Raw genomic sequence first — 56220 nt, 5'->3', positions numbered from 1 at the left:
CCGAGTGTCTGCAGCTCACCGGGGGTGCCGAGCATGGACGGCACATCCTGGGTGGAGCAACCCTGTTGCGCCGGAACCCCGTTCAGCCGATCGAACAGCCACATGAGACCGGCCGGCCCGCCGACGACCTCGGCGGCCACATGCTCGCTGGCCCAGTCGCGGGTGTAGGTGACCTGCGCGTCCGGATCCTGGCAGTAGGTGTCGACCAGCTGATTCGTGGACGGCAGCGGCAGGATCTCGTCCCAGCGCGAATGCCAGATGAACAGCGGCATATCCGGATTGGTCTTACCCAGCCGGGTGTCGTCGAGCATGGCCTGCACCGCCGGTTCCTGTAGCGGATTCGGCGAGTTGATCATTCCGGTGATGTTCAGGAACGGCAGCAGGGCGGACTGATATTGCACGCACAGCGGCCCCTTGACCGTGCGCAGGAACTGCCCGAGCGGATTGAGTTTCTGATCGAGCAGCGCACTGAAGTCCGGGTACTCGCGAGCCAGGCCCAGCACCGCGCCCAGCACCAGTCCCGATGTGGCCTGGTTGTTGGCCATCAGCAGGGCCGCGCCCAGATCCGCGCCGACGCCGCCCATGGCCGCGCCGACGATATTCAGTTCCGGCGCATAGGTTTTGTGCAGTTCCGCGGCATGCCCGGTGGGAATGGAACCACCCGAGTATCCGTACATGGCGACCGGTGCGCCCGCGCCCACCCCGAGCGGCGCGAAGCCGGTCGCGGCGCGGATGCCGTCCAGGGTGATGCGGCCGCCCAGCGGACCCGCGGCGTACGCCGAGTTCGGTCCCTCGTGATCGGGGATCACGACGGCGTAGCCCTTCTGCAGGGCGGCCTGGGCGAACAGGAATTCGGCGGGCGCGACGATCTGACCGACCAGCGCCGAGGCCGAGAACTGTTGCACCGCATAGGAAGGACTGCAGTAGCCTGCGGTCGAATCCTCGGCGATCTGCACCGACAGCAGCTTGCGCGGGGCCGGCGAGGTGCCTCGCGGTTTCAGCAGCGTCGCGACCGCCGGAACGGCTTCGTCGCGGCCGTTGTTGGACCGGAACGACACCTGCCACGCGTCCACGTTCAGTGGAATCAACCCGAAGTTGGCGACATTCACCTGCCGGGCCGCGATGATGCCGCCGGGGGCGGTATTCGCCACCACGTCCGCGGGCGGGTTGTAGAAGCCCGGATCCAGTTCCGGTGGCAGCGGCAGTATCGACGCCGGTTGGATTGCCGGAGCGGCGGGCGGCTCGGGCTCCGCCCCGGCGGGGGCGGCCAGCGCGAGCGCGGCTGTCAGTGCACTGATCGACAGTGCGGTCAGCCGCAGCGCGCGGCCGTAGAAACGCCTGGTCCTCATCGACCTCATCCTCTGATCCCCATCTGAGACTCAGTGGTCTCAGTATTGCGGGGCTCACTATGCCACGAGTGTGACCCGGCTCGCAATCAGCTCCGGCGCAGGATCTCCAGATACAGGCGAGTGGCCACGGCCTCGGGGTCCTCGGTCAGCGGATCCGTGTACGTCCGCGCACCCGGCAGGTCCGCCGCATAGCTGCGCGCCGCCTGCGCCAGCACACCCATCAACCCTGAGGAGCGCTGAATCGCGACCTTGGGTGCCCACGCGAGGTGACCGGCGCCCGCGGGCAATTGCGCCTCGCAAGCCATGCGCAATGCGAGCTTGTCCACGCTCCGGCCGTCGTGTTCACCGAAAAGTGCCGGGGGCGCGAAGGTTTCGGCCAGCCGCCACCAGCGGACGGTCTGGAAGGGCTGCACCATGCGATCCGCGAATTCCTCCAGCAGGGCCGGATAGAAGTGCGTCACCAGTCGTTCCCGGCGGAAATTCACGGCCGCCTCGGACCGGACCAGTTCATCGAGTTCTGTTCGGGCGGCCTCGGATTCGAGCGGGGCGGTGAGCGTGCACCCGCCCGCCAGAATCACATCGGCGCCGCCACCGGTGAGAATCGCGCCGACCTCGCCGATCTCCTCGAGCACCCGCCGCGCGGCGAGCATCGGTATCGCCGCCGTCACTTCCCACAATTCGGCGGTGCCGAGCCGGGGCACGGCCGCCCGGGCCAGCCCGACCACCTCGTCCAGGGAGAGCCGGACAATGGTGTGCGGCAACCCCAATGCGGCCGCCGCCGCGGTGGCATTCACCGCATCGGACTGCCCGTCGGTGATGACTGTGATGGCATGCGGCCGATACCCGAGCCGCACCGCCACCGCCGCGATATGAATGGAATCCACACCGCCGGAAAGCAAGATGACCGGCGTCCGCCCGAAATGCTCGAGCACCGCGCCCAACCGGGCACGCGATTCCGCGGTGATCAGTTCCGCGACCACCCCTGGATCGCGCACGGTCCGCAACTCGGGCTGGGCTGTCTCCAGATCGTCGATCAGATCGGCGACGAACTCGATCGGTTCATGGGTCGGTAATTCACTGCGTTCTCCCACACGGCGAGCCTACTGACCGGTCCCTCCACACCATCACCTCCGAGGCAGCCCTCGGGTCTCCCGCCCTGTGCCGTTCGGCTGTACTGCTACTGCCCCTGCTCGCCACCGGCCGTGGCGGCCGGAGCCGCGGGCGGAACCGCATCCACGACATCGGGGCTGCTGAAGACCGGACGGCTCATTGCGGCCTCGCCGGAGGCGGGAGTGGCAATGGGTGCGTCGCTGTGACTGAACAGATTCGGCGACGGCAAATACTCGTTCATTCCCATATCCTGCTCCTGACTTACGGTGACAGCGAATCGACTCGGCGAGCGGCGAGCACCAGGATGGTCACACCGAGGGCGCCGAAGACGACATTACCGAGCAAGTCGATGCCCGGATCCCCACCGTCCTCCGGCTGTAGCGGAAAAGCGGCCCAGATGTAAGTAAGAGTAGCCCCGGCCGCCAGCGCGAAACGCTGCCGCTGCCCCCAACCTTGCTGCCGCGACCATCGGGAGACGAATATTGTTGCCGCCGCGGCGATCACGAACCAGGCCGCGACACCCACCCACTCGTACCAACTCGCCGTCACCAGGACGGACGGACCCCAGTACGCGCTCGTCGCCACCAGCGCGGCCACACCGACCGGTACCGGCCCGGGCGCCCGGCCAGCCACGGCAGGCAACCGAATCGAGCGGACGGCGAAGGCGAGCACGATCAACGCGATGATCGCGATCCCGGCCTCGAGGAACTGAACGGGTGTGGCCATGAAGTGCCCATCGGTGTAGTTGCCCCAGCACACCAGGGCCGCACCGAGCACGTACACGACCGCCGTCACCGTCAGTCCGATCGGCCCGAGCCACGGCGTGTTCCGGCGGCTGCCCGCGAACGTCTCCATGATCGCGATCGGGACGCAGATGCTCCAGACCGTGTGCAAGGCCAGAACCGATTGCACCAGAGCGATATTCGTCCCGAGGAACGGCACGAAAGACGGGGTGTGCAGCAGATCGTGCCCGGCATACGAGGGATTCCACAGCAGCTGATCGACCGGGCCCTCCTCGATCAGCGCGTACGCCGCGGCCAGCAGCAGCATGGTCGGCCAGCCGCCGCTGCGCCGGCCGATCTCGCGCACCAGCACCGCGCCGCCGCCGTACAGCGGCGCCAGCAGCAGGCCGAGCGCCAGATGGTCGATCGTGATGTTGCCGAGCAGGAATTCGCCGATGAACGGGGCCAGCAGGAACAAACCCAGGGCGGGCCAAGGGGATCGGGTAGTGGTGGGAGCTTCTCGGATGAGGGCCATCTCGTCCTCTTTCGGCGATAAGCAATGCGAATGCATCGTAAATAGCGCCGAGATGGGATGTCAATGCGATCGCATTGCAAACCGTGCGTAGCTAGCGGCCGAAGGTTCGTTCGAGGTGGTAGTCCATGATCGCGCGGGCATCCGGCGCCGCGGTCTGGCCACAGGCGACCTCGATGGTCAGGCTGTTGGCCAGCGACCACAGCACATGCGCCTCGCGCTCCGGATCCAGTCGCGCGGGCGTGCGATGCTCGGCCTGGGCGACCCGGACGGCATCCGCGGTCAGCTCCCGCAACTGCACATCGTCCTCGAAGAGCAGCTGCGCGATCTCGGCGTCGTCGAGCGCGCGGCCCAGATAGGCGATGGACACCCGGATCGCTTGCAGCGTGTCCTCGTCATCCCCGAACAACTCCGCGAGCGCGGCCCGCAGGATATCCTCGTGCCCCACCAAAGTACTTGCGGCAAGCCGCTTCTCGATCCGCGTATCCATCCGGTGCAAGGCGAGCCGCAACCCGTACAGCAGCATCTCGTCCTTGGTGCGGAAGTAATGCTGCACCCGCCCCATGGACACACCGGCCTCGTTCGCGACCTCGCGCAGGCTCACCGATTCCAGCCCCGCGCGCGCCGCCAGTCGCCACACCGCCTCGGCGATGGCGGCCTTCTGCCGCTCCTGTTGCTCCGGATCGACCTTGCGCGGCATGGCCGCACCCTACCTCACCGATGCGATCGCATTGCCAATCCGGAAGGCTACCGCGGCAACCCCGCCAGAATGCGCCCGAACACCTCGTCGACCTCGCCCACGCCGTCCACCGCCTCCACGATCCCGCGCCCGGTGTAGAGCTCGATCACCGGCTGAGTCCGGTTGTGGAACAAGGCCAATCGCTCGCGCACGATCTCCGGATCGTCATCGGGCCGGTGCTCCGCCGCGAACCGCACCCGGCAGCGCTCCAGAATGACCTCGTCCGGAACCTCCAGCACGATCACCCGATCCACGGCCCGATCACTCGCCCCGAGCAGCCGATCCAATGCGTGCGCCTGCGCCACATTCCGCGGATACCCGTCGAGAATCCAGCCGTCCTTCGCATCGGGCTCCCCGAGCCGCTCCTCCAGCGTCCGCAACATCACCTCGTCCGGCACCAGCCCGCCCGCCGCCATGATCGGCGCCGCCTCCACCCCGGCCGGCGTCCCCGCCGCCACCGCGGCCCGCAACATCTCCCCGGTCGATATGTGCGGCACCCCGAGCTCGTCCTTCAACATCTCCGCCTGAGTGCCCTTACCCGACCCATTGGGTCCCAGAATCAAGAATCGCACCGTGACTCCGATCGTGTTGCGCCAGCGGCTTCTCAGGACATGCTATCGGCACGGAGGGCGGGTTCCCGGCGTGTGAGTCCGGTTCAGACGAGGCGGAATCGGAGGAAATTGCCCAGTCTGCGCCGCCAATCGGTGATCATCCGAGGAGTCGGCAGCCAGAACGGATCCGGGACGTCGACGCCGAACCGGGATCGCCGAGTGAGGCCCAACCGGCGGGACTTCCGCAGCACGGAAAGCACCGGAAGTTCCGGTTGATAGTCGTAGCCGAGTCGCCCCACGCCGAGGAGTTCGGTGATCAGACGCGACATTTCCGTGGGGGAGCGGGTGACGCCGTGGATGCCGGGATGCTCGCGCCGCCACTGCTCGGCGGCTTCCTCGGACGCGAAGAAGCTGTTGTAGTCGCACCAGCCGACGACGCGATCCGGCATCTCCCGGAGCGGATAACCGAGGTGCACCCGCAACGTCGACGGTGAGTAATCCACCAGGACGCCGTCCCTACCGACAAGGCGGACAGGCTCTTTCGTCTGCCGGCACACCGACTCGACCACCACCTCGGACCCCGGGAACTGGCCGGAGATCGCACACGCCTCGACCGCGCATTCGGCGAACCAGCGCTGCTCGCCGTCGACGGTGATCCGATAGTGGTTCGCGAAACTCGCGAACGGCCGCGCGTAGACGATCTCACCCAGCGCCGGCTGCGGTGTATCCAGCGGCTCGCCCTGGAACACGGAACTACCCGCATGCTCCTCGTCCTGCCGCGCCACACAGATCGCACCCTCGAGATCCCGCAGATCCGCCGAGAGCTCCGCATCGGAAAGCTCGAACTCGCTTCGCAATTCGGCGATCGAGGGTGCGGTACCGCGCTTTCTGATCTGATCCATGACCCGCTGTCGAATGGCACGGGCACGTGCGCTGAGTTCTGCCATGGGAAGTCCTCCTTCGAATCGCGTGAGCCGATCAGGATGAAGTGTCGACTCGAAAACCCATACCGCGCATGACAGTTCGCACATGACTGCGATATAGCTCGTCAGGATCGGAGATCAGCTGCCCCAGACTGCCGAAGGTCTCACCCGCGATGAACCCGAGAATGGAAGCCCACGCATTGATGAGAATCCCCGGCACCGGCGAAGCCGAATCCGTATCCCCGCCCAGCAACGGCCCCGCCGCCAACGCCGGCACCAACGTCGCATCCGGATCGGCATCCCCCGAAGCAACCGCATTCAAATAAGGCGTAGCCACCACCACCATAAGCCGCCCCGCGGCCGGTCCGGTCTCCTCGGGCCGGGCCTGGTATCCGGGAATCGGAGTGCCGTTGATCAGCGCGAACTCCGCCCCATTTCCCAAGGCCCACCGCCGCGCCCCCGCGCACCCGGCCCGCCACTGTGCCCCCGGATCCGCCCCCGCAGCCTCCTGCGCCTGCACCATGGTCGCGGTCAGCGCGTCATAGGAGTCGACACACAATGCGGTGATCAATGCCGACTGACTGTCGAAATACCGGAACAGCGCGGCCGGGGACATCCGCATGGACCGGGCGATGCCCCGCAACGACAACCCCCCGGTCCCTTCGACCGCAAGCTGTTCCCGCGCTTGGGTTTTGATCTCGGCAATGGTCGCCGCCCGCCGCTCCGCCCGCCGCGTCGGCGGGACGGAAACGTTCTCGTCGGCAGTGCTCACGGTAGATACTCCTCATGCATGGGCTGGGCTACCACTTGACCATCGGAAACGGCGACAAGGGATGGGCGCGGGTGCGTTCCGCGGCGAACCGGGCGAGTCGCGGCCGGAAGCCGGTGGCCGGGTACCGGTCGAGCACGGCGCGATAGTCGTTGCGGGCCATGCCGAATCGGCGTAGCCCGGCGGTGACGTCGATGGTGTCGGCCCGCCGGAACAGTTCGACCTCCGCACCGTGGGCGCGCCGGATCTTGTGGTGGTCGTCGATCATGGTGACGACCAAGGGGATCAGGTCTTCGCGTGAATTCGCGGTCAGCCATTCGCGGGCAAGGTCGATCGAGGGCGCCAGGTAGTCGAAGGTGTTCGCCGTCCACGCACCCAGATCGTGGAAGACCGCGGCGGTCAGGAACTCTTCGCGCGTACTCGGCGCGGTCGTGTTGCCTGAGGTTCGCCCGGCGAGCGCATCGCAGAACGACAGCACGCGCAGCACGTGATTCGTGTAGACCGGTCGGTCGGCGCCGAGTGCGGCGGACCATGGTTCGAGCCGCTGCGCCACCGCTTCTTCGAGCTTCGTCGCCATATCGCTGCTCTCCTGGAGGTGTTCATCGTTCGCTTAGTGATCAGTGTTCGCAGTTTGCTGGACAGTGTCAAGTGATCGTCCTACGCTAAGCGAACAGTGATCACATTTCAGCTCGACCGAAGGAAGGAATCACCATGAAGCGACTCGCGCTGACAGCTACCGCCGCTGCGGCCATTGCCGTGACGGGCCTGATCTCCGCCGGTGCCGCCGGTGCCGCACCCGACGGCTCGGCCTACTTCAACTACGGCGGCAAGAACTGCGCGATCACGCCCGACGGAATCATCGGCTGCGACGGCTGGCAGCAGGTCCCGGTCTTCTCGATCCCGCTCGGTGGCGGCATCCCTGTCGCGATTCCCGCACCGCAATCCATCCAGGACGCGAGCGGCATTCACCCCGCTTACGACTTCAGCCAGCCGTTCACCCAGCCCGGCGGCAACCCCGACTTCTTCGCCGTCGCCAACGATTCCGGCCCCTTCGGCCCACGCCTCTCGCACGCCGGAGCGTTCTGCGAGATCAGCTTCCGCGGCTGGTTCCGCTGCGTCCCGCGCGGAGCGTGATCCCCACGTGCCCACGATGAACGACGGAACCGTGTCCACTCGATCGATGGTCGCCCGCGAACGACGCGAACTGGCCGACCTGCTCCGCACCCTGTCCCCTGAGCAATGGACCGCGGAATCACTGTGCGCGGGCTGGCAGGTCCGCGACGTCGTGGCCCACCTCCTCTACGAGGCCACCAACCCCCTGACCTACCTCTGGGAAACGGTGCGGGCCGGCGGATCCCCCGACCGCCTGAACGCCCTCTACATCCGCCGCGGCCGCGACCTGACCACACCCGAACTACTCACCGCATTCGAGACAACCATCGGCCGCGGCACCGCCGCCCGCTCCGCTCCCCGTATCGCCCTGGCCGACACCCTCATCCACCACCAGGACATCCGCCGCCCCCTCGGTCTCACCCGCCGGGTTCCGGCGCAGCACGTCTCAACCATCCTGCGTCACCCTGACCCGTTTCTCCGCACCAGCCGCCGCACCCGCGGATTACGTTTCACCGCAACCGACATGGACTGGCACCAGGGCGCCGGCCCACAGGTACAAGGGCCGGGCGAAGCCCTCGTCATGGCCATAGCCGGCCGTCCCGCCGCCCTCGCGGACCTGCACGGCGACGGCGTCGACCTGCTGTGCGCCCGGCTGAAAGGCGAATAAGCCGGCCTTCGAATTACGATCACTGTGCTCGATCGCAGTTGTTCGGATTCTCGGGGGTGCGGTGTGACGAAATTTGATGAGGCCGTTGGGGATCCGGTCGCACCGGTCGGGCCGGTAGTGCGGACTCGTGGCGGCCGCTTCGAGTTTCTGGACGCACTTCGGGGAATTGCCGCATTGGCGGTGGTGATTCAGCATTGCTCGGAGCAGATGCGGCCTGGCTATGAGCGATTCTCGACGCAATACTTCGGCGCGGGCGTGTTCGGGGTGTTCGGCCGGAGCGCTGGGGTTCCCGGCGCTGCTGGCCCAGTCGGTGGCACTGATCTCACCGACCATGACCGCGGCCCTCATCATCCCGCTGGCCTTCGCCTCGGCCGGCTCGGGGACCTGGATGGCGTACCTTTTCGGCACCGGCATGCTGCTGTTCGTCGCCTTCAACCTCAACCAGTTCGCCCGCCGCTCCACCTCGCCCGGCTCGATGTACGCCTACGTGGGACGCGGTCTGGGGCCGGTCAGTGGGGTGCTGTCCGGGTGGACGCTGCTCTGGTGTTATCTGTTCATCGGCATCGCCGGAATGACGGGATTCACCATATTCGGCCGGGAACTACTGAGCCTCATGGGAATTCACACCGCCATTCCGTTGGTCGTGTTCTTCGTCGTGCTCGGGGTGATCGCGTGGGCGCTGGCGGTCAAGGATGTCCGGCTGTCCTCGATGCTCACACTGGCCTTGGAAGGCATCTCCGTCCTCTGCATTCTCGCGCTCGCCGTCGTGGTGGTCTTCGCGCACGGAATTCACGTCGACACCACCCAATTGTCCTTGCACGGCGCCTCGGCCCGCGGCATGAGCCTCGCCGTCGTCGCCTGCATCTTCGGCCTCGTCGGATTCGAGAGCGCCACCGCCCTCGGCGGCGAGGCCCGAAACCCGTTGCGCAACATCCCGCGCGCCGTGGTCTGGAGCCTCGTCATCGCCGGCCTGTTCTTCGTGGTGATGAGCTACGTCGAGGTCTACGGCACCCGCAACTCCAGCGCCACCCTCGACACCCTCGCCATGCCCTTGAACACCCTCGCCGACCTGGAAAGTGTCGGCTACTTCAAATTCCCCATCGACCTCGGCGCCACGATCAGCTTCTTCGCCCTCTCCCTCTCCTGCCTCAATGCCGGCGCCCGCCTCATCTACCCCATGGCCCGCCACTCCGTATTCCCCGCCACCCTCGGAAAAGCCCACGCCGCCAACGCAACCCCCGCCCTCGCCCTGACCGCCTACATCCTCCTGATGGTGGCGGTCCCCGCCATCTGGTCCTCCCGAACCGACGTCCTCACCATCTTCAACGACGCCGGCACCCTGGCCGCCTTCGGCTTCCTCCTCGCCTACTTCCTGATCGCCATAGCCGCCCCCATGTACCTCCGAAAACTGGGCGAGTTGACCCGCCGCTCCGTGGCAATCTCCCTCCTGGCCTTCGTATTCCTCCTGGTCCCCACCATAGGCAGCTTCTACCCCCTCCCGCCTTGGCCCACCAACCTCTTCCCCTACCTCTTCCTCACCTACCTCCTCCTGGGCGGAACCTGGCTCTACCTCACCACCCGCCGCCACCCCGGCATCCTCACCGCGATCGAAACCGACCTCGAATCCCCCGCCTGACTCACCGAAGACGAAACCGCCCGCAGCTCCCTCCGAAGCCACGGGCGGTTTTCACGTTTGCCGAAATGGTCAGGCGCCGAAGTCCTTCCGATGATCGCTGGCCCACTCGGCCAAGGTTCGGCCGGGCTTGCCGGTCACGGTCGTGACGGGGCGGACGCGGTCCGGGGTGGTGGCGGTGTCGCTCCAGTAGTCGAGGAGCATCTTCATGATCGGCTGGGGGATGAATTGCGCCATCTCACTGCGGAATTCGTCGGCGGTGATCTCGATCAGCGGGATCTCCCGGCCGATCGCCGCCGCGAGCGTGGCGACCTGCTCGGCGCGAGTGACCGCCTGTGGACCGGTGATGGCGATGGTCTGCCCGAGGTACTCGTCGGAGAGCAACGTCTCCGCGGCGGCCTCGGCGACATCGAATTCATGAACCGGCGCCTGCGCGGAGCTCAGGTACGGCGCCCGAATAGGTGCCCCCGAACTGATCTGCCACCGCCATTCGAGCAGATTGTTCGCAAAAGTGCCGGGCCGCAGGATCGTCCACGCATCCGTGCGACCGGTAACGGCGGCTTCGACAGCGCTGTGGTGCAACTGACTCGCCGAGCCGCGATCCCGGGGAAACTCCATAGCCGCCGCCAGCGACGACAGCACCGTGAACCGACGCACTCCAGCCCCAACGGCCGAGTCGAGGAAAACATCGATCCCCCGCGCCGGAAACACGAACACCCGATCAACCCCCTCGAACACCTCCGCCCCGAGAGTCGACGCATCACCGAGATCACCCGCGACGACATCGACCCCCGCAGGCAGGTCCGCATCCTCAGGCTTACGGGTCAACGCGCGAACCGAGGCCCCGCGGGCGAGAAGGGTATCAACGAGGTGGCGGCCAACGGCGCCGGTGGCACCGGTAACGAGGATGGTCTGGCGGGCGGGGCGAGTGTCTGTGCTGCTCATGACCTGAATACTTCCGATAAAGCCCAGGCCCCCACATCACGAGAATTCGTTATTTCAGTCGCCCTGGAGCAAGAGCCGGAACGACGGATGAGCGGGCGTCAGGGGCCGCACGGCGCGAAAGTCCTTCTCGTCCAACGTCAGTATGTCGTTGGTGAGGTAACGCTCGGCGAGCACGACAGTGACCGCGTCGGCCAGGTCGAGCCGGAGGCCGCGGTACTGCTCGATGATCTTCTGAGCAACCCGGAGGTCATCGCGGTCCACCTGTGGCACGAGCACCGCGCCCTCCTCGGCCGAGGTGAGCAGGTCATCGAGGACGAGATCAGCTGTGCGGCGGTCCTTTCCGAATCGCGCGATGAGGAGGTGATCAACCTCGTCCAGCACCAGTGGCGAGACAACCGCGACCGAGGTGGCGAGAAATTCACGGGCCTGCTCGTGCAATTCCGCGGCGCGATCGTATGCGGCGATGATGGCCGACGTGTCGGCGATGAAGAAGCTCACTCGCCGTATGCCTCGCCGAGCAAGTCCTCACTATTGGCGGCGAACCCAGGATCGCCGGAATCGAACGACGGCCACGGGCGGGTGCGGCGGACTCGGTGCGACCGCAACAACACCAACTCGATCCCCTCGCGGATCAAATCAGCTTCCGATCGTCCCGACGCTTCAGCAGCCTCCTTGAGACGCGCAGCCTGCTCGGGATCCAGGTACACGCTCGTTTTGGCCTTCATAAACGTAGGGTACCGCGTAGGGCACCTCTCGGGCTTGCTCATTGTCGGAAAACAAAAGAGCCACAAGTCGATGACCTGCGGCTCTGTCGTTCTGTGGACCTGACGGACCAGCATACGAACCGCGCGGTGCTGGTTGACGGGCCGGACATCGTGATTCGGGCGGTTAATACCCGGCTGGGCTCGGTCGGCGATGCCCGATGATCGGGACCGCTCCACGTGGCCGACCGCAACGAATCACCTGCGGATCAAACCGCCGACACATCAACAGCGCTCTGGCAAAGCAACTGCTCCAGCGGCGGCAAGAAGCGCACGACGGTAGCGGCAGATCGCGCATCCACCTTGCGGCAGATCGCGCACGTAATATGCGGCAGAACGCGCATGGTATGTGCGAGACTACTGCGGTGACCTCGTCCTTCTCGTCATCGCCGATTGGTCGAATCCTTCCCCGTCATGCCCACTCAGCGGTGCACGAGGCGCTTGCAGACACTCGTGTCGTGCTGGTCAACGGGGCTCGCCAATGCGGAAAGAGCACGCTGGTCTCCCGGATAGGCAGGGAGATCGGCGCGACCTGGCGCAGCCTCGACAAGCCGGAGACTCGGCAGGCAGCTGGCTACGACCCCACGCAGTTCGTCCTCGACGATTCCCTCTTGATCATCGACGAGGTCCAGCGAGTACCGGAACTGCTGTTGGCGATCAAAGAGACCGTCGACGCCGACGGACGACCTGGCCGGTTCCTGCTGACCGGTTCGGCTCACGTCATGGCACTCCGCAGCGTTCCAGACGCCCTTCCTGGACGCATGGAGACGATCGAACTCTGGCCGCTCTCCCAAGGCGAAATCGACGGCGCGCCCGACAGATTCATCGATTGCGCATTCGAGCGCGGACCACAGCTACGCCATGACGGTACCGAGAACCGCGATGACTACATCGAACGGATCGCACGCGGCGGCTTCCCCGAAGCCGTTGCACGAGAAGGCAAACGGCGCTCCCGATTCTTCTCCTCCTACGTCGCCGATCTGATCAACCGCGACGTCATGCAACTGTCCGAGATCGAACGCACCGCAGAAATGTTCACCCTGACCAACCTCGTCGCGGCCAGATCCGGTCAACTCCTGGTGCCCGGCGCCCTCGGCAACGAACTCGGTCTACCCAAGGACACTGTCAGCCGCTACCTCCGCCTGCTGGAAGAAGTTTTCCTGATCAAGCGCATTCCTGCTTGGTCGCGAAACCTGACCACCCGGGCCGTCGCAACCTCCAAGGTGTTCATGGTCGATTCCGGTATCGCCACATATTTGTGCGGTGCCGACCCACGCGCGCTGCGCGCCTTGAACAGCCCGCTCGGGCCATTGCTGGAGGGCTTCGTAGCCGCCGAACTCGCCCGCCAGCTCACCTGGTCCGACCAGGAGACCCGCATGTTCCACTACCGCACCCGAGACAACGTCGAAGTCGACATCATTCTCGAGAACAATCGACGAGAGGTGATCGCCATCGAGGTGAAAGCCGCCGCTACCGTCAAGGGCGAAGACTTCCGCGGACTCCACCACCTCGCCGAACGCCTGGGCGACGAACTCCTCGCCGGATACGTGCTCTACACCGGCACCGAAACCCTCCCGTTCGGACCGAAATTCCGCGCCCTGCCGGTCAGCGCCCTGTGGAACGCACGCCCATGATCGCCTCGAACGGTTCGCGCACTGCCACGAAAACAGAAGAGCCGCAGGCTATTGACCTGCGGCTCTGCCGTTCTGTGGAGCTAAGGGGAATCGAACCCCTGACCTTCTCGATGCGAACGAGACGCGCTACCAACTGCGCTATAGCCCCGCGTAGTCCGTTTCCGGCTGCGCTCGAAAACCTTATCAGGTGGGCGGGGGAGTCGCCGAATCGGCTGGTTATGGGTGGTTTTTGTAGGGTGGGGCGTGGATATGACGGGGTGTTCGGGTTGGCGGGGGAGTGGGAGGGGGCGGTGCGAGGGATGTTGGCGGGGGCGCCTCGGCCCGAGTTTGGGGTGGGGCGGGCGCGGGAGTTGGGGGAGAACGAAATGTCCGAATTTCGGGAGACCGCGCTACGACGGCTGCGGGAGGCGCTGGAGACGTTCGGCGATCAGGCCGGTTCGCTGTAGGACTCGACCACGCGCAGAAACAGATCCACGCGCTGCTCTCGCGCCGCGGCACTGTCCGGTTCCATCAGGCATTGGGTCAACGTGCCATCGTGAACGGCAATCAGCGCCCGCCCCAATGCCACCGGATCCGGTACTCGCCGCCCCGCGCGCCGCAACAACGACACCACCACGGGAGTGAGTGCCCCACTGATGGACTCCTCGCGCGCCACCATCACCCGCCGCAACGCCGGATTCCGCAATGCGTGCGCGGTGAATTCGGAGGTGATGCGAAACCATTTGTCGTCCACGGGAACCGCATCGAGCACATGCTCCATGCCTTGCCGCGCATCGCGGATCTCCAGGTCCGCGTCCAGCACCGCCGTCAATTGTTCCAGCATGCGCGCCGACCGCTGCTCCCACATGGCGAGGAACAATTCCTCCAGCGTGGTGAAGTTCGAATAGAACGCCCCCCGCGTGAACCCCGCCCGCTCACAGATCTGCTCGACCGTGGTCCGCCCCAGCCCATCCTCCGCGAACGCGTCGAACGCGGCCTCCAGCAACCGTTCCCGCGTCGCGGCCCGCCGCCGTTTCACCCGCGCCTGACCGGCACCCGCGCCGTCCCCGGACGGCAGACTCGGAGCGAGCGCGTCGCCCGAGCCGACGCTACCGCCATTGGTGGAGTTATCGGCCCTGCTCACGACCGCATCGTATCCGGTCCGCCCGGCCATCGAATTCGACGGCCGCGCCCCCGGAGGTCATGGCCGCTCATCCAACTCAGGCGTGATCCAGTCCGGCAGCCGTTTTGGCGTCGACCAGCACGGCCTCCAGCATGGCGGGGGTGAGGCGGCCGGTGAAGGTGTTCTGCTGACTGGGGTGGTAGGTGCCGAAGAGGTGGAGTGGGCTGCGGTCGGGGCGGGTGGGGGCGAGGTCGTACCGGGCGCCGTGGGTGAAGCGCGGCCTGGGTTTCGGTATGTCCCAGCCGGATTCGGCGAGGACGGGGAGCAGGGCCTGCCAGCCCCAGCCGCCGAGTACCACGATCGCGCGCAGGGTGGGGGCGAGCAGGTCGAGTTCGGTGACCAGCCAGTGGCGGCAGTTGTCGCGTTCGGCGGGGGTGGGTTTGTTGTCGGGCGGGGCGCAGTGCACGGGGGCGGTCATGCGGGTGCCGAGCAGGCGCAGGCCGTCGTCGGCGCTGAGACTGGTCGGCTGGTTGGCCAGGCCGGCGGCGTGCATGCAGGCGACGAGCACGTCGGCGCTGCGGTCGCCGGTGAACATGCGCCCGGTCCGATTGCCGCCGTGCGCGGCCGGCGCGAGCCCTACCACGAGCAGCCGGGCGTCGTCCGGGCCGAATCCGGGAACCGGTTTGCCCCAGTAATTTTCGTCACGAAACGCGGCGCGCTTGTCGTGCGCGACCTGTTCCCGCCATTCGACCAGCCGCGAGCACGCGCGACACGCGGTGAGCTGGGCATTCAGCTCGGCAATTGTGCGGCACACGCTTCGACTCAACCACACGGGCCGACTTCCCGGCCTGACGCGGCCGGGTGTCGGCGGGGAGGCATACTGAGCGCCGGTAGCCGAGAGTTTGCAATTACGAAGGGAACCGGCCCGGATGAGTGATCTGGTCGAGCTCGGCACCGCCGTCGACGCGGCCCAGCGCATCGGAAATATGGTGGGCGTGTTCGCATTCGGCGTGTCCGGTGCGCTGCTCGCCGTGCGGCGGCGTTTCGACGTGGTCGGCATCGCGGTGCTGGCCGTCGCGACGGCCACCGGCGGCGGCATCATCCGCGATCTCGTCATCGGCAGCACGCCACCGCAGGCGTTCGTGCGGCTGTCCTATGGCGGGGTCGCGCTGTTGTCCGCGGCGCTCATCTTCTTCTGGCATCCACCCGCCCGGGTGATTCGCACTCCGCTGAATATCGCCGATGCCATCGGGCTCGGAATCTTCTGTGTCACCGGCACCGTCACGGCCTATCAACACGGCATGCAGGCGACATCCGCGGCGGCGCTCGGAGTGGTGACCGCGGTGGGCGGCGGTGTCATCCGCGATGTGCTGGCCGGCATGACGCCGAGCGTGCTGAGTGACGGTGAGCTCTACGCGGTTCCGGCCCTGCTGGGTTCCGCGGTGACGGCGATCCTGCTCGCCAATGGCCAATACACGTACTGGACAGGCGGTTTGGCGGGTGCGGGCGCGGTCCTGCTGCGCCTGATCGCCCTGCGCCGGCACTGGCACGCCCCGATGGCCCGCCCGCACCGCCGCCGCGACTCCGACTCCGATCAATCCCCGCCCGCATAGTCCGGATTGCTCCGATCGGATCCGGTGTAGTCCGGGTCATATCCGGTCCGGTGCGGCGGCAGTCGTGTCGCCCGGCACGCCAGGGGGCGATTGATAGCATGGCGAAGGCCGGACGGACAGGCCGTGAATCACACCTCGAGAGAGTTCCTTCCATGCAGTTCGAGATCGTCGAGCGGGACGAGACGTGGGTTGCCGGGTTGCCCGTGCGCAGCCCCAAGCGTGCCCTCGGGGAACTGCGCGATCACGAACTGGAAGTGGCCTGGGCCGCGGTCCTGCATCAGGAACTCGGCGGCCCGCTGGCCTCGGCCTACACCGACTACGCGGCCGAACTGGGCACCTACAACACCCAGATCGTCGGCTACCAGTGCGGTTCCTTCGACCGCGTCACTCGCGGGCACGTGGTGGCCCGGCTCCCGCGCGGCACCTACGCGAAGTTCTCCTCGGTCGGTAACTTCCCGCAGGTGATGACCGATCTGTGGACCCAGATCGCCTACGCCGAGGAGCACAACCACATCCGGCGCACCCACACCGGCGACTTCGAGTGCTACCCCCACGCCTACAAGATCGACCTGTATCTGGCGGTAGAGCCCTCATGACCTATTCGATCGTGGTCCGCTCCGGCGGCGTCTACGGCGGCCTGGTCGTCCCCCGCGTGCGCCCCAGCTTCAAGGTCAGCAACAGCGAACTCATCGAGTTCCTCCGCGACCGCCTGCGCGACCGCGGCGAATCCGACCTCCCCCTCGCCACCGTCTACGTCCCCGACCCCGCCGGCAACTACAACGTCCTCGTCTCCTACGAGTACAAAACCCCCGACGACGCCCCCGTAGGCGACGTCCTCATCCGCGTCCCCAAGGGCGTCTACGCCCGCTTCCGCCCCAACGGCGACTACCACGACCCCGCCGAGGACGTCTGGGCCCAGGTCGACGACGCCACCGCCTCCGCCGAGATCACCCGCGCCTACCGCGAGGAGATCGAGATCTGGTCGGGACCGTCGGAACTGGAGCTCTTCATCTCGATCCTGGTGTGATAGCTGATCATTAGCTGATCGAGAACCAACCGGTCTTGTCGGTGTGTTTCATGCCCGTTGGTAATGGTTTGACCTGGGGTAGTTTCCGGAGGGCTATCCGGGTTTCGAGGGATTTGCCGGATACCTGGACAATTTGTGTCACCTGACGGATACTCCCCTAGGTGCCAAGCCCAGCACGGCCGATGCATGACCGTATCGGGTGAGGAACGCGGTAAATAGTGCGCAGCCGCTGTAGTGGAGTGGAAATTTATGGCAGTCGAACCGATCACGCACGTCCCGGCGGAAGGGCCTGGTGACGGCATGTTCCAATCTCGGGATCCGCAGTCCGGCTACACATTCTTGATCGGCCCGCCGCAGGCGGATCCCCGACTGTGGCGCATGTGCATGGACGGGGCCCTCGAGGTTTACCGGCAATTCGGCACCGAGGACGCGCTCGAGTACGACGACGTGATCGACGGCCGATCGACGACTCTGTTCGGCATAGCGCTGGACGCGGACGGCAGAGCGATGGCCGGGATGCGTGTCTCGGGACCGTACAAGCACGTCGACGAGGTGCACGCGGTAGCGAGCTGGGCAGGCCTGCCCGGTGAAGATGCCTTCCGGCGGTTGGTCGCCGACCAGATTCCGGAAGGCGTGATCGAAGGCAAAGCGGGATGGACCGTGCGCGACGCTGAGCATCGCTCGGTGCTGGCCGACTGGATTGCCCGCGCCTACGTCCATTCCATGGCGTTGCTCGGGGTGCGGTACGAGGTCGGTGTGGCGCCCGAGCATGCTCTCAGGTGCTACCGCAGCAGCGGCGCGAATGTGGCGTGGTGGATACCTGCATCGTCGTACCCGGATGACCGCTATCGCACCGTTCCGGTGTGGTACGACCTGCAGAACTATCGGTCTGTCGCGACGGAATCGCAAGTGCGGCTGATGGATGCGGAGTATTCGGAATTCATGGCAGGGGGCCACGGTCTTTCGACACGCTGGAGCCGGAGCGAGGAACTAGCGTAACAATGGCCGACGACCCCGCTAGAGCCGGTGAATACCGCCCGCTACTACTCGACGCCTCGAATCCCGAGGACGCTTCGCGACTTGCGATATTGCGTACTGATTCGACCGTGGAATTCTCCGATTTGCGCGATTTGCTACATGCCGAATTCGCAAGCCTGGTCGCTCCGCCCGAATTGTCGGAAGGCGCGGAGGCTGAGCGTTGGGTTTATTACCCGTGGCGGCGTGCGGTTCTCGGTTTGCCCGGCCCGCAACTGCTGCGCCTCGTCCGGCTCGACCGCAATCGGAACAACCTCACCTACGCCGAACAGGAACAGTTGAGCACGCTGTCCATCGGCGTGGTCGGGCAGAGCGTCGGTCATTCCGTCGCGTATGCCCTTGCGCTCGAAGGTATTTGCGGCCGGTTACGACTGGCAGACTTCGATGCCGTCGAGCTCACCAATCTGAATCGCATCCCGGGCACGCTGTTCGATATCGGCACGAACAAGGCGGTGGTCACTGCCCGGCGTATAGCCGAGTTGGATCCGTATCTGCCGGTGGAGGTTTTCCCCGCGGGCGTCGACGACGAGAACCTCGATGTCTTCCTTGCGGATCTGTCGGTGGTCGTGGAGGAATGCGACTCGTTCGACATCAAACTGGCGGTGCGCGAGGGGGCTCGCCGTCACCGGCTGCCGTTGCTCATGCAGACCAGCGACCGCGGCCTGCTCGATGTGGAACGGTTCGACTTGGAGCCTTCTCGGCTGCCGTTCCACGGGCTGATCGGTGACACCAGCGTCGCCGAACTGCGTGGACTGTCCGTCAGGGAGAAGGCGCCGTACCTGATTCGCATCCTGGATGGCCGCAATCTCTCCAGCCGAGCCGCGGCCAGCATGGTGGAGATCGGCGAAAGCCTCAACAGCTGGCCACAACTCGGGTCCGAGGTACTGCTCGGCGGCGCCGCGGTCGCGACAGCGGTCCGGCGGATCGGCCTGGGGCAGAAGTTGCCGTCCGGGCGTACCCGCATGGACCTGGAACGCAGCCTGGACGAGATCGCCGAACCGGATCACGCCGAGGAGCTGGTGTGGACCGAGCCCGTGCCCGACGAGCCTGTTCCGGCGTCCGGTATCGAGGCCGTGTTGTTCTGCGCTCAGCGCGCACCCTCGGTGGGCAACGCACAACCGTGGACCCTCGGTGTCGATGGTGCGGCCGTCACGATTTCCCTTGCGCTGGAACGCTCTTCCCTCTTGGACGTCGCAGGTCGTGGTAGCGCGCTGGCGGTGGGGGCGGCGCTGTACAACGCACGCGCCGCTGCTGCCGCGTTGGACATGCTCGGCGAGAGTACGTTGCGCTCCGAAGGTGCGGGGCAGCTGGAGGCGGTCCTGCGGCTGGGTGCCGGTTCGGATCCGGCCCTGGCTAGTGACTATCCGGCGGTGCTCGCGCGGCACACCAATCGGCGCTTCGGGACCGGTGCGCCGGTTCCGGCTCAGGTTCTCGAATCCTTGTCCGGCATTGCCACGACCGCAGGCGCGGAACTCCGGACAGTGACCGAACGCGCCGATATCGACGAACTCGCCTTGCTGCTCGGAGAGTCCGACCGGGCTCGCTACCTGACCCCCCGTATGCATCGGGAGATGGTCGCCGAACTGCGGTGGCCGGGTGACGATTCCAGGACCGGGATGGATCTGCGTGGGGTGGACCTCGCTCCCGACGAACTGGCCAAACTCGAGATCGGCCGTCGCGCCGATGTCATGGCGCTGGTTCGTGCGTGGTCGGGCGGTAACGCGCTGGGCGAGTCGACCCGTGGACGGGTGCGTACGAGTTCGGCGGTGGTCGCCGTGACGTTTCCTGCGCCGGCGCTGGACGGTTCGGCCGAATTGGTCGCGTATGCGCAGGCCGGTGCGGCGGTGCAGCGAGTATGGATCGAGGCCGAACGGCATGGGCTCGCGGTGCAGCCGGTGTCGCCGGCCTTCTTGTACGTGCGACGTCCCGAGGAACTGGATACGGTTTCCCCGGAGTTCGCCGATACACTAACGTCAGTTCAGGGCCGCTTCCTGAACCTGTTGGGAGTGCCTGAGAACCAGACAGTGGCAGTGGTGCTTCGCCTCAGCTATGCGGCGGCCGTCACGGTCCGGAGCCGGCGACTTCCGACACCGGACGCGGACACCCGCGGCTAACGCGATCGGAGATTAGGGTGCCTCGGCGAACGCTCGACTCACTGGTGACGCAGGTCGCCTCCGAGTTGATGGCGGTCGACGTCACGACCATGGCGGCGGCGAGTGAGCGGGTGCTCTCCTGGTTGGTCGCACATTTCGATGTCGATTTCAGCTTTCTGCGATTTACCGATCTGGCGAAGCGTGCGTCGATATTGATCGCGGAATGGCCGCCGAGGCCCACGGCCGAAGATCCGGAACTGTTGCGGGTGACCTACTTCGACAACACCAACTCGGTCTTCACGCTCCTCGAACATGCTACCGAGCCCATGATTGTCCGGCACAGTCCCGAGTACCCCGATTATCAGCGATTCATAGAGGAAGCGACGGGGTTCTCCGACGTTTCCGCGGCCGCTGTACCGCTGGTATCGCGCGATGTATCCACCGGGGTGCTGGGCTTCATCAAGGTCGGTGACCGCGAGTGGAGCACCCGGGAAATCAATGTGCTCAAGGCGATTGCCGCACTGTTCGCCCAGTTGCAGGCGCGCGTGGAGGCCGAGGAGCGGCTCCGATACATCGCCATGCACGACGATCTGACCGGATTGGCGAATCGCCGGGCGCTACTCGAGCACATGGAAGAGCGGCTACAACACGGGAGCCCGGGGCCGGTGGCGGCGTTCTTCCTGGACCTCGATCGGCTCAAGGCGCTGAACGACTTCCTGGGGCATACGGCCGGTGACAATTTCATCCGGACGCTGGCTGCGCGGTTGCGGGACAACCTCGACGAGGGCGATGTGATCGCGCGGCTGGGTGGGGATGAGTTCGTGATCGTGCCGGCGAAGCCGATGGATGCGGCGGCGGCGGAGTTGGAGGCTGCGCGGATTCAGCAGTTGATCAGTCAGCGGGTGACGGTGGGGGAGGAGAGTGTGAGCCGGGGGGCGAGTGTCGGTGTTTCCCTGGGGATTCCGGGGGAGACGACGGTCGCGGATGTGCTGCGGCGGGCGGATCACGCTTTGTTGTCGGCGAAGTCGAGTGGCGGTAATGGGGTTGCCGTGTTCACCGATGCGATGCGGGCGCAGTTCGAGTTGCAGGACGATGTGGAGCTGAATCTGCGGGGGGCGGTTTCGGACGGGTCGCTGCTGTTGCACTATCAGCCCGAGGTGGATCTGCGGACGGGGCGGGTGGTGGCGCTGGAGGCGCTGGTGCGGTGGCAGCATCCGACGCGGGGGCTACTACCGCCGGGCGCGTTCGTCGGCGTCGCGGAGGCCACCAATTTGGCTGGTGAGCTGGGGCGTTGGGTGATTCGCTCGGCGTGTGAGCAGTTCGCGCAGTGGCGGCGGCGCGGGCTGGCCTCGAATGTGGTGATCCGGATCAATGTGTCGCCGGTGCAGTTGGTGAGTCTCGACTTCGTGGAGACCATGGAGGGGATACTGCGCCGCTTCGGGATCGACGGCAGTTCGGTGTGCCTGGAGATCACCGAGCATGTGGTGGTGCAGGATCTGGCGCGCACGCAGGTGACCTTGCGCGGGTTGAAGCGGATGGGCGTGCAGATCGCCATCGACGACTTCGGCACCGGGTATTCGTCGCTGTCGCATCTGAAGGCGCTGCCGGTGGACGCGGTGAAGATCGACCGTGGGTTCGTGCAGCGGCTGGGCGCCAGCGCGGACGATCTGGCGATCGTGAAATCCATTGTGGGACTGGCGGGTTCGTTCGGTCTCGGCGTGGTGGGCGAGGGTGTGGAGACGACGGTGGCGGCGCGCACGCTGGTGGCGCTGGGCTGCTATCGCGCGCAGGGCTTCCTGATCGCGCGGCCCATGCCGGCCGAGGAGGTCGAGCCGCATCTGGCGGCCGGGCGCATCGCCCTGGATCTGGATCTGCCGGGTTCTGGTGGCCGGCCCGCACATCCTTGAAGATGCGTCTACCTCGAACGTTTGAGCCTTTCGGGTGCGCCGCGGTGACATTGCGCATCCCGAGAAACAGGAGCCGAATCGGTGCGCTCTCGCGTCGCGAACACTTATGTTCGCGTAGTAGCGTGCGTGCAGACAGGGTTGTCGATGGAGGGACGGGGTTCGGCGTGCGTGATCGTGGCCTGAGCGGCAAGAAGACTTTGATAACCGGCGCGGCCAGCGGCATCGGCCGGGCCACCGCGCTGGCGGCGGCGCGCAAGGGCGCGCGGCTGGTGCTCACGGACGTGAACGCCGACGGACTCGACGCCACCGTCGAGGAGGTGCGGTCCGGCGGTGGAGTGGTGGAATTCGCGCAGGCCTTCGATATCAGCGACTACGACGCCGTCACCGGCTTCGCGAAGCAGGTGCACGAACTGCTCGGCCCCCTCGACGTGGTCATGAACATCGCCGGCGTCTCCACCTGGGGCACCGTCGAGAACCTCGAACACCGGCACTGGAAGCGCATGGTGGACGTCAACCTCATGGGGCCGATCCACGTGATCGAGAACTTCATCCCGCCCATGATCGAGGCCAAACACGGTGGGGCGCTGGTCAACGTGTCCTCGTCGGCCGGGCTGATGGCCTTCCCGTGGCATGCCGCCTACAGCGCCAGCAAGTTCGGCCTGCGCGGCGTGTCCGAGGTGCTGCGGTTCGACCTCGCCCGCCACGACATCAGCGTGCACCTGGTGGTGCCGGGAGCGGTGGACACGCCGCTGGTGCAGACCGTCGACGTGGTCGGCGTGGACCGGGACGATCCGCGGATCCAGGCCTGGATCAATCGTTTCCGGCGGCACGCGAAGTCGGCGGACGATGTCGCGAACAGCATTCTGCGCGGCGTGGAGAAGGGCACCTTCCTCATTCACACGCAGTTCGACATCCGCTTCGGCTACTGGTGGGCGCGCAAGTTCGCGTGGCCGTACGAGTTCGCCATGCGCCGCGCCAACGACCTGTTCACCACGTTCCTGCCGCGGGAAGAGCGCGAGCGCGCCGATACCCGGGGGTGAGCCCGGGCTGATACCCGGGAGTGATGGGCCGCGCGGCCGGCCTGGCCGAGCATCGGCGGTATGCGAATGCGCGTCACCGCTTTTCAGCTCGCCCTGGCCGCCGGGGCGATCGTCCTCATTGCCGGGACCCTCCTGTTCGCGCCCGTGCGCGCGGCCACGAGTCTGGACTGGCATGCCTGCCCGGAGGACGCCGCGACGGAATGCGCGAGCCTGACCGTTCCGGTCGACTGGTCGCATCCGGACGGCGGCACCATCGACATCGCGGTGGCGCGCAAGAGCACCCGGAGCGAGGATCGCATCGGGACGCTGATCGAACTCCCCGGCGGGCCCGGGACCTCGGGGGTGGACACGCTGCTGCACGGCGACCGGTTCTCACCGGACCTGCACGCGCGCTTCGACATCGTGAGTTTCGATCCGCGCGGCGTGAAACGCAGTCACCCGCTGCGCTGCGATGCGGGCCTGAGCGCCTGGCCGAACCTGCTGCCGGACGCCGGCGGGTCGATCGACGATGTGCATTCCTACGCAAGGCGACTCGCCGACAGCTGCCGGCGCGACACGGGCGCGTTGCTGGATCACCTGGACAGCGCCAGCGTCGCACGTGATGTGGATGCGCTACGGCATGCGCTCGGCGAGCACAAGATCACGTTGTACGGCCGGTCGTACGGCACCATGGCAGGTCAGGCGTATGCCGAGCTGTTCCCGGATCACCTGCGCGCCATGGTCATCGACAGCGTCGACGACCACAGCCTCGACGGCCCCGCGTTTCTCGCGGCCGAGGCGCGCGCCGGCCGGGACACCTTCGGCGAATTCGTCTCCTGGTGTGACCGCGACACCGCATGTTCCCTGCACGGCACCGATATCCGCGCCCGCTACACCGCCCTGTTCGACCGCGCCGAACGCGGCGCCCTGCGCGATCCACAACATCCGGACCGCCCGCTGGCGGCGCTGGTATTGAGCCGCAATGTCACCGCCCGCCTCTACCAACCCGAATGGCCCGCCCTCGCCGATGACCTCCGCACCCTCGGCGACCAGCCGCAACAGCCGAATCTGCCCTTCCCGCAACCGGAGCCGACCGGCACCCCGGCCGTCATGTCCGAGCTCATCGCCTGCTCCGACTGGTCCTTCGACATCCCAGATCAAGCCCGCTGGCAGCAACTCTGGGCCGACCAGAACACCAACGCGGGCACCCTGCGCGCCCATTTCGCCTGGGCCGCAGGCAGTCTGTGCTCCGGCTGGCCCACCCCGCCCGCCAACCCGCCCCACCTCCCCCGCGCCGCCGGCGCACCCCCGATCCTGGTCATGAACAGCATCCACGACCCCGCAACCCCATACGAGTGGGCCACCGCCGTGACCTCCCACCTCCCCGGCGCGGTCCTGCTCACCTACGACGGCTGGGGCCACGGCGTCTACGGCCGCAACCCCTGCACGACAACCACCGGCGACCGCTACCTGATCCACCTGACCCTGCCCCCGACCGGCACGCACTGCGCGGTCTAGCTGCCGCTTTCGAGAGCGCATGTCCTGGTCGGAAATGCGCCACGCGGCCGGTCCCGGCCCACGATGCGGTCGTCGTCTGTTCACCCCCGCGATCCGCCGACGGTGACCTTGCCCGGTCGATGTCCGTTCGGTCGGGACTGTCGCGCAGCGCTATCCGATCGGGCGGGTCGCGGCCCCTTGCTAGGCAGTCGGTGCGTTGCAGGTTTTGTGGTCGGTGCAGGCTTCGGCGGCGTGCAGGTCTAGGACGCGGGCGCCGGGGCCTTCGTCGCCGAGGTGGTCGTGGGCGTTGACGAGTTTGCAGGTGCCCAGGGAGAGGCAGCCGCAGCCGATGCAGCCGGTGAGGTTGTCGCGCAGGCGGATCAGTTGTTCGATGCGCTCGTCGAGGTCGCTGCGCCAGGTGGTGGAGAGGGTTTCCCAGTCGCGGCGGGTGGGGGTGCGGCCCTCGGGGAGGTTGTCGAGGGCATTGCGGATTTCGCTGAGGGGGATTCCGACACGCTGTGAGATGCGGATGAAGGCGACCCGGCGCAGGGTTTCCCTGGGGTAGCGGCGTTGGTTGCCGCTGGTTCGGCGGGCTGTGATCAAGCCCTCACGTTCGTAGAAATGCAACGCGGACACGGAAACTCCGGCCCGCTGGGCCAGCTGACCGGGCGTCAGCTCCTTCGCCTGCCAGGACGCGGTCTGCATACCTCAACAGTAGTCGAGGTTTTTCCCCGGTGCGAATTGCATGCCATCTTTGCCCCGGGGAACTACCGTCGTGTCATGGGAACAGAGGCCGCACCCACGGCGCGACCGTTTTCCGTGACCTCGGAGGTCGGCGCCCTACGCACGGTGCTGCTGCACCGCCCCGGCGACGAGTTGCGTCGTCTCACCCCGCGCAACAACGACCAGTTGCTGTTCGACGCCATCCCCTGGGTGGAACGCGCGCAGCAGGAACACGACATCTTCGCCGAGGTGTTGCGGAACCGCGGAGTGGAGGTGTTGCTGCTCGCGGATCTGCTGACTCAGACGCTGCAGGTCAGCGGCGCCGCCCGCATCCAGGGCATCTCCGGTGCGGTGGACGCGCGGCGGCTCGGGCATTCGCTGGCCGATCAGCTGGCCGCTCACCTGCGCACCGTGCCCGCGCCCGAGCTGGCGCAGCTTCTCATGTCCGGCATGACCTTCGACGAACTGCCCTTCGGCGAGGACGCCACCTCGCTGGTGCGCCGCATGCATCACGGCCACGATTTCGTCATCGATCCGCTGCCGAATCTGCTGTTCACCCGCGATTCCTCGTTCTGGGTGGGCCCGCGGGTGGCCATCACCTCGCTGGCACTGCCGGCGCGGGGGCGGGAAACCTCGCTCACCGACCTCATCTACGCCTTCCATCCGCGCTTCCTCGGCGTGCGCCGCGCCTACGAATCCCACACCGCGCCCATCGAAGGCGGTGACGTATTGCTGCTGGCCAAGGGCGTGGTGGCGGTCGGGGTCGGGGAGCGCACCACGCCCGCGGGCGCGGAAGCCCTGGCGCGCAGCCTGTTCGAGGACGATCTCGCGCACACCGTGCTGGTGGTGCCGATCGCCCAGACCCGCGCCACCATGCATCTCGACACGGTCTGCACCATGGTCGACACCGATGCCCTGGTCATGTACCCGGCGGTGCAGGATTCGTTGTGCGCCTTCACCATTCGCAAGGAGGACGACGGCACGGTGTCCATGCTGGGCCCGGATCCGTTCCTGCCCGCGGCGGCGAAGGCCATGGGCATCAGCACCTTACGGGTGATCGACACCGGCCTGGACGGGGTCGCCGCCGAGCGCGAGCAGTGGGACGACGGTAACAACACCCTTGCCCTGGCGCCCGGAGTCGTGGTCGCCTATGAACGCAACGAGATGACCAATGCGCGGCTGGCCGACGCCGGAATCGAGGTACTGCCCATCCCCGGGTCGGAATTGGGTTCCGGCCGAGGCGGTCCGCGCTGCCTGTCCTGCCCGCTAGCGCGTGACGAGGTGTGAAAAGCCATGCTGGACATCCCGGTTGACCACCACTCGACGGTCCCGCCCTACGAGCAACTGCGGCAGGGCATCATCGCCCGGGTGCGCTCGGGTGAACTGGCCGCCGGGACCAAGATCCCGACCGTCCGCGCCCTCGCCGCCGAGCTGCGGCTCGCCCCCAATACCGTCGCGCGCGCCTACCGGGAGCTGGAACAGGACGGGGTGCTCGAAACCCGCGGCCGGCTGGGGTCTTTCATCGCCTCGTCCGGTGATCCCACCCGCGATCTGGCCGGGCGGGCCGCCACCGAGTACGTGGCGGTCATCCGCCGGCTCGGCCTCGACGATGATGCCGCGCTCCGCTACCTGCGCGCGGCGCTCGGCGAAACCCGTTCCGTGAGTTGATCGTCAACGCCAGCTGGGCAGCCACAGATGGTCGTGCCAGCTGCCGACGGTGATGGGCATGGCAGTGAGAATCGGCCACAGCCAGATGAAGTTCGCGATCACCAGGGCCAGATAGATGCTGACCAGCAGCAGTCCCAGGCCCTGGCGTTCACTGACCGGTGGCAGGAAGTTCTGCATCTCCGGCGCGCCGGACAGCCGGCGTCCGCTCGGCGGCGCGTGCCCGAGGATGTCACCGAGCACCAGCGCCATGGCCATGGCCAGGAACGGGGCCAGCGGCACCGCGTAGAAGAAGTACATCTGCCGGTCCAGGTTCAGGAACCACGGCGCGATCCCGAACACGTATCCGACCAGTACGGCCGCGTACCGCCAGTCGCGGCGCACGAAGCTGCGCCAGAGCGCCCAGCCGAGCACGGGGAAGGCCAGCCACCACAGGGCGGGTGTGCCGATCGCCATGACGGCTTTCACGCACTGGGACTGCCCGCAGCCGGTGACGTTGCCGTCGGCGTAGTAGTAGAGCATCGGCCGCAGGCCCATGAACCAGGTCCACGGCTTGGATTCCCACGGATGGTGATTGCCCGCCGAATTGGTGAGTCCCTCGTGGAAGGTGAGGACCTCGCCGCCGTAGTACCAGAGCCCGCGCAATGCCGGTGGCACCCAGGAAAAGTCGCCACCGTGCCCGACCTTGACACCGACGGCGTAGCGGTCGTAGCTGTCCTCGTTGGCGAACCAGCCCCAGAAGGAAGCCATGTAGACCAGGAACGGGATGACCACCAGGCCGTAGACGGTGGGTGCGAGGTCGCGGACCGCGACACCCGCCCACGGCCGCCGCACCCGATAACCGCGCCGGGCGGCCAGATCGAAGGCGAGACTCATGGCGGCGAACCCGACCACCCAGTAGATGCCCGACCATTTGGTGCCGCAGGCCAGCCCGAGCAGCACGCCCGCGCCGAACCGCCACCAGCGCACCCCGAACCGCGGCCCGAATTCGCTGTCGTACAAACGCCCTTGGACATCCACGAGGGCGATCCGCTCCCGCATCTCGTCGCGATCCACGATGAGACAACCGAACGCCGCCAGCACGAACAGCGCCTGGAAGATATCCAGCATCCCCAGCCGCGACGAGACGAAGGTGAGCCCGTCGCAGATCAGCAGAATCCCCGCGAACGCCCCGATGAGCGTGGACCGGGTCATCCGCCGCACGATGCGAATCACCAAGAGCACCATCAGGGTTCCGGACACCGCGGCCGTGAACCGCCATCCCCACCCGCTGTACCCGAAGATCCACTCCCCGAGCGCGATCATCTGCTTGCCGACCGGCGGGTGCACCACCAGCCCGTACCCCGGGTTGTCCTCCACCCCGCCGCCGGTGAGCATCTGCCACCCTTGCGGTGCGTAATGCTTCTCGTCGAACACCGGCGTATGCGCATCCGTCGGATACCCGAGCATGATGAACCGTGTCAGCCCGGCGACCAGCGTCAGAAACAGCGTCACCGCCCACCCGCGCGCCCAATCGGTCGGCCCGAAATCGGGCGACGGCCGCAAGGGCGCCGGACTGGACAGTGGCGGCGGACCGGCCGCCCCCGCCTCGAGTGTCGCGGGTCGCGCGTCGGTCGCCTGGGTCACGCCGTCGATCGTATGCGGTAGGTCCCCACGCGTCCCGCCCGGCAAGAGGCCAGGGCGGAGCTTCGTCCCGCAAGGCGCGAGTAGATCGAGGCGTCGGTCTGCGAGCTTCGTCCCGCGCCCGCCCCGAGCGGTTCCAGTCCTGCAGCGACACCCTCGCGAGATCTTGCCGGGTACGCCGGCGGGCGGTGGCTCGGCCCGCGGGCTGCCAGCCGTCATGGTCGGTCGACTCGGTGCGGGGACACGGCACCGCCGCGGGCGGCGTCGTCGGGTGGGCTGCTGCCAGGCGGGTTCGTGTTGGGTGAGTTCGGGGTGGCTACAGTCGTGGAAAGGTTTACGCAGGAGTTCGGCCGACGACGGGAGTGGAATGAACGGGGTGCCGACCGGCGCGGGGCGGCTGGTGCTGGCGGCGACGCCGATGGGGGATATCGGGGATGCCTCGCAGCGGTTGCGGGATGCGCTGGGGGCGGCGGAGGTGGTGGCGGCCGAGGACACGCGGCGGACGCGGGCGCTGGCCAAGGCCATGGGGGTGGAGATCGGCGGGCGGGTGGTGAGTTTCTACGACCATGTGGAGACGGCTCGGATTCCGATGCTGCTGGAGGAGATCGAGTCGGGGCATACCGTGCTGCTGGTGACCGATGCGGGGATGCCATCGGTCAGTGATCCGGGGTATCGGATGGTCGCGGCGTGTGTGGAGAAGGGGCTGCCGATCACTTGCCTGCCGGGTCCGTCGGCGGTGACGACCGCGCTGGCGCTGTCCGGGCTGCCGGTCGAGCGGTTCTGCTTCGACGGGTTTCCGCCACGGAAGGGCGGGCAGCGCAAGGAGTGGTTGCGGACGCTCGCTTCGGAGCCGCGGGCCTGTGTCTTCTTCGAGGCTCCGCATCGGTTGGCGGACTGCCTGGCCGATGCCGTCGAGATTCTCGGCCCGAATCGCCGTGCCGCCGTGTGCCGGGAGCTCACCAAGACCTACGAGGAAGTCGTGCGCGGCACGCTCGGCGAGCTGGCGGCCTGGGCGGTGGAGGGCGTGCGGGGTGAGATCACCGTGGTTCTCGAAGGCGCGCAACCGGTTTCGGCGGATCCCGCCGATCTGGTGAGTCAGGTGGAGACGCTGACCGCGTCCGGTCTGCGCCTCAAGGACGCGTGCGCCGAGGTGTCCGCGGCCACGGGCGCGTCCCGTCGCGAACTCTACGACGCCGTCCTGGCGGCTCGCACCGCCGAATAGCCGCTCGCGCAATCGCAACGGCGGCCCGGCTCACGGCCGGTTGGGCAGTCCCAGCACGGTATTGGCGAAATCGATGAAGTCCGTTGCCAATTCGGGCACCCGGTGCGCGCCCTCGGCGAGAATGACCCGCCGGGTGCGTTCCCCGACGGCATCGGGAATGAGCATGAACATCTCGTCCGGCAGCGCCGGCAGGGTGGGGTCGGAGGCGCGGGCCTCGGCGTAGAAGTACCGGTACAGTTCCGCGAACCGGTCCACGGCCATATCGCGCAGGTGCACGGCTTCGGGCCCGGCCCGGAAGGATTCGGCCAGCACCAGCTTCGCGAAGGCGGGTTCGATGGCGACCTGCAGGCAGAACGTGGTCACGATCGATTCGACGCGGGCGTGGAATCCGGCCTCGGGGGGTAGGAGCGCCAGTTCCTCGGCGATCCGCGCGGCCACCACATCGGCGCCGGCCCGCACCGCCTCGACGAAACAGCGTTCGACGTCGGGAAAGTACTCGTGGAAGCTCTCGAGGGTGACACCGGCCCGCTGCGCGACCCCGGCCGCGGTGAGGCCCGCGTAGCCGTCGATGTCGGAGCACTCCACCAGCGCGTCGATCAGCCGCCCGCGCGGGGTGTCGAGCACGGCGGCGCGGGCCGCCCGATGGCGTTCCTGGAAGGCGCTGTGCGGGTCGTCGAGTGCGGTGCGCTGGACGTCTGCCGGTCGGATCTGCTGGTCGCGCATCCGCACCCTTTCGTCAGTGAACTGGGAAGCCACCTCGAATGATCATTATCCCGGCAGCGGGCTCGCCGCCGACGCTGGGCCCCGCAGGAACTCGCCCACGCGGCGGACGGCCTCGGCCGCCTCGGGGTGGAACGACCAGAACACCTGGAAGCAGTGACTCGCGACCTCGAAGTATTCGTGCCGCACAGGTACTCCGGCGGCTTGCAGCCGTGCGGCGAGATCCTCTGTGTGCGTGGCGAATTCGTCACCACGCGCGGATTGGATCAGGATCGGCGGCAGGCCGGTGAGGTCGGCGTGCATGGGGCTGACCTCCGGATCGTCCCAGCGCCGGTCGGCCAGATAGGCCTGCTGGAAGCGCAGATGCACCTCTTGTACGGAGGGATCGACGCCGTCCTGGGCGTGGAAGGCGATGGCCGGGTAGAGCAGCACCGCCGCGCCCGGCATGGGCAGGCCCAGCTCGCGCGCTCGTACCAGCACGGTGATCAGCAGCATGCCGCCCGTCGAATCACCCACCAGCGCAATCTTTTCCGGGTCGCGGCCACTGTCCAGCAGCCAGCGGTACACGGTGAGCGCGTCGTCGCGGGCGGCAGGAAACGGATGTTCCGGCGCGAGCCGGTATTCCGGCGTCAGCACGGTCATGCGGCCGGCATCGGCGATCGCGCCCGCCAGGCCGCGATATCCCAGCGCCGAGCCGACTGCGAAGCCGCCGCCGTGCAGGTGAATCGCTACGGCTCCGCCGGATTCGGCCGGAACCAGTTGCAACCCCGGCACACCGTCCGCGTTGAACGGCAACAGGGCCACTCCCTCGGGCACCGGGAGCTGGGCGTGCATGGATTCGAAGGCGGTGCGCAGGGTCGTCCAGTCGCCGTCGAAGGTCTCCGTGACGGGATCCCAGAGCGAACCCATCCGGGCGCCGAGTTCACCGCCCGCGGTGCGGGCCGCGGTCAGCGCGGTATCCAGCTCGCCGAGCAGCCCGTAAACCGGTTCCAGCAGGGCCGCTCCGGCGGCGGTGAGGGTCACGCTGCGGGTGTTCCGGTGGAAGAGTTCGCAGCCCACCAGCTTTTCGAGCGCCCGGATCTGCCTGCTCAAGGCCGGCTGGGTCACGTACAGGCGTTGCGCGGCGCGGCCGAAGTTCAGTTCCTCCGCGACCGCGACGAAGGCGCGCAGATGCCGGAACTCCACCCCTTCGGGAGTCCGCGGTAGCGGCTCGACCATGCGCCGAGTATCCCGCGCCCGCATTCATTCCGCAGCGGCATCACCGTCATGCCGACCCGGCAATTCCTGGGGCTCGCTTTCGGTGCGACCGTTGATCCATGGGAAAAATAGTTGCAGGACAGTATCTTTCACTCGACGGTGTCACCGAGAGCGGCTGGACCGGGCTCGGGCCCGCGATCTCGCCGATGGATCCGCTGAGCGCCCCGTATTTCCTGGACGCCGAGGTGCAGCAGGCCGTGGGTGATCTCATGGCGGGCAATGACGCCATGCTCATGGGCCGCGTCACCTACGAGGGCCTGAAACCCTTCTTCACCGGCCGGCCCGGCCCGGCCTCCGACGCGGTGAACGCCATGCCCAAGTACGTGGTCTCGACGACCATGGAGTCGACCGACTGGCCGAACACCACGATTCTGCGTGACAACCTGGCCAAGGAGATCGCCGCGCTCAAGGACCGGCATCGGCACATCGGGATCGGCGGCAGTGGCACCCTGGTGCGCTGGCTGATCGCGGAAGACCTGCTGGACGAACTGCAGCTGCTGGTCTTCCCGCTGATCCTCGGCGGGAACGGCGCCCGCTTCTACCGCGCCGATCAGCTGCCCGCCACCTTCGCGCTGACCAGCTGCCGCGCCCTGGACTGCGGTGTGGTGACGCTCGGTTACGGCAGGCAGGGCGCGTCGGCCTGACTCATTTGGTCAGGGCGGCCGCGCCGGAATCCGCGCCGATCGGCTGCCCGGTTTCCTGCACCTGAACCACGGGACCAGGTGTGGCGGTCCTGCGGCCCGGGGTCCACCAGTTGGCGGGCCCCATCAGCTTGACCAGTGCCGGGACCAGCAGCATGCGGACCAGGGTGGCGTCGATGATCAGGGCGATCACCATGCCGAGCCCGAGGAACCGCATGGGCGTCAGCGGCGAGAGCGTGAAGGCGCCGGTGATGAGCACGAGCAGAGTGGCGGCGGCGGTGATGATGCGCGCCGTCCGCACGGTTCCGGTGCGCACGGATTCCTCGGTGTCCGCGCCCGCATTGTGCGCTTCGACCATGCGGGACAACAGGAATACCTCGTAGTCGGTGGACAGTCCGAACACGACCGCGATGATCAGCACCACCATGCCCGCCGACAGCGGTCCGACGCTCACCCCCAATGCCCCGGCCAGGTGCCCGCGGTCGAAGATCCAGGTCAGAATGCCGAAAGTGGCTGTGAGACTGAGGAATGCCATGAGCACGGCCTTCACCGGCAGCACGATGGACCGGAAGGCGACGGCCAGCATGAGCAGGGTCACGGCCACCATGACCACGATCATCAACGGCATGCGGGTGAGCATCGAATGCACGCTGTCCACCGTGGCCGCGCTCTCCCCGCCGACCCGCAGCTCGAGGCCGTTGATCCGCAGGGCGCGAATGCCCTGCACGATCTCCTGCGCCTTCGGTGAACGATCCGGCGCGGCCAGCGACGCGTGGATGATGGCCGTATTGTCGCGGGTCTCGAGGCTGAGCGCCTGGAGTACGCCCGGTACGCCCCCGATTTCGCGCAGGGCGGTGCCGATGGCGGCCGTCGGCGGTGCGCTGCCGTCGCTTTCGCGCAGCAGGATGGTCGCGCCACTGTTCGCGGCGGGGAAGTTCGCCGACAATTCCTCGACGGCGACACGGGTTTCATTGCCCTTGGGCAGTGCGGTCTGGTCGATATCGCCCAGCCGGACACCGGCCAGCGGCGTGGCGAGGACCAGCAGGATCGCGCCGACGGCGATGGCGACGATGCCGGGCCGGCGCATGACGCCGGTCACGACGCGGCCCCAGAACCGTTGCGCCCGAGCCTCCGAACGCTCGAAAGCGTCGGCACGCCAACTCCATTTGGAGATACGCGGGCCGAGTAGAGTGAGCGCCGCGGGCAGCGCGGACACCGACAGCACGGCGGCCAGCACCACCGCGGCAATGGCCCCGAAGCCCAGGGAACGCAGCACGGCCAGCGGGAACACCAACGTGCCCGCGAACGCGCACACCAGCAGCAGCGCCGAGAACAGGACGGTCCGGCCCGCCGTGCTCAGCGTCCGCGTCACCGCCTCCTCGACGCTGCGGCCCTCGCCCAGTTCCTCCCGGAATCTGCCGACGATGAAAAGCCCGTAGTCGATGGCCAATCCGAGCCCGAGCAGTGACACCACATTCATGGCGAACACGCTGACCTCGGTGAATCGCGACAGCACGCCGACCGCGCCGAGCGCGCCCACCACCGCCAGCGAGCCGACCGCCACCGGCAGCGCGGCCGCCACCACACCGCCGAACACCAGTACCAGCACAATCGCGGTGAGCGGGATCGAAATCGATTCGGCGACAACCAGATCGTGGCGGGACTGATTGCTGATGGCATCGGCCAGCGCGCTGTACCCGGTCAGTTTCGTCTCGACACCGGGGACCCGCAGCGACTTGGCCAGTTCGGGATACACGGCGATGCGATGGTTGTCGTCACCGGCGGCGAACACGATCGCGACCGCCTGCCGGCCATCCTTGGAGCGCAGGAACTGCGATCGCGGAGAGTTCCAATAGCTTTCGACCGGGCGGTTCAGCAGCGCGGGATGGATGGTCCCGATGGCTTGCTGCACTTTTGGCCCGATATCGGCCAGCGTCTGTCCCTCGGGCGCGGTGTATACGGCCACCACATCCGGATTCTGCGGCCCCAGCTGGGCCTTCACCCAGGAATCCACTTCGCTGGATTCCATGCCGGGAGCAGTGAATCCGGCCGCGCTGACCCGCTGCTGCAGTCCCGCCGCGAACAACCCGCAGGCGAGTGCGAACAGCACAGCCACCGCGAGCACGGTCTTCGGCCACGCCACCACCACTCGCGCCCATGCCACGATCATGCTGTTCACCCCTGCGGGTCTCGTCCGGCCGACGCCGGAATCATCTTGTGCTGTAGCCGGATTCGCGGCAGTCAACGCCATGTAAGGCCGTCACTGTTGCGCCCGGGCGTGACCGCCGTGCCGCGACGGCTACTTCCGGGTCTGATCCGCCGGGGTCAGTTCGGTTTCCAAGGTTCGGACGATGCGGTCGAGCAGGGCGTCCAGGCGTTCCGGGATGCCGCGGCCGCTGCGGGCGGAGACGGTGAGTTCGGTGCGACCCCCGCATTCGGTCATGCCGAAGAGCAGCGGCATGGCGACACTGTGCTGAGGAAGCACCCGGATGGCGGTAGGGGCGAAACCCGGGATCGCCAGTTCGTCCAGGTCGTACCGGCCCATATGGGAGACGGTGGCCGAGGCCAGATTCCGGCCGTAGCGGGCGCCGAGCACGTTCAGGGTGCGGAGCAGTCCGCGGCCCGCGGCGGGCGGCAGGTATTTGAGGCCGCCATTGTCCATTTGGTTGAGCTCGCGGTTCTCCCGCAGGCCCGCCTTCTTGATCTCGTTGAGCTGCTTCCAGTCCATGCCGGGCCGCACGTCCAGGAAAAGCGGCAGGGCCAGATTGCCGGTGGAGCGAAGTTCCGGGTCGTGCCGGCGGATATCGACCGGGATCATGATGCGCGAGCGCGGGCCGCCCTCGTCGGCGAGCAGCGCCGCCACCCGCATGAGTGCGCCCGGACCGGTCGCGTGAATGGTGCGGGTACGCAACAGGTGCCGATGCTCGCCCGGTTCCTGCCGGCCGTGACCGACCGCGGAACGGAAACGCGGCAGCATGAGCGTCGGCTTGCCGGGCGCGCCGACCTTGCGGACCAGTTCGGCGTCCGCGATCGGATCGGCGGCGCCGAGCGGCGCCTCACCGCGCAGTACGCGCAGGACGTCGGTGGCCCACATGATCATACCCATGCCGTCCATGACGCCGTGGAACACCCGGAACACCAGGGTGGTCGGCGCCGCCGTGAGCAGCAGCACCTCCACCGTGGATTCCGGGGCCGGCCCGATCGGGCTGGTGAGCACCGGATCCGCTTCCAGCGCTTCGTATTGCAGCGCATGGTCGATCACGCGGACGGCCGGGGCCACGCCCGAGTCCACCCAATACTTGCCGTCGCGCACCAGGCGCGCGCCCGGAATGGCTTCGGCGGCAACGGCTACCGCCTTCCGCAACTGCTCCGGGTCGATCGTGCCCTCGCCCTCGACCGCCAGCTGCATGAGGAACGGCGGGGCCATATCCCGCATGGGGAAGTAGATGAGTTCGGTAGGGGAGATGGGGCGACGGAAGAGAGTCATTGCGGCTCCGCTATCGGATGTTCTCGGTCAATTTCACGACGCCACCCTGCGTTTCGAGCCACGCCAGGAAGCCGGCGAGCCCGGTGTCCCGATCGACGACCGGCACATAATCGAAATCGCGTGCCGCGGCCGAGGTGTCGTACGTGGCGGTGCGGGTCATGAGCGCCACCACGTACTTGGACAGCGGCGGCGACCAGCGGGCCGCGACATACGGGATACGCCAGATCGCTTCGATCACGTTCACGGCGGCGTTCAGCACGGCCGGGTTCGGCTGCCGCGAGGGCTTCTCGTAGCCGAGATCGGTGGCGACCTCGCCGAGGAAGCCCCACACGTCGGTCTGCTCGGCATCGGCGACGAAATACGCCTTGCCGCCGACCTTCTCGGAGCCCGCCGCCTTGACGCTCGCCTCCACGATGTTCTCGACGTGGCACAGCGAGGCGTACACCTGCTTGCCGAACGAGAGGTCCGGCAGGCTGCCCGCCGCGGCCCGGCTGAGCAGGCGGACGATCGGCCCGGACCGGTCACCCGCACCCCAGATGGCGCGCGGGCGCAGGGCGCAGGCGCTGAATTCCGGTGTGTTCGAGGCCAGTACGAACCGCTCGGCGGCGGCCTTGGTCTCCGAGTACAGGTTCAGGTAGCGGTGCGGGTAGGGGATCGACTCGTCGACGTTCACCTGATCGCCGCCGTCGCGGTCCATGAGGGCGCTCGGACTGGAGATGAACACGAACTTGCGCGCGCCATTGCGCTTGGCCGCCTGCACCAGATTCTCGGTGGCCGTGATGTTCTCGGCCACGAACTGGGCGCGGGTGCCGCGCTCGTCGACGCGGGCGGCGCTGTGGAAGATCACGTCCACGCCCTTGGTGGCGCGTTCCAGCGAGACCTGATCGGTGAGATCGCCGGTGATCACCTCCACCCGGTCGATCACCTCGGCGAGGTCACGCAGATTGCTGGTGGGGCGGGCGAGGATCGCGACCTCGTACTGCCCGTCCGCCACCAGGCGGCGCACCAGCGCGCCGCCGAGGAAGCCGGATCCGCCGGTGACCAGTGCCTTCACGCTGTTTCCTTTCGGCATGATTGGGGGGCCTGCGTGGTTACGCAGGCTGCCTCCTCCGGCCCCTGACCACTCATGCCGGCTCCTGAGTTTTCCACCACGTGAGCCCGAAGATCTGGGTCAGCACGGCCGTCTCCACGGGGGAGCGGCCGGAGTCCTTCGCGGCGCGCAGGGCCGCCGGGATCTGCGCGGCATGCACGACGACGCTCAGGAACACGTCGATCCAGAACACGGCGCGCAGCAGCCGATTGGCCGGGGTGCGGTCGGTCAGCGCGGCCAGCACGCCGAGCGCCACATACAGCCAGCCGAGCACCGGAACCGCCCGCAGCAGAGTCACTTTCATCGTTGCTCATCCTTTCCGAGGCGTTCCGACGCCCAGACCGCGAGCTGTTCGCGGCCGATCTTGGCATTGTGTCGGATGTCGACCGGGAACTTCGGATGGAAGAGGAATTCCGAAACCGCCGCGGTGACCTCGAATTCGGCCGCCCGCTGCCGCAATGCCGTCGCGACGGCCGTGGCGCTCGCGCCCGGCTCGATCTCGACGCACAGCACGGGCTCCTTGGCATCGCGCGGGCCGACGCCGACCAGCGCGGTACGCGCCACGCCCGCAACGGTATTGAAGACCTGCTCCACCTGCACGGTGAACACCGGACCCTTCACCGTCTGCACACGCTGACTCTTGCGGCCGCAGAACCAGATCCGGCCCTGCTCGTCGATCCAGGCCAGATCGCCGGTGCGATGCCAGATCACGTCACCGTCGTGGATCTTGCCCGCGATGGTGGCCGATTCCGGCCAGTAGTAGCGGGTGCTCACATTCGGGCCGGACACGACCAGTTCGCCGATGCCGCGGGTGCCCTCCAGTTCGCCGGCGCGCGCCTCGGCGTCGGCCCAGGTGCGGAGCGCGTCATCGGTGATGGCGACGAGCCGGGCCCGCACGCCCTCGGCGGGCCGGCCGATGCAGGTGCCGTCACCGCGATGCGCGCGCTCGAACAGGCCGTCCAGCAGTTCCCGCGATTCGATGGTCGACATGGGCAGCGCCTCGGTGGAGCCGTAACCCGCGTACACCTCGGCATCCTCCGGCAGCACGCGCCGCAGGCCCGCAATGCACCAATCCGGCACCGGCGCACCGCCGGAGAAGATGCTGTGCAGCGTGGGCACCAGCGTCTTGTGCTGCTCCAGATGCCGCAGCAACGGAATCAGCACGGCGGGCGAAGCGAACATCGTCTTCACACCGAACCGGTTGATCGCGTCCACCACATGCGCCGGCTCGGTCGACCCGACCTTGCTCGGCACCAGCGGCGGCAGCACACACCGCGCGCCCAGCAGCAGATCCAGAATCCCCACCAGCGGCAACGTGATCAACGACGTATCCGGCGCAACTCGCCCCCGGGCCGCATCCACCTGATCGACCATCGCACTGAGATTCCCGTGCGTCATCTCCACGGCCTTCGCCGGCCCGGTGCTCCCGGTCGTATACGCGATGAGCAGCAACTCATCGGCGGGCGCGGGCACCCGTTCCCGCAGGGCCGCGGTGCGTGCGGACGAAGTCGCGGCCCCGTCGGACGCGTCCGTCGCGCTGCGCTCGGTGCAACCGGTACGTGCATCGACCGAATTCGGCTCGGCAGCAGTATGGTCGACGGTCGCGTCCGAGTCGCTCATGTCGCGGGAGATGGTGGCGTGATCGGCGGCCGTGGCGGAATCGCCGGCGCTGTGCGGGGTGGTGGCCACGGTGCCGTGCGCCGAGTCGCGGAACCTCGCAGCTTCCGCACTCACCGGCGCGGTGGTGGCGCGCCGCGGGGCAGGTGCCAGGCCGCTGAGCAGTGTTTCGAGCTGTGCGGCAACGGCCACGCCCGTGCGGCGCAGCGTGGCCGTTGCGCCCGTGCCGGATTCGGAGTCCGTGGCCAGGGCCGCGCGGAGCTTTCCGATTCGCGCGGCGGCCTTTTCGGCGGCGGGGCGGGTGGCGGCGTCGGGGGCGCCCCAGCTCTGCAGGGTTTGGCCGCCCCAGAACCAGCGGGGGCCGACCGTGACCGGGACGCGGACGTCGCGGAAGTACTTGCGGAACAACACGCGTGCGGCGTGCGCCTGCGGAATGCCGATGAAGGCTTCGGCATTGGCGGCGCGCAGGCAGTTGAGCATCTTCTTCAGGCCCATGCCCGGATCGATGGCGACCGGGACCGCGCCGATCTTCAACAGGCCCAGCATGATCGCGTACAGGTCCGGGCTGGGCAGCACCAGCACGATGGTGCGGGTGCCGCGCCCCACGCCCGAGGCGAGCAGGTGCACGGCGATACTGTCGGACCAGTCGTCGAGCTCCCGGTAGCTGAGCCCGCGGTAGTCCGGGAGGCCGGAGGCGGTCTTCCCGTGCGGGAAGATCACCGCCTCACGGTCCGGATCGGCGGCCACGACCGCCCGGAAGCGGTCGATGGCCTGCCAATAGGTTGAGTCGGTCACGCCAGGGCTCCGACCACCGCCGGGAGCCGGTACAGGACAGCGGCGGCCGAGGGGCCGGCGCCCGCCGCTACGAACAGGACGTGGCTGAACGCGTTCAGCGAATCGTCCTGCACCGCCGCGTCGTACGCGAGCGGCAGCGCGGCGGTGTGCGGATCACCCTGGGACAGATCGGGCGTCCGCACCGCGTCCGCCGCGATACCGAGCTCGGCCGCCAGCCGCTCCGGGAAGCCCGGGGTCGGGGTGGAGGCGATGAGCGCGACGGTGGCGTGCTCCCGGTCCGCGTCGGCCAGCGCCTTGCGGGCGGCGTCGGCGGCGACCGCCAGCAGCCGGTCCTCGAAGTCGGCGTCCCGCTCCACGGTCATCAGGCCGCGGCCCTGGTTGCCCATGGTGGCCGTATCGACATAGGACTCCACGGCAGGCGTGCCGGTGCCCGCGACGGTGTGCACCCGGCCGAAGCCGTCCGGCTCGTCGGTGAACTCCAGCAGCAGCGCGGCTCCCGCGGTGGCGTAAGGGAATTCGCTGTCACCCGCCGACCGCTCCAGCGAGGGGTGGGTGTCGCCGGACACGATGAGCACGTGCTCGGTGCTGCCGGTGGCCAGCACCGCCTGCGCCACCTGCACCGCGTTGAGCACGCCCGAACCGGCGTTCATGAGATCGAAGGAGAACGACCGCGGGTCCTCCTTGACGTAGTCCAGCCCGATGCCGGCGGCCTTCTGGATGAGCGCCGACACGGCCGGTTCGACCGTATTGGAGTCACGGAAGATGCCCGCGTTGATCAGCACGCCGACCTGACCCGGCTGCACGCCCGCGTTCTCCATGGCGCGGCGCGCGGCGCGGCCGCTGAGCTCCACGATGCTGAAAGTGTCGGTGTCCCGGCTGATTCCGGTGGATTTGATGCGCACGCCCATGTCGGACCTCAGACCTTCAGCGAAGAGATGGTGGTGGACAGGAAGCCGCCGACGACGCCGGAGGCGGCCGGGATCATCAGGATCTTCGACCCGGTCGGCAGGTTCTGCTGACTCAGCTGGTCGTGCAGAACGATGAAATGCGAAGTGCTGGAGGTGTTTCCGTACTTCTCGATGACATTCAGGTCCGGCGGCATGGGGTGCCCGAACTCGCGCTCGGCAATGGCGTTCATGAACGGGATGGCGGCCGCGCCGAACTGGTGGTGAATGATGTAGTCGAAGCCTTCTTCGGCGAAGGTGACGCCCTGCTCCTCCATGAAGTTGCGCTGGGTGTCGGTCCACAGCAGGAACCGCGCCTCGTTGTGCATCTTCCGGTTGTCGGTGTACAGCGCCACACCCGGCGTCTTGTCGCTGGGCATGCCCAGGCACAGGTGCGAGAACTCCGACGCGGTGGTCAGTTCGATGTAGTGGATCTTGTCGGCGTCGTCGACGGCCTCGTCGAGCAGCACCGCGGCGCCCGAGTCACCGACTGTCAGGGACGCGAATTGCAGATCGTATTTACTCGAAATTTCGTTTACTGCGGTTTCCGCAATAGGCGTGATGGCTTCGCCGCTCACCACGATTCCACGGCGCACGGCGCCGGAGCGAATCATTCTGTCGAGAATGTAGACGCCGCTCATCATACCGGCGCAGGCATTCGACAGATCGAAATGAATGGTGTCTTCGCGGGCGCCGATTTCGCGGGCGATGGTGCCGGCGAATGACGGTTCCATGTACATCCGCGTGCCATTCTTGCTCCGCGTGATGGACGTCGAGATGATGATGTCGAGGTCTTCGGCAGCATAGGATGACCTGGACAAACAATCCTTCACCGCGTTCATCGCGAGGGTGAAGGAGTCTTCGTGGTTTTCGGGGGTAGTGTCACGGAAGCGGCGTTCTTTGACGCCCGTGATCCGTTCGAGATCGAACTCGGGAACTTCTTTCAATTGCGCGACGAGCTCGGCGGTGGTGACGCGTTTCGCCGGCAGGTACGCGCCGATCGACTCGAATCGAGAATGCGGCACAGGGACTCCTGAAAGTGCGAAGAATTTGCATCCGAAGCAGTGACCGATCCGAGGCTACCGGACAGTAACAATCAGTGCGACTCGAAAGTCCGCCCAAATTGTCTGAGACATCCCCGCTCGCAACGGTTTCCGCCGGTTAAGGCACTGGTGTGTTCCCAACCTCTGTGAGGGACTTCACCCGCCCGTCCCGACCCGTGAGATGTGACCGCCGGTAACACACACTTCCATTCGAAACTGTCTGAGCGTCAGTAGATTTCGCGCCCCGACTGCGGTTGGCTGAACACACGGCCCAATGCCACAGCTACCATCTGGCATACGCAACGAACAACCTGTGGAGGTAGTCGGAAAGTGATCGGCTCGATCGATCCAGTCCCAGAGCAACCCCTGCTCGGCAAGTACATGCGCCTCCGCCGGGAAGGGCTCGGCCTCACTCAGGAGGAGGTCGCCGCCCGGATGTTCATCAGCGTATCCCTCTACCGGAAACTGGAGAGCGGCGATCGCCCGCCCTCCGGCAGCCGCCTCGAAGACTGGTGCCGCGCCGTGGAAGCGCCGCGCTGGTTGCTGAAGAAGCTGGTCTCACTTGCCCTTCCGGACATCGGCCACTCCACCATCGTGGTCGGCGAATGGCCACCGAAACTCCGCGAAGAGGACCTGGAACACCTCGAAGCCATCCCCTTGCCGGCGTATTTCCACCGCTTCCCCGAAATGGAAGTCCTCGCCGCCAACAGCATTGCCGGTATGGCGTTTCCCTGGCTGGCCCCCGCCGCCCCCGACGCCGACCGCCCCACCAATGTCATAGAACAGATGATGACCGTCCCCATCGCGCGCGAGGTCCTCATCAACTGGGAAGCAATAGTCCACCGCATGGTCTTCAGCCTCCGCACCATGGGCCCCGGCGTAGTGAAACCGGAACGCCTCGCCCAGATCATCGAAACCTGCAGCACCAACCCGGATTTCGAGTGGATGTGGAACACCGACCTCAGCGAGGACGAATTCAACGACGCCCTCGTCCTGGCCAAAAACCCGGAAACCGGCGGCCGCATGGCCTTCACCATGCGCTCCTACAACGCCATGCACCCCTACAACTGCCCCTACCAACTCTTCCTCCTCACCCCCCGCCGCGACCCCGAGGCCGTCGCGTAATGGTGATCGTTTCGATCGACCAGGTGCCCCGAGCAACCGCTGCTCGGCATGTACATGCGTCATCGGCGTGAGAACCTCGGCCTGACACAGGAAGACGTCGCGCGGCGGATGTTCGTCAGCGTCTCGCTGTATCGCAAATTGGAGAAGGGGGAACGGCCCCTCTCGGCGAACCGGCTCGCGGATTGGTGCGCCGCCGTGGACGCTCCCGTCTGGTTGCTCCGGAAGATGGTGTCGCTGGCGCTGCCCAGCCTGTCCTCGCTCGCGATCGGCGCGTGGCCGCATGCCTTGCGCCAGGAAGATCTCGATCACCTGGAGGCCCTGCCGTTTCCGGCGTTCTATCACCGCTTCCCCGAGTACGAGATTCTCGCCGCGAATCAGGCGGCGCGGGAAGCGTTTCCGTGGCTGCTGCCCGCGGACGCCGACGCGGAGCGCCCGGCGAATGTCACCGAACAGATGATGACCGTCCCCATCGCGCGCGAAGTGCTCATCAACTGGGAGGAGATCGTCCACCGGCTGTTGTTCATCCTGCGCGTGACCTCGCCCGGTACGGTCGCGCCGGAACGGCTGGCCCAGATCATCGAAACCTGCCGGGTGAATCCGGACTTCGAGTGGATGTGGACGACGGATATGAGCGAGGAGCAATACAACAACTCGCTCGTGCTGGTCCGGAACCCCGAGACGGGCGGGCAGATCCGGCTCACCATGCGCTCTTACAACGCCTCCCACCCCGATGACTGCGACTACCAGTTGTTCATTCTCACGCCGCGCCCGGACTGAGTCCCGAGGGGTTTGCGCCCCAATCTGTGCCACTTGGCCGGATTGACCTTGATGGTGTTGCGGTCGGATGCTGGTTCGGCGAGTTTCGCCGCCGCCCGGGGCCGGTTCAGTGTCGAATCGGATCGGGCGGTTGCGTTTTTTCGGCTGGGTTGAGGGTCGGCTCGTGTTCGGGAAGGTGGAGTTCGGAGGGGAATCGCCACCGCGGTGCGGGAGGGCTAACCCTTCGGGGTGGGCCCTCCCTGCCGGGGGTCAGTTCTTGGGTTCCACGTATTTGGGGAAGACGACCTGGGGCTCGGGGAGTGCGGTGCCGGGGGTCAGCGGGGTGGGGATGTCCGCGTAGGTACGGCCCGTTTGGGCGAGCAGGTCCAGGATCTTGCCGGCGGAGCCGGGGATGATGGGCTGGACCAGCAGGGTGACTATGCGGAGGACTTCCATCGTCACGTAGAGGATGGTGCCTTCGCGGGTGATGTCCTCGGGGGTGCCGGCCTTGGCGAGGGTCCAGGGGGCCTGGGCGGAGAAATAGCGGTTGGTTTCACCGAGGGTGAGCCACAGGTGCTCCAGGGCGAGATGGATCTGCTGCTGGTCGAATTCGGCGCGCACCTTGTCCAGGAGGCCGTTGGCGCGGTCCAGCAGGGCCTTGTCCTCGTCGGTGAAATCACCGGGAACCGGTACGACACTGCCGAAGTCGCGGGCGACCATCTTCAGGGTGCGCTGGGCCAGGTTGCCGTACTCGTTGGCCAGATCCGAGTTGATGCGGCCCACGATCGCCTCGTGCGAGTAGGAACCGTCCTGGCCGTAGGAGATCTCACGCAGCAGGAAGAAACGCACGGCATCCAGGCCGTAGGTCTCCACCAACTCCATCGGGTCGACGACATTGCCGACCGACTTCGACATCTTCTCGCCCTTGTTGTAGAGGAACCCGTGCACGAAAACGCGCTTGGGCAGCTCGATTCCGGCCGACATCAGGAACGCCGGCCAGTACACGGTGTGGAAGCGGGTGATGTCCTTGCCGATGATGTGCAGATCCGCCGGCCAGAACTTCTGGAACGCAGCCGAATCCGTGTCCGGGAAGCCCGCACCGGTCAGATAGTTGGTGAGCGCGTCCACCCACACGTACATGACGTGCGCCGGATCGCCCGGCACCGGCACACCCCAATCGAAGGTGGTGCGGGAGATGGACAGATCCTTCAGGCCCGCCTTCACATACGAGACGATCTCGTTGCGCCGCGTGGCGGGCGCGATGAATTCCGGCTCGGTCTCGTACAAGTCGAGCAGCTTGTCCTGATAGTTGGACAGGCGGAAGAAGTAGTTGGACTCTTCGGTCCACTCGACCGGCGTCTTGGTGTCGGTGGAGATCCGCGTGCCGTCCTCCAGGACGGTGGTCTCCTCCTCGGTGTAGAAGGCCTCGTCGCGCACCGAGTACCAGCCCGAGTAGGTGTCCAGGTAGATGTCGCCGTTGGCGGCCATCTTCTCCCAGATGGCGATGGACGCCGCCTGATGATCCTCGTCGGTGGTGCGGATGAACCGGTCGTAGGAGATGTCGAGGGCCTTGTCCATGCGCTCGAACACGTCCGAGTTGCGGGACGCGTACTCCAGCTCCGGCAGGCCCGCGGCCTTGGCCGCCTGTTGCACCTTCTGGCCGTGCTCGTCGGTGCCCGTCATATAGAACACGTCGAACCCGTCCAGCCGTTTGAACCGGGCCAGGGCATCGGACGAGATGTACTCGTAGGCGTGCCCGATATGCGGCGCACCGTTCGGGTACGCGATGGCCGTGGTGAGGTAAAAGGCGGGGCGTTCGGATGCGCTCATGGTGTGTCTACTCTATCTGCGTGCCCGCAGACGCTCGCGTGAATATCCCCTCGTGGGGGCTGCACCCCCACGAACCCCGGCAAGAGGGGGCGGCCCGGCGCGAGCGCGCGTCGCGGCCGGTGGCAGGTGTCGACCATGAGTAGCCGCCGACCTGCACCGGAACCACCGGAGCCGCTCTCGCCGCTGATCGACGCCCACACGCACATCGACGCGTGCGGCGCGACCGACCCGGAATCGGTTGCGGCCCTGGTCGACCGGGCCCGCGCGGTCGGGGTCCGGGAGATCGTGACCGTGGCCGACGATATCGAGGCCGCGCGGTTCGCGGTCCGAGCCGCGAACTGGGACGACCGGGTGTACGCCGCGGTCGCGCTGCATCCGACGCGCGCCAACCACCTCGACGAGGCCATCAAGGCGGAGCTCGAGCAGCTCGCCGCGGACCCGCGCGTGGTGGCGGTCGGGGAGACCGGGCTCGACTACTACTGGCCCGGCAAGCTCGACGGGTGCGCGGAGATCGAGGATCAGGTGGAGGGTTTCCGCTGGCACATCGATCTCGCCAAGCGGCTCGGCAAACCGCTCATGATCCACAATCGCGAGGCCGATCACGACCTGCTGACCGTGCTGCTCGACGAGGGCGCGCCGGAAACCGTGATCTTCCATTGCTTCTCCTCGGACGCGAACATGGCACAGGCCTGTGTGGAAGAGGGCTATGTGCTGAGCTTTTCCGGAACTGTGAGTTTCAAGAATGCGCATGAATTGCGTGAAGCCGCGAAAATCGTTCCGGATGAGCTGATTCTGGTCGAAACGGACGCGCCTTTTCTGACACCCCATCCCTTCCGGGGTGCACCCAACGAGTCGTACATGCTGCCGTACACTCTTCGCGCACTCGCTGAAGTGCGAGAACAGGATCCGGCACAACTCGCCAAGATCACTACCGCCAACGCCCGGCGCGTCTACGGCATATGACAACTCTCGTGGCTCTCAGGGCTTCGCCCTGAAACCCAAAACGCCACAATCAGAACGTTTCTCGCAGAATTTGTGCGGGCCGCCCCGAGTTGGCGTCCTGTGGTGTCGGTCACTATCATCACGGGCGATCGTGATTCACCTGCGGTTCGATATCGGGTCGTAATTTCCGAATCTGCTGTTCGGCGTGGATCGGTTGTGAATTCCAGACCCCCTCGTTATCGTACTGTGACCATGCCGGGATTTCCGATGCACGCTCTGGCGAAGATCAACTCGTCGCGATCGCCGCTCCTGTACGGCGCCATCGCGGCGATGCTCGTCACGCTCATCGCCGGTGCGGGTCTGGCCATCATGAGCAAGAAGCAGGTCGTCCTGGTGGTCGACGGCGCCCGGATCTCCGAGAGCACCATGCGCGGGGATGTCCGCGGCGCGTTGAAAGACGCTGGTTACAAGGTCGGTTCGCGTGATGACGTATCCCCTTCGGCCGGTTCGCATATCGCGGACGGCGCCACCATCACGCTGAACCGGGCCCGCCAGGTCAACCTCATCGTGGACGGCAAGCCCTCCACCGCCTGGACCACCGCGCTCACCGTCGCCGAGGCCATCGTGCAGCTGAAACTGCCCGGGGACGTGTTCACTTCGCCCTCGCGCCCGACCCCGCTACCCCTCGAGGGCGCGCAGCTGCTGGTCACCAATCCGCGCACGGTGCAGTTCTCCGATAACGGCGAAGCGCTCTCCCTGGTGCGGCTGGCCGCGCCGACCGTCGGCGAACTGCTCGATGTGCAGGGCGTCCCGTTGAAGAACCAGGACTTCGTGGATCCGCCCGCGAGCACGCCGCTCACCGAGGGCATGAAGATCACCGTCACCCGCAAGAAGGTCGAGAACCGCACCGAGCGCGTGCCACTCGACCCGCCGGAGAACGTGATTCAGGACGTGACACTCAATATGAGCCGCACCGTCGTCGAGGATCCCGGCACCGCCGGCGTACAGGACGTCACTTACGCCGTCTCGTTCATCAACGGCAAAGAGGCGGGCAAGGATCCGATCCACTCCACCGTGATCGTCCCCGCCACCCCCAAGATCATTCGCAAGGGAGCCAAGCCCGGCACCGAGGTGCCCCCCGTACGCGACGGCAGCACCTGGGATGCCCTGGCCAGCTGCGAATCCGGGGGCAACTGGGCCATCAACACCGGCAACGGTTACTTCGGCGGCATCCAATTCGACCAGGGCACCTGGGAGCGTCAAGGCGGTCTGCGCTACGCCCCGCGCGCGGATCTCGCGACCCGCGAGGAGCAGATCGCCATCGCCGAAGTGACGCGCGCCCGTCAGGGGTGGGGCGCGTGGCCGGCCTGCACCTCGCGGCTCGGGATCAGTTAGCACCCCGGTAATGCGGTGTGCCCCCGATCTCCCGGGGGCAGCGTCGTTTCGCGGCCGGGCCGTCTTACATCAGGGCGCCGCCGTCGACGCGCAGTTCGGTGCCCGTCATGTAGCGGCCGTCGTCGGAGGCGGCCATGGCGACGACGCCCGCGATGTCCTCGGGCTTGCCGAGGGCGCCGCCCTCGATCCAGCCGGGGAGGCGGGCCATCAGGGTCCAGTCGGCGTCGGCGGGGAGTTCCAGGCCGGAGGTGATGCCGGTGCTGATGCCGCCGGGCACGATGTTGACCGCGCGCAGGCCCTTCTTCACGTATTCGAGGGCGATGGAGTGGGTGAGGGCGTTCACGCCGGCCTTGGAGGCGGAGTAGGCGGCCATGTACGGGTTGGACCCGAAAGCCGAAGTGGAGGAGAAGTTCACGATCACGCCGTGCCCGGAATCGATCAGATGCGGCAGCGCCGACTGGATCATCAGGAACGTGCCGGTGAGGTTGACGCCGATGACCTTGTTCCAGTCCTCGAACGGCATCTCGTGGGTGTGGGCGGCGCGCAGAATGCCCGCGGCATTCACGAGAACATCGAGCCCGCCGAGGAATTCGACGGCGTCGGACACGGCGGCCCGCGCGGATTCCGGATTCGCGATGTCGACCGTGCGGGTGCGCAGCCGGTCGCGCTGATCGGCGGGGACAGCGTCGACCGTGGCGGCCAGGCCGCTCTCGCTGATGTCCGCGGCGACCAGCCGGGCTCCCTCTTCGAGCAGGCGGAGGGCGACGCCCTGCCCGATGCCCGACCCTGCTCCGGTGACCAGTACTCGACGTCCGTCGTATCTGCGCAACATGGCGCGAAACTAGAACAAGTTATCAGAGGCGTCAATGGGGAGTCCCACCGCATCCGGGCAGCTAATTGCCAGAGCTTTCTCATACTGGTCGGCCGCTCGAGTCGATAGGCTCGGCCCCGCACTCAGTTGAAACAGGTCGGGAAACCCTGATGGAGGATCAATGCGGTTGTTGGGTTGGCGGACGCGGATTTTCACCGCGGCCGTAGCGTCGGCGGGAGCTCTGCTCGTCATTCCCGGAACTCCAGCGCAGGCCGACCCGGCCGGCACATTGATCGGAACCACCGCCAAACCCGACGGTTTCCGCGGCATGAACAACGGTTTCGCCGTCGACTACTGGACCACCCGCTCCAATGGTGAACAGGTGCAAGCCAGCGGCGCCCTGTTCGTCCCGCAGGGCACGCCCCCGCCCGGCGGCTGGCCGATCATGGCCTACGACCACGGCACTTCCGGCATGGGTCCCGGCTGCGGCGGCCAATCCGAGACCGATGTCTTCAGCCGCCCCGGCGAAGACCATGTGCTGCAGTACTTCCTGAACAAGGGCTTCGCCGTGGTCGCGCCCGACTACCTGGGCCTCGGCCACTTCGACACCGGGCCGCACCCGTACCTGGAGATCCGCACCGAGGCGACCGCCACCATCGACCTGGTCAAGGCCGCCCGTCAGGCGCGCCCCGACCTGTCGCGCACCTGGGCTGTCACCGGTTTCTCGCAGGGCGGTCATGCGGCCTTGGGGGCGGCCAACTTCCAGCAGGATCTGGCGCCGGACCTGGACTTCCGGGGTGTGATCGCGGTCGATCCCGCCTCCGATATCGAGAAGGTCGCGCCGGTCGTCGGCCCGTATGTGCCGGCGGTGCCGGGGCAGGCGGGCGCGGGAATGAACGGCTTCGTGGTCAGCATGCTGGCCGGGTTGCGCGCCACCCATCCGGAGGCCGATGTCGACGGTCATCTCAGCCCGCTCGGGCGGCAGCTGCTGGATCAGACCCAGAGCCTGTGCTTCGCCGACATCATGAAGCAGGTCAACGGTGTGTCCATCGGCGACATGCTGTCGAAGCCGTTGAGCGACGCGCCCTTCCGGAATGCGGTCGACCAGTACATGACCGTTCCGGTGAGCGGTTACAACGAGCCGATCCTGTTGCTGCTCAATACGAATGACACGACGGTCCCGTCCCCGCTGCATGCCGCCCTGGCCGCGCAACTGGCCGCCAACGGCCAGGATTTCCAGACCGTGGTGGGTACCGGTACGCACACTCAGGTGAATCCGCAGATGTGGGATGCCATCGGCAAATTCAGTGATCGGATCCTGTCCACGCCGACAGTGTCGTAGCTCGCCGCAATTCCCTGGCAAATAAACATGCCGTTCGGTCGATAGAATCCGCCAATGCGACCGAACGGCATTTTTGCTACCCAGCTCGCGATCACCCTCAGCGCCACCGCCGCGCTGTTCGTCCTCCCCGGGAGCCCGGCACACGCCGAACCCACCGGCGCGCTGATCTCGGCCACCGCCCAGCCCGACGGCTGGCACGACCAGACCGGCGGCTCGCTCGTGGAGTACTGGTCCACCCGCTCCAACGGGGAACCCGTGCGTGAGAGCGGCGCGCTGTTCGTCCCGCAGGGCACACCCCCGCCCGGCGGCTGGCCGATCATGGCCTGGGACCACGGCACCACCGGCATGGGCGCCGGCTGCGGCGGCCAATCCCAGCCGGAGATCGGCCCCCAGCCCGAATACCGGGCCATGGAGAACCAGGTCATGCGGTACTTCCTGAGCCGCGGAATCGCGGTCGCCGCACCGGATTACCTCGGCCTCGGCCTCTACGACACCGGGCCGCACCCATACCTGGAACTCCGCACCGAGGCCACCTCCACCCTCGACATGGTCCGCGCCGCCCGGGAAGCCGAACCCACGCTGTCCCGCACCTGGGCCGTCACCGGCGAATCCCAGGGCGGCCAGGCCGCATTGGGCACCGCGCACTGGCAGGTCGGCGCCGCACCCGATCTCGACTTCCGCGGCACCATCGCGGTCGACCCGGAATCCGATGTGGAGAAGGTGCTGCCGCCCGTCTCCGGTCCTTGGCTGCCGGCCCTGCCGGGCAGCGCGGGCGCCGATGTCGGCGGGTTCTTCACCAGCATCCTGGCCGGCGTGCGCGCCGCCCGGCCCGACGCACAGGTCGACAGCTACCTCACCGACCAGGGCCGGCAGATCCTCGACAGCATCGGCACCCTCTGCCTGCCGCAGATCAAGGACATCGTCAGCAAGGTCGCGCTCGGCGATCTGATCGCCCGGCCGCTGTCCGAGGGCCCGCTGCCCGGCGTGCTGAACGACTACCTGACCGTTCCCACCCGCGGCTACAACGCGCCGATCCTGTTGCTGCTCAATGCCACCGACACCACCGTGCCCTCGCCGCTGCACGCCGCGCTGGTCGCGCAGTTCGCCGCGAACGGCGTCGACTTCCGGGCCATCCCGGGCCTGGGCGAGCATGTCGTGCTCAACGATGCGATGTGGGCGGGCATCGCGCAGTTCACCGACCGCTTCCTGGCCACCCCGACCGTGCGGTGACCGGGGTGTCGGCCGGGTCTCAGCGGGCAGGTTGATAGGTTTCGCAGAATGTCCGAAACCGATGTCGCCGGTCGTGGGAAAGCCGCCCTGCTGGGCCCGGCCGAAGTGCGTGAGCTCGCCGAACGATTCGGCATCCGCCCGACCAAACAGCTCGGACAGAACTTCGTGCACGATGCCAACACCATGCGGCGCATCGTCGCCACCGCGGGCGTGGGCCGCGAGGATGTGGTGCTCGAGGTCGGGCCCGGGCTGGGCTCGCTGACCCTCGCCCTGCTGGACGTGGTGGACCGGGTCGTCGCGGTCGAAATCGATCCGTCGCTGGCACGGCATCTGCCGGAGACGGTCGCGGACCGCGCGCCCGAACTCGCCGACCGGCTCAGCGTGGTCGGCATGGACGCCATGAAGGTCACCCGCGCCGACCTGCCCGCCCAGCCCACCGCGTTGGTCGCCAACCTGCCCTACAACGTGGCCGTCCCGGTCCTGCTGAGCCTCATGGCCGAATTGCCCACCATCCGAACCGCTCTGGTGATGGTGCAGCTGGAAGTCGCCGACCGGCTGGCCGCGGAACCCGGCGGCCGCATCTACGGCGTCCCCAGCGTGAAGGCCGGCTTCTTCGGTCCGGTCCGCCGCGCGGGCACGGTCGGCCGTCAGATCTTCTGGCCCGTACCGCAGGTCGAGTCCGGCCTGGTCCGCATCGACCGCTTCGCCGAATCCCCCTGGCCGCAGGACATCGAATTCCGCCGGCGCGTCTGGGCCGTCGTCGACGCCGCATTCGCCCAGCGCCGCAAGACCTTACGAGCCGCCCTCAGCGGCTGGGCCGGCTCCCCGGCCGAAGCCGAACGCCGCCTGGTGGCCGCGGGCATCGCCCCGACCGCCCGCGGCGAAACCCTCGACACCGCCGCCTTCGTCCGCCTCGCCCAGCAGGACTGAACAGGGCTCAGCGGACAGGCTGGGATCGAGTTGCCCTGCAGGACCGGGCGACTCGGCTGAATCGCAGGTCAGGAGACCTTGAGGCCCTGGATGATCGTGGCGGCGTCCGAGCCGTCGTGATCGTCGCGGATGGTGACGGTGAGCTGGACCAGGTACTGGTCCGCGCCGTGCGTCACGATGGTGTAGCGGTTGTAGGCCCAGAGGGTCTGGGGGGTGACCACGTAGGTGCCGGTGATGCCGGCGGACGGGAAGCCTTGGAAGTCCTCGTCGTCGGTGCCCTGGTCGGTCCACTCGGGCAGCCGCCGCGCATCGGTGAACGCGCAGGTCAGCAGTCCGCGCGGGTCGACCGGCTGCGAGAACTTCGCCACCAGCAGCACCGCGTTGTCGGCCCAGCCGTCGGCGGGCGGGGTGGTCCACACGCCGTACGCGCCCGGGAACATGCCGGGCGGCACCTGCTGCCAGCCCGCGGGCACGGCGATCGAAACCTCCGGAGCCCCGGCCGAACCCGGCTCCACCGGCTCGACCTGCACGCCCTGCGCGATCAGGTACTCGGGAATGCTCGGCGCACCTTCAGTGCTGGTCATGAACTCTCCTCCTCAAGGTTTCGTGACAGCCGGGAGAACCCTACGCGGGCCGGGCGACGGCAGGGCGAAAGGGCCGCCCGGATCACACGATCCGGGCGGCCCTATGACTGCCGTGCGGCGCGTCCTCAACCCTTGAATCGGCGCAGCCGCAGACTGTTGCTGACCACGAAAACGCTGGACAACGCCATGGCCGCGCCCGCGAGCATCGGGTTCAGCAGGCCCGCCGCGGCCAGCGGAATGGCCGCCACGTTGTAGCCGAAGGCCCAGAACAGATTGCCCTTGATGGTGCGCAGGGTGGCGCGGGACAACCGGATCGACGTGGGCACCGAGCGCAGATCGTCGCGCACCAGCGTGATGTCCGCGGCCTGGATGGCCACATCGGTGCCGGCCCCCATGGCCAGCCCCAGATCCGCCTGGGCCAGTGCGGCAGCGTCATTGACGCCGTCGCCCACCATGGCCACCACCTTGCCCCGATCCTGCAGCTGCTTGACCACATCCAGCTTGTCGCTGGGCAGCACCTCGGCGATCACCTCGTGGATACCGACCGCGTCCGCGACCGTGCGGGCGGTGGCGGCATTGTCGCCGGTGAGCAGCACAGGAGTGAGGCCGAGCGCCCGCATCTCCGAAATGGCCTGGGCACTGGTGGGTTTGACCGCGTCGGCGATCACCAGCACGCCGCGCGCGACCCCGTCCCAGGCCACCACGATCGCCGTCTTACCGGCGCGCTCGGCCTGGATCTTGGCCTCCGCCAAGGACTCCGGCAGCGTGATGGACCAGTCCTCGAGTAGTTCGGTGCGGCCGATGACGACCGCGCGTTCACCCACGAGGCCCTGGACGCCCTTACCGCCGTGGCTGACGAACTGCTCGACCCGTTCGACAGGCAGTTCGCGCTGGTGCGCGACCGCCACCACGGCCTTGGCGACCGGATGTTCGGAGCCGTGCTCGACCGCGGCCGCCACCGTGAGCAGTTCATCGGCGTCCACGCCGTCGGCGGGAATCGTTTCCGCGAGGGTCATGCGGCCGGTGGTGACGGTGCCGGTCTTGTCCAGCACCACGGTGTCGATCCGGCGGGTCGACTCCAGCACCTGCGGGCCCTTGATCAGGATGCCCAGCTGCGCCCCGCGACCGGTGCCCACCAGAAGCGCGGTGGGCGTGGCCAAGCCGAGCGCACACGGGCAGGCGATGATCAGCACGGCCACCGCCGCACCGAACGCGGTCGAGGCCGCCGCTCCGGTGCCGAGCCAGAAGCCCAGCGCCGCAACCGAGATCGCGATCACGATCGGCACGAACCCGCCCGCGATCTGATCCGCCAGCCGCTGCACGGGCGCCTTACCGTTCTGCGCCTCCTCGACCAGCGCCGCCATCTGCGCCAGCTGGGTATCCGAGCCGACCCGGGTGGCGCGCACGGTCAGCAGGCCGCCCGCGTTCACGGTCGCGCCCACCACCGGATCGCCGGGGGACACCTCGACCGGCACCGATTCACCGGTCAGCATGCTCATGTCGAGCGCCGAACTACCGTGCGTCACCACGCCGTCGGTGGCGATCTTCTCGCCGGGCCGCACCAGGAATCGGTCACCCACCCGCAGTTCGCCGACGGGGATACGGGATTCGACGCCGTCGCGCAGCACCGAGACGTCCTTGGCGCCCAGTTCCAGCAGGGCGCGCAGGGCCGAACCGGCCTTCTCCTTCGAACGGGTCTCGAAGTAGCGTCCCGCCAGGATCGCGGTGATCAGCGTGGCCGCCACCTCGAAATACAGTGCCGAGGAAGAGTTTCCGCGTTCGATGGCGAAACTGAACGGATGCTTCATGCCCGGCATGCCGGCATCGCCGAAGAACAGCGCGTACACCGACCAGGCGAAGGCGGCGAGGGAACCCAGCGAGATCAGGGTGTCCATGGTGGCGGCACCGTGCCGGGCATTGATCCACGCGGCCCGGTGGAACTGCGCGCCGCCCCACACCACGATGGGTGCGGTGAGCGTCAGCGACAGCCACTGCCAGTTGGTGAACTGCAGCGCGGGAATCATGCCCATGGCGATCACCGGCACGGCCAGCGACAGCGTCACCAGCAGCCGGTACCGCAGCTGCTGCGCGGCCGACGGAACCGAATCTGCTTCGGAGCCAGCGGTTTTCAGTGGTTCCGGCTGATGCACGGTAGCGGTGTAGCCGGTGTCGACCACCTTGGCGATGAGCTCGTCGGGCGTCACCGACTCCGCGAAGTGCACCTTCGCCTTCTCGGTGGCGTAGTTGACGGTGGCGGTGACGCCATCCATCCGATTGAGCTTCTTCTCGATCCGCGAGGCGCAGGAGGCGCAGGTCATGCCACCGATATCGAGTTCGATGGAACGCTCCGGTGCGGGTGCGCTCATGCCTCCACCTCGCTAGCGCTCGGCTCCGGCACGACCGCACGTGCGGCTGTGTCCATTGATCGCTCGCTACGCTCGCTCACGTCAGTGACCTCCTCCGTGCTGCGCGGGCGCATCCGGCATGGATGCGGCGGTTGATGTTTCGTTCGTGAACTCCGCGGTGTGCACCGTACCGCCGTGCTGGAAGTCCAGGTAGAGGCGGTATTCACCGGTGCTTGGGGCTTGGGCGTGGAAGGCGATGTCCGGTCCGGGGACCGTCGAGCCGACCTCGCCCTCCGGGTGTACGTGGAGGTAGGCCAGATCGTTCGCGCGCAACGCGACCAGGTGGCCGTAGGCGCCCAGATAGGGCTGCAGATCGTTGACCGATCGGCCGTCGCGGGTGACGGTGAACTTCAATTCGCTACCGGCGGTGGACAAGTCGCCGGTCAAGGTGACCTGGTAGCCGTCCACGAGAGCCGTCTTCGAGGCGGGCGGCAGCGGGGTGTCGGCGGTCTTGCCCGCGACATTCACGGTCCGGCTCAGGACCAGTTCGCCGGGGCCGCCGGTGGGGGAGAAGTCGGTGAAGACGCGATAGGTGCCGGGCTCGGCCCATTTCCAGTCGATGGACCAGGTGCCGTCGGCGTTCAATTGCGGGTGCATGTGCCGGTAGTTCGTGGTGTCCGAGCGGACCACGATCAGGTGCAGGTCCTTTTCGTGCAGGCTGTCGTAGCGGCTGACGGTGCCCTGCGGCCCGGTGATCCGGAAGCGCAGTGCGCCTGGCTGATTCGGTTCGGCGGGGGCGGTGAGGTCGGTCAGGGTGTAGCCGGAGCGGCTGTCCTCGAGACCGGCGGGCCGGTCGGAAGTCGTCGCGGAGGCCGGCTCGGCCGGCGTGCCCAGTAGGGCGCCGAGGCCGAGCGCGGCTCCGAACAAGACGACCAGTCCGCCACCGAAGGCGGCGAACCTGCGTCGATCGTTCACTTAGACCGCCACCTCGTAGCCCGCCTCGTCGACGGCCGCCACCACATCGGACTCCGCGAGCGGAGCGGCCGACTCGACCTTGACCAGTCCGGTGGCGAGATCCACGTCGACATTGGTGACGCCGTCGATCTTGCCGATCTCCTTCTGGACCGATCCGACGCAGTGGCCGCAGGTCATCCCGGTGACGGTGTAGGTGCTGGTGGCCATTGTTCGACTCCTTCGATTGCGCTTCATACGGTGAGGGGGTATCCCCGGCACGTGTTCGAACATACCCCCCATGGGTACCCGGCGCAAGCGCGGAATCAGGCCGTCCAGGCGCGCAGCGCCAAGTCCGCGACTTTCTCCAGTTCAGCCCGGGTCGCACCGTCCTGCGAAGACTGTGACATG

The 56220-nt window shown here is 67.3% G+C and carries 55 protein-coding genes and 1 tRNA gene (2 of these 56 cut by a window edge); 23 read left to right on the top strand and 33 right to left on the bottom strand.

Features of this window, described 5'->3' with window-relative positions:
* The 9 genes from ACH438_RS02660 to ACH438_RS02620 form a co-directional block, all read right to left on the bottom strand.
* Positions 1–1349 carry the 5' portion of a lipase family protein gene (locus ACH438_RS02660; RefSeq protein ID WP_397000365.1) on the bottom strand. Its footprint begins 55 nt before the window's first position, so the window shows 1349 of its 1404 coding nt (coding positions 1–1349); it begins with the start codon at positions 1347–1349; the stop codon falls past the left edge of the window.
* Between the two features lie 86 nt (positions 1350–1435).
* Positions 1436–2440, bottom strand: a complete 1005-nt coding sequence (locus tag ACH438_RS02655) for an asparagine synthase C-terminal domain-containing protein (protein ID WP_397000363.1) — start codon at positions 2438–2440, stop codon at positions 1436–1438.
* An 86-nt stretch (positions 2441–2526) separates the two neighbouring features.
* Positions 2527–2700: a hypothetical protein gene (locus ACH438_RS02650; RefSeq protein WP_397000361.1), complete on the bottom strand. Its 174-nt coding sequence runs from the start codon at positions 2698–2700 to the stop codon at positions 2527–2529.
* Positions 2701–2720: 20 nt separating this feature from the next.
* Positions 2721–3716: a hypothetical protein gene (locus ACH438_RS02645; RefSeq protein ID WP_397000359.1), complete on the bottom strand. Its 996-nt coding sequence runs from the start codon at positions 3714–3716 to the stop codon at positions 2721–2723.
* A 91-nt stretch (positions 3717–3807) separates the two neighbouring features.
* Positions 3808–4413, bottom strand: coding sequence for a TetR/AcrR family transcriptional regulator (locus ACH438_RS02640; protein ID WP_397000357.1), 606 nt, complete (start codon positions 4411–4413; stop codon positions 3808–3810).
* Between the two features lie 47 nt (positions 4414–4460).
* Positions 4461–5024 carry an adenylate kinase gene (locus ACH438_RS02635; protein ID WP_397000355.1) on the bottom strand — a complete coding sequence of 188 codons (564 nt, stop codon included), beginning with the start codon at positions 5022–5024 and terminating at the stop codon, positions 4461–4463.
* A gap of 83 nt (positions 5025–5107) precedes the next feature.
* The gene (merB, locus tag ACH438_RS02630; RefSeq protein WP_397000353.1) at positions 5108–5950 is read right to left on the bottom strand and encodes an organomercurial lyase; all 843 of its coding nucleotides are present in this window, start codon (positions 5948–5950) and stop codon (positions 5108–5110) included.
* A 31-nt stretch (positions 5951–5981) separates the two neighbouring features.
* On the bottom strand, positions 5982–6698 hold the full coding sequence (locus ACH438_RS02625; protein ID WP_397000351.1) for a TetR/AcrR family transcriptional regulator: 717 nt from the start codon (positions 6696–6698) through the stop codon (positions 5982–5984).
* Positions 6699–6726: 28 nt separating this feature from the next.
* Positions 6727–7272, bottom strand: a complete 546-nt coding sequence (locus ACH438_RS02620; RefSeq protein WP_397000349.1) for a hypothetical protein — start codon at positions 7270–7272, stop codon at positions 6727–6729.
* 134 nt (positions 7273–7406) lie between these two features.
* Here ACH438_RS02620 and ACH438_RS02615 point away from each other — a divergent pair, with 134 nt between their 5' ends.
* The 3 genes from ACH438_RS02615 to ACH438_RS02605 all read left to right on the top strand — a co-directional run bounded on the left by ACH438_RS02615 (position 7407) and on the right by ACH438_RS02605 (position 10111).
* Positions 7407–7829 carry a hypothetical protein gene (locus ACH438_RS02615; protein WP_397000347.1) on the top strand — a complete coding sequence of 141 codons (423 nt, stop codon included), beginning with the start codon at positions 7407–7409 and terminating at the stop codon, positions 7827–7829.
* Between the two features lie 16 nt (positions 7830–7845).
* Complete coding sequence (locus tag ACH438_RS02610; RefSeq protein WP_397000345.1) at positions 7846–8475, top strand: maleylpyruvate isomerase family mycothiol-dependent enzyme; 630 nt, start codon at positions 7846–7848, stop codon at positions 8473–8475.
* A 220-nt stretch (positions 8476–8695) separates the two neighbouring features.
* Complete coding sequence (locus tag ACH438_RS02605) at positions 8696–10111, top strand: APC family permease (RefSeq protein WP_397000343.1); 1416 nt, start codon at positions 8696–8698, stop codon at positions 10109–10111.
* Between the two features lie 69 nt (positions 10112–10180).
* On the opposite strand, the gene ACH438_RS02600 is transcribed toward ACH438_RS02605, so the two are convergent.
* The 3 genes from ACH438_RS02600 to ACH438_RS02590 are packed head-to-tail and all read right to left on the bottom strand — an operon-like array spanning position 10181 to position 11778.
* Positions 10181–11053, bottom strand: a complete 873-nt coding sequence (locus ACH438_RS02600; protein WP_397000341.1) for an SDR family oxidoreductase — start codon at positions 11051–11053, stop codon at positions 10181–10183.
* Between the two features lie 54 nt (positions 11054–11107).
* Complete coding sequence (locus ACH438_RS02595) at positions 11108–11551, bottom strand: PIN domain-containing protein (protein WP_397000339.1); 444 nt, start codon at positions 11549–11551, stop codon at positions 11108–11110.
* The gene (locus ACH438_RS02590; RefSeq protein WP_397000337.1) at positions 11548–11778 is read right to left on the bottom strand and encodes a ribbon-helix-helix domain-containing protein; all 231 of its coding nucleotides are present in this window, start codon (positions 11776–11778) and stop codon (positions 11548–11550) included. Before ACH438_RS02590 ends, ACH438_RS02595 begins: the two co-directional genes overlap by 4 nt.
* Before the next feature lie 197 nt (positions 11779–11975).
* Here ACH438_RS02590 and ACH438_RS02585 point away from each other — a divergent pair, with 197 nt between their 5' ends.
* Positions 11976–13448, top strand: a complete 1473-nt coding sequence (locus ACH438_RS02585; protein WP_397000335.1) for an ATP-binding protein — start codon at positions 11976–11978, stop codon at positions 13446–13448.
* A gap of 75 nt (positions 13449–13523) precedes the next feature.
* Here ACH438_RS02585 and ACH438_RS02580 read toward each other — a convergent pair.
* From ACH438_RS02580 to ACH438_RS02570, 3 genes are all read right to left on the bottom strand, one after another.
* A tRNA-Ala gene (locus ACH438_RS02580) sits at positions 13524–13596 on the bottom strand.
* A 279-nt stretch (positions 13597–13875) separates the two neighbouring features.
* A complete protein-coding gene (locus tag ACH438_RS02575; RefSeq protein ID WP_397000747.1) occupies positions 13876–14505 on the bottom strand; it encodes a TetR/AcrR family transcriptional regulator in 630 nt (209 codons plus the stop codon).
* A gap of 142 nt (positions 14506–14647) precedes the next feature.
* Positions 14648–15364 carry a uracil-DNA glycosylase gene (locus tag ACH438_RS02570; RefSeq protein ID WP_397000333.1) on the bottom strand — a complete coding sequence of 239 codons (717 nt, stop codon included), beginning with the start codon at positions 15362–15364 and terminating at the stop codon, positions 14648–14650.
* Between the two features lie 115 nt (positions 15365–15479).
* On the opposite strand from ACH438_RS02570, the gene ACH438_RS02565 reads away from it, so the two are divergent.
* The 8 genes from ACH438_RS02565 to ACH438_RS02530 all read left to right on the top strand — a co-directional run bounded on the left by ACH438_RS02565 (position 15480) and on the right by ACH438_RS02530 (position 24762).
* Positions 15480–16163 (top strand): trimeric intracellular cation channel family protein, encoded by a 684-nt coding sequence (locus ACH438_RS02565; protein WP_397000331.1) that lies wholly within the window; start codon positions 15480–15482, stop codon positions 16161–16163.
* A gap of 152 nt (positions 16164–16315) precedes the next feature.
* Positions 16316–16759, top strand: coding sequence for a GyrI-like domain-containing protein (locus ACH438_RS02560; RefSeq protein ID WP_397000329.1), 444 nt, complete (start codon positions 16316–16318; stop codon positions 16757–16759).
* Complete coding sequence (locus tag ACH438_RS02555; RefSeq protein ID WP_397000327.1) at positions 16756–17190, top strand: AraC family transcriptional regulator; 435 nt, start codon at positions 16756–16758, stop codon at positions 17188–17190. The genes ACH438_RS02560 and ACH438_RS02555 overlap by 4 nt, the downstream gene beginning before the upstream one ends.
* A 384-nt stretch (positions 17191–17574) precedes the next feature.
* Positions 17575–18189, top strand: coding sequence for a hypothetical protein (locus tag ACH438_RS02550; protein ID WP_397000325.1), 615 nt, complete (start codon positions 17575–17577; stop codon positions 18187–18189).
* Positions 18190–18191: 2 nt separating this feature from the next.
* Positions 18192–20339: an Rv1355c family protein gene (locus ACH438_RS02545; protein ID WP_397000323.1), complete on the top strand. Its 2148-nt coding sequence runs from the start codon at positions 18192–18194 to the stop codon at positions 20337–20339.
* A 68-nt stretch (positions 20340–20407) separates the two neighbouring features.
* A complete protein-coding gene (locus ACH438_RS02540; protein ID WP_397000745.1) occupies positions 20408–22225 on the top strand; it encodes a putative bifunctional diguanylate cyclase/phosphodiesterase in 1818 nt (605 codons plus the stop codon).
* 164 nt (positions 22226–22389) lie between these two features.
* Positions 22390–23265, top strand: a complete 876-nt coding sequence (locus ACH438_RS02535) for an SDR family oxidoreductase (RefSeq protein ID WP_397000321.1) — start codon at positions 22390–22392, stop codon at positions 23263–23265.
* 60 nt (positions 23266–23325) lie between these two features.
* Complete coding sequence (locus ACH438_RS02530; RefSeq protein WP_397000319.1) at positions 23326–24762, top strand: alpha/beta hydrolase; 1437 nt, start codon at positions 23326–23328, stop codon at positions 24760–24762.
* A gap of 180 nt (positions 24763–24942) precedes the next feature.
* On the opposite strand, the gene soxR is transcribed toward ACH438_RS02530, so the two are convergent.
* A complete protein-coding gene (gene soxR, locus ACH438_RS02525) occupies positions 24943–25446 on the bottom strand; it encodes a redox-sensitive transcriptional activator SoxR (RefSeq protein WP_397000317.1) in 504 nt (167 codons plus the stop codon).
* A 75-nt stretch (positions 25447–25521) separates the two neighbouring features.
* Between soxR and arcA the strand changes: the two genes are divergently transcribed.
* Together arcA and ACH438_RS02515 are read left to right on the top strand one after the other, a co-directional pair.
* The gene (gene arcA, locus ACH438_RS02520) at positions 25522–26751 is read left to right on the top strand and encodes an arginine deiminase (protein WP_397000315.1); all 1230 of its coding nucleotides are present in this window, start codon (positions 25522–25524) and stop codon (positions 26749–26751) included.
* Between the two features lie 6 nt (positions 26752–26757).
* Positions 26758–27132 carry a GntR family transcriptional regulator gene (locus ACH438_RS02515; protein WP_397000313.1) on the top strand — a complete coding sequence of 125 codons (375 nt, stop codon included), beginning with the start codon at positions 26758–26760 and terminating at the stop codon, positions 27130–27132.
* A 3-nt stretch (positions 27133–27135) separates the two neighbouring features.
* Here the strand turns inward: ACH438_RS02515 and ACH438_RS02510 are convergent, their stop codons facing one another.
* Positions 27136–28755: a dolichyl-phosphate-mannose--protein mannosyltransferase gene (locus ACH438_RS02510; protein ID WP_397000311.1), complete on the bottom strand. Its 1620-nt coding sequence runs from the start codon at positions 28753–28755 to the stop codon at positions 27136–27138.
* Positions 28756–29119: 364 nt separating this feature from the next.
* Here ACH438_RS02510 and rsmI point away from each other — a divergent pair, with 364 nt between their 5' ends.
* On the top strand, positions 29120–29974 hold the full coding sequence (gene rsmI / locus ACH438_RS02505; RefSeq protein WP_397000309.1) for a 16S rRNA (cytidine(1402)-2'-O)-methyltransferase: 855 nt from the start codon (positions 29120–29122) through the stop codon (positions 29972–29974).
* A 30-nt stretch (positions 29975–30004) separates the two neighbouring features.
* Here rsmI and ACH438_RS02500 read toward each other — a convergent pair whose 3' ends face one another.
* Together ACH438_RS02500 and ACH438_RS02495 are read right to left on the bottom strand one after the other, a co-directional pair.
* Complete coding sequence (locus ACH438_RS02500; protein WP_397000307.1) at positions 30005–30697, bottom strand: TetR/AcrR family transcriptional regulator; 693 nt, start codon at positions 30695–30697, stop codon at positions 30005–30007.
* Positions 30698–30742: 45 nt separating this feature from the next.
* A complete protein-coding gene (locus tag ACH438_RS02495) occupies positions 30743–31912 on the bottom strand; it encodes an alpha/beta hydrolase fold domain-containing protein (RefSeq protein WP_397000305.1) in 1170 nt (389 codons plus the stop codon).
* A 98-nt stretch (positions 31913–32010) separates the two neighbouring features.
* Here ACH438_RS02495 and ACH438_RS02490 point away from each other — a divergent pair, with 98 nt between their 5' ends.
* Complete coding sequence (locus ACH438_RS02490; RefSeq protein WP_397000303.1) at positions 32011–32595, top strand: dihydrofolate reductase family protein; 585 nt, start codon at positions 32011–32013, stop codon at positions 32593–32595.
* Between the two features lies 1 nt (position 32596).
* Here ACH438_RS02490 and ACH438_RS02485 read toward each other — a convergent pair whose 3' ends face one another.
* The 7 genes from ACH438_RS02485 to ACH438_RS02455 form a co-directional block, all read right to left on the bottom strand.
* The gene (locus ACH438_RS02485; RefSeq protein WP_397000743.1) at positions 32597–34759 is read right to left on the bottom strand and encodes an MMPL family transporter; all 2163 of its coding nucleotides are present in this window, start codon (positions 34757–34759) and stop codon (positions 32597–32599) included.
* Between the two features lie 132 nt (positions 34760–34891).
* Positions 34892–36079, bottom strand: coding sequence for a peptide synthetase (locus tag ACH438_RS02480; protein WP_397000301.1), 1188 nt, complete (start codon positions 36077–36079; stop codon positions 34892–34894).
* Between the two features lie 10 nt (positions 36080–36089).
* Positions 36090–37133, bottom strand: a complete 1044-nt coding sequence (locus ACH438_RS02475) for an NAD-dependent epimerase/dehydratase family protein (protein ID WP_397000299.1) — start codon at positions 37131–37133, stop codon at positions 36090–36092.
* Positions 37134–37203: 70 nt separating this feature from the next.
* Positions 37204–37473, bottom strand: coding sequence for a hypothetical protein (locus ACH438_RS02470; RefSeq protein ID WP_397000297.1), 270 nt, complete (start codon positions 37471–37473; stop codon positions 37204–37206).
* On the bottom strand, positions 37470–39581 hold the full coding sequence (locus ACH438_RS02465; RefSeq protein ID WP_397000295.1) for an AMP-binding protein: 2112 nt from the start codon (positions 39579–39581) through the stop codon (positions 37470–37472). Before ACH438_RS02465 ends, ACH438_RS02470 begins: the two co-directional genes overlap by 4 nt.
* A complete protein-coding gene (locus ACH438_RS02460) occupies positions 39578–40489 on the bottom strand; it encodes a hypothetical protein (RefSeq protein ID WP_397000293.1) in 912 nt (303 codons plus the stop codon). Before ACH438_RS02460 ends, ACH438_RS02465 begins: the two co-directional genes overlap by 4 nt.
* An 8-nt stretch (positions 40490–40497) precedes the next feature.
* Positions 40498–41550 carry a 3-oxoacyl-ACP synthase III family protein gene (locus ACH438_RS02455; protein ID WP_397000291.1) on the bottom strand — a complete coding sequence of 351 codons (1053 nt, stop codon included), beginning with the start codon at positions 41548–41550 and terminating at the stop codon, positions 40498–40500.
* A 348-nt stretch (positions 41551–41898) separates the two neighbouring features.
* Here ACH438_RS02455 and ACH438_RS02450 point away from each other — a divergent pair, with 348 nt between their 5' ends.
* Positions 41899–42693: a helix-turn-helix domain-containing protein gene (locus tag ACH438_RS02450; RefSeq protein WP_397000289.1), complete on the top strand. Its 795-nt coding sequence runs from the start codon at positions 41899–41901 to the stop codon at positions 42691–42693.
* A 48-nt stretch (positions 42694–42741) separates the two neighbouring features.
* A complete protein-coding gene (locus tag ACH438_RS02445; RefSeq protein ID WP_397000287.1) occupies positions 42742–43470 on the top strand; it encodes a helix-turn-helix domain-containing protein in 729 nt (242 codons plus the stop codon).
* A 249-nt stretch (positions 43471–43719) separates the two neighbouring features.
* Here ACH438_RS02445 and metG read toward each other — a convergent pair whose 3' ends face one another.
* The gene (gene metG, locus ACH438_RS02440; RefSeq protein WP_397000285.1) at positions 43720–45279 is read right to left on the bottom strand and encodes a methionine--tRNA ligase; all 1560 of its coding nucleotides are present in this window, start codon (positions 45277–45279) and stop codon (positions 43720–43722) included.
* Positions 45280–45414: 135 nt separating this feature from the next.
* On the opposite strand from metG, the gene ACH438_RS02435 reads away from it, so the two are divergent.
* The gene (locus ACH438_RS02435; RefSeq protein ID WP_397000283.1) at positions 45415–46242 is read left to right on the top strand and encodes a TatD family hydrolase; all 828 of its coding nucleotides are present in this window, start codon (positions 45415–45417) and stop codon (positions 46240–46242) included.
* Between the two features lie 246 nt (positions 46243–46488).
* Positions 46489–47616, top strand: a complete 1128-nt coding sequence (locus ACH438_RS02430) for a transglycosylase family protein (protein ID WP_397000281.1) — start codon at positions 46489–46491, stop codon at positions 47614–47616.
* 64 nt (positions 47617–47680) lie between these two features.
* Here the strand turns inward: ACH438_RS02430 and ACH438_RS02425 are convergent, their stop codons facing one another.
* Positions 47681–48445, bottom strand: coding sequence for an SDR family NAD(P)-dependent oxidoreductase (locus tag ACH438_RS02425; RefSeq protein ID WP_397000741.1), 765 nt, complete (start codon positions 48443–48445; stop codon positions 47681–47683).
* Positions 48446–48608: 163 nt separating this feature from the next.
* On the opposite strand from ACH438_RS02425, the gene ACH438_RS02420 reads away from it, so the two are divergent.
* The 3 genes from ACH438_RS02420 to rsmA are packed head-to-tail and all read left to right on the top strand — an operon-like array spanning position 48609 to position 51929.
* A complete protein-coding gene (locus ACH438_RS02420) occupies positions 48609–49769 on the top strand; it encodes an alpha/beta fold hydrolase (RefSeq protein WP_397000279.1) in 1161 nt (386 codons plus the stop codon).
* A gap of 54 nt (positions 49770–49823) precedes the next feature.
* On the top strand, positions 49824–50999 hold the full coding sequence (locus tag ACH438_RS02415) for a lipase family protein (RefSeq protein ID WP_397000277.1): 1176 nt from the start codon (positions 49824–49826) through the stop codon (positions 50997–50999).
* A gap of 48 nt (positions 51000–51047) precedes the next feature.
* Positions 51048–51929, top strand: a complete 882-nt coding sequence (gene rsmA, locus ACH438_RS02410; protein ID WP_397000275.1) for a 16S rRNA (adenine(1518)-N(6)/adenine(1519)-N(6))-dimethyltransferase RsmA — start codon at positions 51048–51050, stop codon at positions 51927–51929.
* 68 nt (positions 51930–51997) lie between these two features.
* Here the strand turns inward: rsmA and ACH438_RS02405 are convergent, their stop codons facing one another.
* The 5 genes from ACH438_RS02405 to ACH438_RS02385 all read right to left on the bottom strand — a co-directional run.
* A complete protein-coding gene (locus tag ACH438_RS02405) occupies positions 51998–52513 on the bottom strand; it encodes an LpqN/LpqT family lipoprotein (RefSeq protein ID WP_397000273.1) in 516 nt (171 codons plus the stop codon).
* 125 nt (positions 52514–52638) lie between these two features.
* Complete coding sequence (locus ACH438_RS02400; RefSeq protein ID WP_397000271.1) at positions 52639–54879, bottom strand: heavy metal translocating P-type ATPase; 2241 nt, start codon at positions 54877–54879, stop codon at positions 52639–52641.
* Between the two features lie 81 nt (positions 54880–54960).
* Positions 54961–55833, bottom strand: coding sequence for a hypothetical protein (locus ACH438_RS02395; RefSeq protein ID WP_397000269.1), 873 nt, complete (start codon positions 55831–55833; stop codon positions 54961–54963).
* The gene (locus ACH438_RS02390) at positions 55834–56040 is read right to left on the bottom strand and encodes a heavy-metal-associated domain-containing protein (protein ID WP_397000267.1); all 207 of its coding nucleotides are present in this window, start codon (positions 56038–56040) and stop codon (positions 55834–55836) included.
* A 95-nt stretch (positions 56041–56135) separates the two neighbouring features.
* A protein-coding gene (locus tag ACH438_RS02385) for a TetR/AcrR family transcriptional regulator (protein ID WP_397000265.1) crosses the window boundary here: on the bottom strand, positions 56136–56220 show its end. It continues 509 nt past the right edge of the window; the window shows 85 of its 594 coding nt (coding positions 510–594); its start codon lies off the right edge, out of view — the gene reads right to left on this strand; the stop codon is at positions 56136–56138.

Origin of the sequence: Nocardia sp. NPDC020380, from assembly GCF_044386975.1 — a bacterium.
Classification (GTDB): Bacteria; Actinomycetota; Actinomycetes; order Mycobacteriales; family Mycobacteriaceae; genus Nocardia.
This window is presented reverse-complemented; position numbering and strand designations above follow the sequence as displayed.

What these genes read in the sequence shown, in the direction of transcription:
- ACH438_RS02540 (WP_397000745.1), top strand. Translation starts at nt 20,408, where the DNA reads ATGGCGGTCGACGTCACGACCATGGCGGCGGCGAGTGAGCGGGTGCTC.
- ACH438_RS02600 (WP_397000341.1), bottom strand. Translation starts at nt 11,053, where the DNA reads ATGAGCAGCACAGACACTCGCCCCGCCCGCCAGACCATCCTCGTTACC.
- ACH438_RS02390 (WP_397000267.1), bottom strand. Translation starts at nt 56,040, where the DNA reads ATGGCCACCAGCACCTACACCGTCACCGGGATGACCTGCGGCCACTGC.
- ACH438_RS02500 (WP_397000307.1), bottom strand. Translation starts at nt 30,697, where the DNA reads ATGCGCGACCAGCAGATCCGACCGGCAGACGTCCAGCGCACCGCACTC.
- ACH438_RS02490 (WP_397000303.1), top strand. Translation starts at nt 32,011, where the DNA reads ATGGGAAAAATAGTTGCAGGACAGTATCTTTCACTCGACGGTGTCACC.
- metG (WP_397000285.1), bottom strand. Translation starts at nt 45,279, where the DNA reads ATGAGCGCATCCGAACGCCCCGCCTTTTACCTCACCACGGCCATCGCG.
- ACH438_RS02470 (WP_397000297.1), bottom strand. Translation starts at nt 37,473, where the DNA reads ATGAAAGTGACTCTGCTGCGGGCGGTTCCGGTGCTCGGCTGGCTGTAT.
- ACH438_RS02430 (WP_397000281.1), top strand. Translation starts at nt 46,489, where the DNA reads ATGCACGCTCTGGCGAAGATCAACTCGTCGCGATCGCCGCTCCTGTAC.
- ACH438_RS02550 (WP_397000325.1), top strand. Translation starts at nt 17,575, where the DNA reads ATGGACGGGGCCCTCGAGGTTTACCGGCAATTCGGCACCGAGGACGCG.
- ACH438_RS02615 (WP_397000347.1), top strand. Translation starts at nt 7,407, where the DNA reads ATGAAGCGACTCGCGCTGACAGCTACCGCCGCTGCGGCCATTGCCGTG.
- merB (WP_397000353.1), bottom strand. Translation starts at nt 5,950, where the DNA reads ATGGCAGAACTCAGCGCACGTGCCCGTGCCATTCGACAGCGGGTCATG.
- ACH438_RS02590 (WP_397000337.1), bottom strand. Translation starts at nt 11,778, where the DNA reads ATGAAGGCCAAAACGAGCGTGTACCTGGATCCCGAGCAGGCTGCGCGT.
- ACH438_RS02645 (WP_397000359.1), bottom strand. Translation starts at nt 3,716, where the DNA reads ATGGCCCTCATCCGAGAAGCTCCCACCACTACCCGATCCCCTTGGCCC.
- ACH438_RS02605 (WP_397000343.1), top strand. Translation starts at nt 8,696, where the DNA reads ATGAGCGATTCTCGACGCAATACTTCGGCGCGGGCGTGTTCGGGGTGT.
- ACH438_RS02405 (WP_397000273.1), bottom strand. Translation starts at nt 52,513, where the DNA reads ATGACCAGCACTGAAGGTGCGCCGAGCATTCCCGAGTACCTGATCGCG.
- ACH438_RS02565 (WP_397000331.1), top strand. Translation starts at nt 15,480, where the DNA reads ATGAGTGATCTGGTCGAGCTCGGCACCGCCGTCGACGCGGCCCAGCGC.
- ACH438_RS02560 (WP_397000329.1), top strand. Translation starts at nt 16,316, where the DNA reads ATGCAGTTCGAGATCGTCGAGCGGGACGAGACGTGGGTTGCCGGGTTG.
- ACH438_RS02515 (WP_397000313.1), top strand. Translation starts at nt 26,758, where the DNA reads ATGCTGGACATCCCGGTTGACCACCACTCGACGGTCCCGCCCTACGAG.
- ACH438_RS02445 (WP_397000287.1), top strand. Translation starts at nt 42,742, where the DNA reads ATGTACATGCGTCATCGGCGTGAGAACCTCGGCCTGACACAGGAAGAC.
- ACH438_RS02420 (WP_397000279.1), top strand. Translation starts at nt 48,609, where the DNA reads ATGCGGTTGTTGGGTTGGCGGACGCGGATTTTCACCGCGGCCGTAGCG.
- ACH438_RS02620 (WP_397000349.1), bottom strand. Translation starts at nt 7,272, where the DNA reads ATGGCGACGAAGCTCGAAGAAGCGGTGGCGCAGCGGCTCGAACCATGG.
- ACH438_RS02435 (WP_397000283.1), top strand. Translation starts at nt 45,415, where the DNA reads ATGAGTAGCCGCCGACCTGCACCGGAACCACCGGAGCCGCTCTCGCCG.
- ACH438_RS02400 (WP_397000271.1), bottom strand. Translation starts at nt 54,879, where the DNA reads ATGAGCGCACCCGCACCGGAGCGTTCCATCGAACTCGATATCGGTGGC.
- ACH438_RS02650 (WP_397000361.1), bottom strand. Translation starts at nt 2,700, where the DNA reads ATGAACGAGTATTTGCCGTCGCCGAATCTGTTCAGTCACAGCGACGCA.
- ACH438_RS02480 (WP_397000301.1), bottom strand. Translation starts at nt 36,079, where the DNA reads ATGACTCTCTTCCGTCGCCCCATCTCCCCTACCGAACTCATCTACTTC.
- ACH438_RS02495 (WP_397000305.1), bottom strand. Translation starts at nt 31,912, where the DNA reads ATGGTCGAGCCGCTACCGCGGACTCCCGAAGGGGTGGAGTTCCGGCAT.
- ACH438_RS02555 (WP_397000327.1), top strand. Translation starts at nt 16,756, where the DNA reads ATGACCTATTCGATCGTGGTCCGCTCCGGCGGCGTCTACGGCGGCCTG.
- ACH438_RS02585 (WP_397000335.1), top strand. Translation starts at nt 11,976, where the DNA reads ATGATCGGGACCGCTCCACGTGGCCGACCGCAACGAATCACCTGCGGA.
- rsmA (WP_397000275.1), top strand. Translation starts at nt 51,048, where the DNA reads ATGTCCGAAACCGATGTCGCCGGTCGTGGGAAAGCCGCCCTGCTGGGC.
- ACH438_RS02545 (WP_397000323.1), top strand. Translation starts at nt 18,192, where the DNA reads ATGGCCGACGACCCCGCTAGAGCCGGTGAATACCGCCCGCTACTACTC.
- ACH438_RS02460 (WP_397000293.1), bottom strand. Translation starts at nt 40,489, where the DNA reads ATGGGCGTGCGCATCAAATCCACCGGAATCAGCCGGGACACCGACACT.
- rsmI (WP_397000309.1), top strand. Translation starts at nt 29,120, where the DNA reads ATGAACGGGGTGCCGACCGGCGCGGGGCGGCTGGTGCTGGCGGCGACG.
- ACH438_RS02530 (WP_397000319.1), top strand. Translation starts at nt 23,326, where the DNA reads ATGCGAATGCGCGTCACCGCTTTTCAGCTCGCCCTGGCCGCCGGGGCG.
- ACH438_RS02640 (WP_397000357.1), bottom strand. Translation starts at nt 4,413, where the DNA reads ATGCCGCGCAAGGTCGATCCGGAGCAACAGGAGCGGCAGAAGGCCGCC.
- ACH438_RS02610 (WP_397000345.1), top strand. Translation starts at nt 7,846, where the DNA reads ATGAACGACGGAACCGTGTCCACTCGATCGATGGTCGCCCGCGAACGA.
- soxR (WP_397000317.1), bottom strand. Translation starts at nt 25,446, where the DNA reads ATGCAGACCGCGTCCTGGCAGGCGAAGGAGCTGACGCCCGGTCAGCTG.
- arcA (WP_397000315.1), top strand. Translation starts at nt 25,522, where the DNA reads ATGGGAACAGAGGCCGCACCCACGGCGCGACCGTTTTCCGTGACCTCG.
- ACH438_RS02415 (WP_397000277.1), top strand. Translation starts at nt 49,824, where the DNA reads ATGCGACCGAACGGCATTTTTGCTACCCAGCTCGCGATCACCCTCAGC.